Annotated in this window: 60 protein-coding genes (2 of these 60 only partly in view); 28 read left to right on the top strand and 32 right to left on the bottom strand. The window is 44.7% G+C overall.

The window, feature by feature from the left end:
- Positions 1–86 carry the 5' portion of a PleD family two-component system response regulator gene (locus LJ707_RS19605; protein ID WP_228954321.1) on the bottom strand. The gene continues 286 nt to the left of window position 1, outside the view, so the window shows 86 of its 372 coding nt (coding positions 1–86); it begins with the start codon at positions 84–86; the stop codon falls past the left edge of the window.
- Between the two features lie 164 nt (positions 87–250).
- Between LJ707_RS19605 and LJ707_RS19600 the strand changes: the two genes are divergently transcribed.
- The 4 genes from LJ707_RS19600 (at position 251) to LJ707_RS19585 (ending at position 4,068) form a co-directional block, all read left to right on the top strand.
- Positions 251–862 (top strand): ribonuclease HII, encoded by a 612-nt coding sequence (locus LJ707_RS19600; protein WP_228954319.1) that lies wholly within the window; start codon positions 251–253, stop codon positions 860–862.
- Positions 863–980: 118 nt separating this feature from the next.
- Complete coding sequence (locus LJ707_RS19595) at positions 981–2,183, top strand: glycosyltransferase family 4 protein (RefSeq protein ID WP_228954316.1); 1,203 nt, start codon at positions 981–983, stop codon at positions 2,181–2,183.
- 42 nt (positions 2,184–2,225) lie between these two features.
- Positions 2,226–3,305, top strand: a complete 1,080-nt coding sequence (gene gcvT, locus LJ707_RS19590) for a glycine cleavage system aminomethyltransferase GcvT (RefSeq protein WP_228954313.1) — start codon at positions 2,226–2,228, stop codon at positions 3,303–3,305.
- Between the two features lie 13 nt (positions 3,306–3,318).
- The gene (locus LJ707_RS19585; RefSeq protein WP_228954311.1) at positions 3,319–4,068 is read left to right on the top strand and encodes a 2-phosphosulfolactate phosphatase; all 750 of its coding nucleotides are present in this window, start codon (positions 3,319–3,321) and stop codon (positions 4,066–4,068) included.
- Here the strand turns inward: LJ707_RS19585 and LJ707_RS19580 are convergent.
- From LJ707_RS19580 to dtd, 3 genes are read right to left on the bottom strand one after another with little or no spacing between them, the layout of a single operon-like run.
- Positions 4,065–4,925 carry a DUF4349 domain-containing protein gene (locus tag LJ707_RS19580; RefSeq protein WP_228954309.1) on the bottom strand — a complete coding sequence of 287 codons (861 nt, stop codon included), beginning with the start codon at positions 4,923–4,925 and terminating at the stop codon, positions 4,065–4,067. The two genes, LJ707_RS19585 and LJ707_RS19580, sit on opposite strands and share 4 nt — an antisense overlap.
- A gap of 3 nt (positions 4,926–4,928) precedes the next feature.
- Entirely contained in the window at positions 4,929–5,258 is a 330-nt protein-coding gene (locus LJ707_RS19575) for a nucleotide pyrophosphohydrolase (RefSeq protein WP_228954307.1), read from the bottom strand.
- A 34-nt stretch (positions 5,259–5,292) separates the two neighbouring features.
- Positions 5,293–5,745 (bottom strand): D-aminoacyl-tRNA deacylase, encoded by a 453-nt coding sequence (dtd, locus tag LJ707_RS19570; RefSeq protein WP_228954305.1) that lies wholly within the window; start codon positions 5,743–5,745, stop codon positions 5,293–5,295.
- Between the two features lie 185 nt (positions 5,746–5,930).
- Here dtd and LJ707_RS19565 point away from each other — a divergent pair, with 185 nt between their 5' ends.
- Positions 5,931–6,197, top strand: coding sequence for a hypothetical protein (locus LJ707_RS19565; protein ID WP_228954303.1), 267 nt, complete (start codon positions 5,931–5,933; stop codon positions 6,195–6,197).
- 5 nt (positions 6,198–6,202) lie between these two features.
- On the opposite strand, the gene LJ707_RS19560 is transcribed toward LJ707_RS19565, so the two are convergent.
- From LJ707_RS19560 to LJ707_RS19525, 8 genes are all read right to left on the bottom strand, one after another.
- Positions 6,203–7,381 carry an aspartyl protease family protein gene (locus LJ707_RS19560; protein ID WP_228954301.1) on the bottom strand — a complete coding sequence of 393 codons (1,179 nt, stop codon included), beginning with the start codon at positions 7,379–7,381 and terminating at the stop codon, positions 6,203–6,205.
- A 126-nt stretch (positions 7,382–7,507) separates the two neighbouring features.
- The gene (locus LJ707_RS19555; RefSeq protein ID WP_228954299.1) at positions 7,508–8,521 is read right to left on the bottom strand and encodes a YihY/virulence factor BrkB family protein; all 1,014 of its coding nucleotides are present in this window, start codon (positions 8,519–8,521) and stop codon (positions 7,508–7,510) included.
- Positions 8,522–8,643: 122 nt separating this feature from the next.
- On the bottom strand, positions 8,644–9,288 hold the full coding sequence (locus LJ707_RS19550; RefSeq protein WP_228954297.1) for a M15 family metallopeptidase: 645 nt from the start codon (positions 9,286–9,288) through the stop codon (positions 8,644–8,646).
- A gap of 40 nt (positions 9,289–9,328) precedes the next feature.
- Positions 9,329–10,555: an alanine dehydrogenase gene (locus LJ707_RS19545; RefSeq protein WP_228954296.1), complete on the bottom strand. Its 1,227-nt coding sequence runs from the start codon at positions 10,553–10,555 to the stop codon at positions 9,329–9,331.
- A 56-nt stretch (positions 10,556–10,611) separates the two neighbouring features.
- Complete coding sequence (gene tsaE, locus LJ707_RS19540; protein ID WP_228954295.1) at positions 10,612–11,028, bottom strand: tRNA (adenosine(37)-N6)-threonylcarbamoyltransferase complex ATPase subunit type 1 TsaE; 417 nt, start codon at positions 11,026–11,028, stop codon at positions 10,612–10,614.
- Position 11,029: 1 nt separating this feature from the next.
- Complete coding sequence (locus LJ707_RS19535) at positions 11,030–11,404, bottom strand: type II toxin-antitoxin system VapC family toxin (protein ID WP_228954294.1); 375 nt, start codon at positions 11,402–11,404, stop codon at positions 11,030–11,032.
- Positions 11,391–11,555 (bottom strand): hypothetical protein, encoded by a 165-nt coding sequence (locus LJ707_RS19530; protein WP_228954292.1) that lies wholly within the window; start codon positions 11,553–11,555, stop codon positions 11,391–11,393. The genes LJ707_RS19535 and LJ707_RS19530 overlap by 14 nt, the downstream gene beginning before the upstream one ends.
- 28 nt (positions 11,556–11,583) lie before the next feature.
- Positions 11,584–13,140 carry a PglZ domain-containing protein gene (locus LJ707_RS19525; protein ID WP_228954290.1) on the bottom strand — a complete coding sequence of 519 codons (1,557 nt, stop codon included), beginning with the start codon at positions 13,138–13,140 and terminating at the stop codon, positions 11,584–11,586.
- 137 nt (positions 13,141–13,277) lie between these two features.
- Between LJ707_RS19525 and LJ707_RS19520 the strand changes: the two genes are divergently transcribed.
- From LJ707_RS19520 to LJ707_RS19490, 7 genes are all read left to right on the top strand, one after another.
- The gene (locus tag LJ707_RS19520) at positions 13,278–14,504 is read left to right on the top strand and encodes an HD domain-containing protein (RefSeq protein ID WP_228954284.1); all 1,227 of its coding nucleotides are present in this window, start codon (positions 13,278–13,280) and stop codon (positions 14,502–14,504) included.
- Positions 14,505–14,558: 54 nt separating this feature from the next.
- Positions 14,559–15,596 carry a UDP-3-O-(3-hydroxymyristoyl)glucosamine N-acyltransferase gene (lpxD, locus tag LJ707_RS19515; RefSeq protein ID WP_228954282.1) on the top strand — a complete coding sequence of 346 codons (1,038 nt, stop codon included), beginning with the start codon at positions 14,559–14,561 and terminating at the stop codon, positions 15,594–15,596.
- Between the two features lie 27 nt (positions 15,597–15,623).
- Positions 15,624–17,027, top strand: a complete 1,404-nt coding sequence (locus tag LJ707_RS19510) for a bifunctional UDP-3-O-[3-hydroxymyristoyl] N-acetylglucosamine deacetylase/3-hydroxyacyl-ACP dehydratase (RefSeq protein ID WP_228954342.1) — start codon at positions 15,624–15,626, stop codon at positions 17,025–17,027.
- Between the two features lie 3 nt (positions 17,028–17,030).
- On the top strand, positions 17,031–17,813 hold the full coding sequence (lpxA, locus tag LJ707_RS19505; RefSeq protein ID WP_228954280.1) for an acyl-ACP--UDP-N-acetylglucosamine O-acyltransferase: 783 nt from the start codon (positions 17,031–17,033) through the stop codon (positions 17,811–17,813).
- Between the two features lie 144 nt (positions 17,814–17,957).
- Positions 17,958–18,575, top strand: coding sequence for an ABC transporter ATP-binding protein (locus LJ707_RS19500; protein WP_228954277.1), 618 nt, complete (start codon positions 17,958–17,960; stop codon positions 18,573–18,575).
- Positions 18,576–18,725: 150 nt separating this feature from the next.
- Complete coding sequence (efp, locus tag LJ707_RS19495; protein ID WP_228954274.1) at positions 18,726–19,289, top strand: elongation factor P; 564 nt, start codon at positions 18,726–18,728, stop codon at positions 19,287–19,289.
- 94 nt (positions 19,290–19,383) lie between these two features.
- Complete coding sequence (locus tag LJ707_RS19490) at positions 19,384–19,761, top strand: PH domain-containing protein (protein ID WP_194102545.1); 378 nt, start codon at positions 19,384–19,386, stop codon at positions 19,759–19,761.
- A 17-nt stretch (positions 19,762–19,778) separates the two neighbouring features.
- On the opposite strand, the gene LJ707_RS19485 is transcribed toward LJ707_RS19490, so the two are convergent.
- From LJ707_RS19485 to LJ707_RS19465, 5 genes are all read right to left on the bottom strand, one after another.
- Positions 19,779–20,840, bottom strand: a complete 1,062-nt coding sequence (locus LJ707_RS19485; protein WP_228954272.1) for an AI-2E family transporter — start codon at positions 20,838–20,840, stop codon at positions 19,779–19,781.
- Between the two features lie 123 nt (positions 20,841–20,963).
- Complete coding sequence (locus tag LJ707_RS19480; protein ID WP_228954270.1) at positions 20,964–22,244, bottom strand: MFS transporter; 1,281 nt, start codon at positions 22,242–22,244, stop codon at positions 20,964–20,966.
- Positions 22,245–22,254: 10 nt separating this feature from the next.
- Positions 22,255–22,491, bottom strand: a complete 237-nt coding sequence (locus LJ707_RS19475) for a hypothetical protein (RefSeq protein ID WP_228954268.1) — start codon at positions 22,489–22,491, stop codon at positions 22,255–22,257.
- Positions 22,492–22,510: 19 nt separating this feature from the next.
- Positions 22,511–23,101: a TetR/AcrR family transcriptional regulator gene (locus LJ707_RS19470; protein WP_228954266.1), complete on the bottom strand. Its 591-nt coding sequence runs from the start codon at positions 23,099–23,101 to the stop codon at positions 22,511–22,513.
- Positions 23,102–23,186: 85 nt separating this feature from the next.
- Positions 23,187–25,643 carry an OstA-like protein gene (locus LJ707_RS19465; RefSeq protein WP_228954264.1) on the bottom strand — a complete coding sequence of 819 codons (2,457 nt, stop codon included), beginning with the start codon at positions 25,641–25,643 and terminating at the stop codon, positions 23,187–23,189.
- Positions 25,644–25,694: 51 nt separating this feature from the next.
- Between LJ707_RS19465 and tilS the strand changes: the two genes are divergently transcribed.
- The 3 genes from tilS to LJ707_RS19450 are packed head-to-tail and all read left to right on the top strand — an operon-like array spanning position 25,695 to position 28,478.
- Complete coding sequence (gene tilS / locus LJ707_RS19460) at positions 25,695–27,026, top strand: tRNA lysidine(34) synthetase TilS (protein ID WP_228954262.1); 1,332 nt, start codon at positions 25,695–25,697, stop codon at positions 27,024–27,026.
- Positions 27,027–27,028: 2 nt separating this feature from the next.
- Positions 27,029–27,511 carry a hypothetical protein gene (locus LJ707_RS19455; RefSeq protein WP_228954260.1) on the top strand — a complete coding sequence of 161 codons (483 nt, stop codon included), beginning with the start codon at positions 27,029–27,031 and terminating at the stop codon, positions 27,509–27,511.
- Between the two features lie 37 nt (positions 27,512–27,548).
- Positions 27,549–28,478, top strand: a complete 930-nt coding sequence (locus LJ707_RS19450; protein WP_228954258.1) for a cobalamin-binding protein — start codon at positions 27,549–27,551, stop codon at positions 28,476–28,478.
- A 54-nt stretch (positions 28,479–28,532) separates the two neighbouring features.
- Here the strand turns inward: LJ707_RS19450 and asnS are convergent, their stop codons facing one another.
- A complete protein-coding gene (gene asnS, locus LJ707_RS19445; RefSeq protein WP_228954256.1) occupies positions 28,533–29,981 on the bottom strand; it encodes an asparagine--tRNA ligase in 1,449 nt (482 codons plus the stop codon).
- A 162-nt stretch (positions 29,982–30,143) separates the two neighbouring features.
- Between asnS and LJ707_RS19440 the strand changes: the two genes are divergently transcribed.
- From LJ707_RS19440 to LJ707_RS19425, 4 genes are all read left to right on the top strand, one after another.
- Positions 30,144–31,004 (top strand): DMT family transporter, encoded by an 861-nt coding sequence (locus tag LJ707_RS19440; RefSeq protein WP_228954254.1) that lies wholly within the window; start codon positions 30,144–30,146, stop codon positions 31,002–31,004.
- Positions 31,005–31,065: 61 nt separating this feature from the next.
- Positions 31,066–33,027, top strand: a complete 1,962-nt coding sequence (dnaG, locus tag LJ707_RS19435) for a DNA primase (RefSeq protein ID WP_228954252.1) — start codon at positions 31,066–31,068, stop codon at positions 33,025–33,027.
- Positions 33,027–33,395: a YraN family protein gene (locus LJ707_RS19430; RefSeq protein ID WP_228954249.1), complete on the top strand. Its 369-nt coding sequence runs from the start codon at positions 33,027–33,029 to the stop codon at positions 33,393–33,395. Before dnaG ends, LJ707_RS19430 begins: the two co-directional genes overlap by 1 nt.
- Before the next feature lie 4 nt (positions 33,396–33,399).
- Entirely contained in the window at positions 33,400–34,497 is a 1,098-nt protein-coding gene (locus tag LJ707_RS19425) for a glutaminyl-peptide cyclotransferase (RefSeq protein ID WP_228954247.1), read from the top strand.
- A gap of 150 nt (positions 34,498–34,647) precedes the next feature.
- Here LJ707_RS19425 and LJ707_RS19420 read toward each other — a convergent pair whose 3' ends face one another.
- Both LJ707_RS19420 and prfB read right to left on the bottom strand, forming a co-directional pair.
- Complete coding sequence (locus LJ707_RS19420; protein WP_228954245.1) at positions 34,648–35,052, bottom strand: hypothetical protein; 405 nt, start codon at positions 35,050–35,052, stop codon at positions 34,648–34,650.
- 180 nt (positions 35,053–35,232) lie between these two features.
- A protein-coding gene (prfB, locus tag LJ707_RS19415; protein WP_228954243.1) for a peptide chain release factor 2 occupies positions 35,233–36,322 on the bottom strand; the annotation gives its coding sequence in 2 pieces (ribosomal slippage) (positions 35,233–36,261 and positions 36,263–36,322; 1,089 coding nt in all).
- Between the two features lie 167 nt (positions 36,323–36,489).
- Between prfB and pgi the strand changes: the two genes are divergently transcribed.
- Entirely contained in the window at positions 36,490–38,136 is a 1,647-nt protein-coding gene (pgi, locus tag LJ707_RS19410; RefSeq protein ID WP_228954241.1) for a glucose-6-phosphate isomerase, read from the top strand.
- A gap of 168 nt (positions 38,137–38,304) precedes the next feature.
- Here the strand turns inward: pgi and LJ707_RS19405 are convergent, their stop codons facing one another.
- The gene (locus LJ707_RS19405; RefSeq protein WP_228954239.1) at positions 38,305–39,642 is read right to left on the bottom strand and encodes an efflux RND transporter periplasmic adaptor subunit; all 1,338 of its coding nucleotides are present in this window, start codon (positions 39,640–39,642) and stop codon (positions 38,305–38,307) included.
- 18 nt (positions 39,643–39,660) lie between these two features.
- On the bottom strand, positions 39,661–41,103 hold the full coding sequence (locus LJ707_RS19400) for a TolC family protein (RefSeq protein ID WP_228954237.1): 1,443 nt from the start codon (positions 41,101–41,103) through the stop codon (positions 39,661–39,663).
- An 80-nt stretch (positions 41,104–41,183) separates the two neighbouring features.
- Between LJ707_RS19400 and LJ707_RS19395 the strand changes: the two genes are divergently transcribed.
- From LJ707_RS19395 to LJ707_RS19375, 5 genes are all read left to right on the top strand, one after another.
- Positions 41,184–41,633, top strand: a complete 450-nt coding sequence (locus tag LJ707_RS19395) for a polysaccharide deacetylase family protein (protein WP_228954235.1) — start codon at positions 41,184–41,186, stop codon at positions 41,631–41,633.
- On the top strand, positions 41,605–41,817 hold the full coding sequence (locus LJ707_RS19390) for a hypothetical protein (protein ID WP_228954233.1): 213 nt from the start codon (positions 41,605–41,607) through the stop codon (positions 41,815–41,817). Before LJ707_RS19395 ends, LJ707_RS19390 begins: the two co-directional genes overlap by 29 nt.
- A 41-nt stretch (positions 41,818–41,858) precedes the next feature.
- On the top strand, positions 41,859–43,130 hold the full coding sequence (serS, locus tag LJ707_RS19385; RefSeq protein ID WP_228954231.1) for a serine--tRNA ligase: 1,272 nt from the start codon (positions 41,859–41,861) through the stop codon (positions 43,128–43,130).
- Positions 43,131–43,361: 231 nt separating this feature from the next.
- On the top strand, positions 43,362–44,369 hold the full coding sequence (locus tag LJ707_RS19380; RefSeq protein ID WP_228954229.1) for an NAD(P)H-dependent glycerol-3-phosphate dehydrogenase: 1,008 nt from the start codon (positions 43,362–43,364) through the stop codon (positions 44,367–44,369).
- 25 nt (positions 44,370–44,394) lie between these two features.
- Positions 44,395–44,688, top strand: a complete 294-nt coding sequence (locus LJ707_RS19375; protein ID WP_228954228.1) for a hypothetical protein — start codon at positions 44,395–44,397, stop codon at positions 44,686–44,688.
- Positions 44,689–44,745: 57 nt separating this feature from the next.
- Here the strand turns inward: LJ707_RS19375 and LJ707_RS19370 are convergent, their stop codons facing one another.
- Together LJ707_RS19370 and LJ707_RS19365 are read right to left on the bottom strand one after the other, a co-directional pair.
- Entirely contained in the window at positions 44,746–45,369 is a 624-nt protein-coding gene (locus LJ707_RS19370) for a DUF4136 domain-containing protein (protein WP_228954227.1), read from the bottom strand.
- A 72-nt stretch (positions 45,370–45,441) separates the two neighbouring features.
- Positions 45,442–47,091, bottom strand: coding sequence for an NAD+ synthase (locus tag LJ707_RS19365; RefSeq protein WP_228954226.1), 1,650 nt, complete (start codon positions 47,089–47,091; stop codon positions 45,442–45,444).
- A gap of 91 nt (positions 47,092–47,182) precedes the next feature.
- Here LJ707_RS19365 and gldB point away from each other — a divergent pair, with 91 nt between their 5' ends.
- Complete coding sequence (gene gldB / locus LJ707_RS19360; protein WP_228954225.1) at positions 47,183–48,166, top strand: gliding motility lipoprotein GldB; 984 nt, start codon at positions 47,183–47,185, stop codon at positions 48,164–48,166.
- A gap of 43 nt (positions 48,167–48,209) precedes the next feature.
- Positions 48,210–48,680 (top strand): hypothetical protein, encoded by a 471-nt coding sequence (locus LJ707_RS19355; RefSeq protein WP_228954223.1) that lies wholly within the window; start codon positions 48,210–48,212, stop codon positions 48,678–48,680.
- Between the two features lie 57 nt (positions 48,681–48,737).
- Here LJ707_RS19355 and LJ707_RS19350 read toward each other — a convergent pair whose 3' ends face one another.
- Entirely contained in the window at positions 48,738–49,874 is a 1,137-nt protein-coding gene (locus LJ707_RS19350; RefSeq protein WP_228954221.1) for a PQQ-dependent sugar dehydrogenase, read from the bottom strand.
- A 273-nt stretch (positions 49,875–50,147) separates the two neighbouring features.
- On the opposite strand from LJ707_RS19350, the gene LJ707_RS19345 reads away from it, so the two are divergent.
- Positions 50,148–52,370 (top strand): ATP-binding protein, encoded by a 2,223-nt coding sequence (locus LJ707_RS19345; protein WP_228954218.1) that lies wholly within the window; start codon positions 50,148–50,150, stop codon positions 52,368–52,370.
- Here LJ707_RS19345 and LJ707_RS19340 read toward each other — a convergent pair.
- The 7 genes from LJ707_RS19340 to LJ707_RS19310 form a co-directional block, all read right to left on the bottom strand.
- Entirely contained in the window at positions 52,367–52,933 is a 567-nt protein-coding gene (locus LJ707_RS19340) for a biliverdin-producing heme oxygenase (RefSeq protein ID WP_228954216.1), read from the bottom strand. The two genes, LJ707_RS19345 and LJ707_RS19340, sit on opposite strands and share 4 nt — an antisense overlap.
- A gap of 51 nt (positions 52,934–52,984) precedes the next feature.
- Complete coding sequence (locus LJ707_RS19335; RefSeq protein WP_228954214.1) at positions 52,985–53,440, bottom strand: phosphatidylglycerophosphatase A; 456 nt, start codon at positions 53,438–53,440, stop codon at positions 52,985–52,987.
- A complete protein-coding gene (locus LJ707_RS19330) occupies positions 53,440–54,258 on the bottom strand; it encodes a DUF475 domain-containing protein (RefSeq protein WP_228954212.1) in 819 nt (272 codons plus the stop codon). The genes LJ707_RS19335 and LJ707_RS19330 overlap by 1 nt, the downstream gene beginning before the upstream one ends.
- Before the next feature lie 55 nt (positions 54,259–54,313).
- On the bottom strand, positions 54,314–55,273 hold the full coding sequence (locus tag LJ707_RS19325) for a hypothetical protein (protein WP_228954210.1): 960 nt from the start codon (positions 55,271–55,273) through the stop codon (positions 54,314–54,316).
- A 9-nt stretch (positions 55,274–55,282) separates the two neighbouring features.
- Positions 55,283–56,404: a toxic anion resistance protein gene (locus LJ707_RS19320; protein ID WP_228954208.1), complete on the bottom strand. Its 1,122-nt coding sequence runs from the start codon at positions 56,402–56,404 to the stop codon at positions 55,283–55,285.
- A gap of 65 nt (positions 56,405–56,469) precedes the next feature.
- Complete coding sequence (locus LJ707_RS19315) at positions 56,470–57,075, bottom strand: TerD family protein (RefSeq protein ID WP_228954205.1); 606 nt, start codon at positions 57,073–57,075, stop codon at positions 56,470–56,472.
- A 13-nt stretch (positions 57,076–57,088) separates the two neighbouring features.
- Positions 57,089–57,460: the 3' portion of a TerD family protein gene (locus LJ707_RS19310; RefSeq protein WP_228954203.1), read on the bottom strand. Its footprint extends 183 nt past the window's final position; only the last 372 of its 555 coding nucleotides appear in the window; its start codon lies beyond the right edge, outside the window; it ends in the stop codon at positions 57,089–57,091.

Raw genomic sequence — 57,460 nt, 5'->3', positions numbered from 1 at the left:
CCGTTCTCCTCTAATATGAATGAACAAATGGATAGTATATCATTGTCATCATCAAAAATTATGATCGTTTTCGCAGGGTCGCTCATTTGGGGGTATATGCAACAGTTTTAATTTTTGCACAATTATAATATTAGTACGGCAATAAATGTTTTATCAACAATAAAATAAAGTTGTAAGCAGTTGCGGTTTTTATAAATCACTATCGTTAAAAATAGTTTTATAGCCGATATTTGAATAAATTTATTGTAATATGTTATTGGCGAGGTATCAGCAGAAGTATATTGAGGCAGGATGTGATGAGGCTGGCCGTGGTTGTTTAGCCGGGCCGGTTTTTGCCGCCGCCGTAATATTACCTGCAAATTTTGAGCATCCTTTATTAAATGATTCTAAACAACTGCCTGAAGAAGTACGCTACCGGTTGCGTGACGAGATACAGCAAACAGCGCTGGCCTGGGCAGTAGCATCATGCTGTAATAAGGAAATTGATACCATCAATATACTAAATGCCTCATTTTTGGCCATGCACCGCGCTATTGATCAGTTAACTATTCAACCGGAATACCTGATAATTGACGGTAATCGTTTCAACAAATACGGCACAACGCCGCATTTTTGTATTGTTGAGGGCGATGCCAAATATTACAGCATAGCGGCGGCATCAATACTGGCCAAAACTTACCGTGATGATTACATGAAACTGATAGCCGCCGAGCACCCCGAGTACGACTGGCACAGCAACAAAGGCTACCCTACAATTAAACACCGCAACATGGTTTTGCAAAAAGGGCATACACCTTACCACAGGCTCAGCTTTAAGGTTACCGAGCCGCAGCTAAAGCTTAAGTTTGAAGCCATCTTATAGCAATGCGAGATATTATATTGCTGTTTTTGTGTAGATAAAATGTCAAACTACCTGTTTACAACTTGTTGGTATGGGCTGATTAAAATACATTTGTTAGGTAAACCTGTACTCCTTTATTTTGAAGATACTGATATTAACACACCGGGCTTTGTTTCCGCAAAACGGCGGTTACCCCATTGTGGTATACAATACCATAAAGGGGTTGCTTGCGCTGGGGCATACCGTTACCTTAATATCATTAGATGAAAAACAGGTTACCGACCGCCATTACGAAGCTGATAACATACTGGACAGCATTACCTACCGGCATTGCAGCGTAAATACCGATATTGGCTTTTTTAAAGCATTTATAAGCTTATTTACAGCCGCCGTTCCGTTTATTGACAAGTATTTTGACGAGCGCGCGGATAAGGTGCTCGCAGATGAGCTGCGCAATAATAATTATGATATTGTGCAGTTTGAAGGGCTGTTTGTTACCCCATACCTCAATACAGTAAAAAAACACTCGAAAGCTAAAATACTATACCGTGCCCATAATATTGAGCACCAGGTATGGCAACGCATTGCACAGCGCAAGGCCGATCCTTTTAAAAAGATATACCTGCTGCTGCTGGCCAAGCGCATTAAGGCTTTTGAGATCAATCAGCTTAGCCGTTTTGACGGCATCATAGCCTTTACCGATCAGGACAAGAACGCCATGATAGGCTATGGCACCAAAGCCCCGGTAGAAATTTTGCCGATAAGCATCGAACTAAATAAATACCAGCCTTGTACAGAAAAAACCGAGTTTCCGAGCCTGTTCTTTTTAGGATCATTAGGCTGGATGCCTAACCTTGAAGGTATTGAGTGGTTTATTGATAATTTTCATGCCGACCTTACCGAGGGCGACCTGCGCGTACGTTTTTACCTGGCCGGTAATGATATACCCGAAACATTTGACGATTACGAAGTACCCGGTAAAATATACATACAGGGCGAGGTTGATGATGCCCTGGAGTTTGTAAACAGCAAGGCTATCATGATCGTTCCGCTGCTATCGGGCGGTGGTATGCGGGTAAAGATAGTGGAGGGCATGGCCATGCAAAAGTGCATCATTTCTACCTCGCTGGGTGCCGAGGGCATTGATTATACACACGGGCAAAACATTATTATAGCCAATACACGTACCGAGTTTTTTAACGCCATAAAGCGCTGCATTGCCGATGAGCATTACTGCCGCCGTATTGGTGAGAATGCCCGCCAATTGGTTGAAGAACGGCACAATGTAACCGCCGTAACAACCCGCCTTATTGGCTATTACAGCCAATTACTCAAAGCTTAAAAATCAGCGTATTTTTAGTACTTTTGCGGCATATTAACTAAAATGAAAAATACTGCCCTAACTGACACTCACATAAAGGCCGGTGCCAAAATGGTACCCTTTGCCGGTTACAACATGCCTGTACAATACGTTGGAATTAATGCTGAACACGAAACCGTACGTAAAGCCGTAGGCGTGTTTGATGTTAGCCACATGGGCGAATTTATTTTGAAGGGCGATAAAGCACTTGACTTGATACAGCGTGTAACCAGCAACGATGCCTCAAAACTGTATGACGGCAAGGTACAATACTCATGCCTGCCTAATGAGGATGGCGGTATTGTTGATGACCTGCTGGTTTACCGTATTGACGGGCAAACCTACATGCTGGTAGTTAACGCATCAAATATTGAGAAGGACTGGAACTGGATTTCAAAATTCAATACCGAAGGTGTTGATATGAAGGATATATCTGACCGTACCTCGCTCCTTGCCGTGCAAGGCCCAAAAGCTGCCGAGGCCCTGCAAAGCCTTACCGATATTGACCTGGCATCAATGGAATATTATACCTTTAACAAGGGCACTTTCGCGGGTATTGATAATGTACTGGTATCGGCAACGGGTTATACCGGCGCGGGCGGTTTTGAGATATATTTTGACAACGCCAATGCCGATGCCATATGGGATGCCATTTTTAAAGCCGGCGAACCATTTGGTATTAAACCGATAGGCTTAGGCGCCCGCGATACCCTGCGTTTGGAAATGGGTTTCTGCCTTTACGGTAATGATATTGATGATACTACCTCGCCCCTGGAGGCAGGTTTGGGCTGGGTAACCAAATTTAGCAAGGAGTTTACTAACTCAGCAAAACTGGCCGAACAAAAACAAGCTGGTGTTAGCAAAAAGCTGGTTGGTTTTGAAATGACAGAACGCGGCATACCACGCCATGATTATGAGATAGTTGATGCCGAAGGCAACAATATTGGCCGTGTAACATCAGGCACGCAGTCGCCATCACTGCAAAAAGCTATCGGCCTGGGTTATGTGGCTAACGCCTTTGCTAAGGAGGGTACCGAGATCTACATCAAAATTCGTGATAACAAAGTAAAGGCTAAGGTTGCAAAACCTCCTTTTTACAAATAAAAACCACTTTAAATTGGTTGATAATACAAACAGTGTAACGCAAAGCAGGCCAAGGTTAGAGGTTTGCCTCACCCCGGCCCTGTTGCCGCTTTACAAGGTGGAAGAATATATTGTTGTGGTGATCGATGTATTTCGCGCCACCACATCTATTTGCTACGGTATTGATAATGGTGCCGAGGCCATCATCCCTGTATCGCAGGTTGAGGAGTGTGCCGCTTACCGTGAGAAAGGGTTAAGCTACCTGCTTGCCGCCGAGCGCGACGGGCAGGTAGTTACCGGTTTTGATTTTGGCAATTCGCCATTTTCATACACTGCCGAGAAGGTGGCCGGTAAAACCGTAGTGCTTACCACTACCAATGGCACACACGCGCTGCACCTGTCCCGCAGTGCAAAGCAGATTGTTATAGGCTCATTTTTGAACCTGACAGCATTATGCAACTGGCTTCACGGTCAGCATGAAAACATTTTGCTGGTATGCTCGGGCTGGAAGAACAACTTTAACCTGGAGGATACCCTGTTTGCCGGTGCCGTGGTTGAGCAGCTTAAAGGCTCTGCCCACCGCACGGACGACCCTGCTATTGCCGCTAATGACCTGTATCAGTTAGCCAAGGATGACCTTGCCGCTTACCTCAACAAAACCTCACATAGCGAACGTTTAAAACAACTGGGCATAGAAAAGGATATTGCCTTTTGCCTGAATGTTGATTTAACCACCGCCATACCTGTATTGCAGGGCGAGAAGCTGATAAAACTGAATGTTTAAGTATTTTGCTGTACTTGTTTGGCTTTACGGCGTTTTAGCATTTTGCGTATAACATAAATTACAACCACTGCAAGCAACCATACCGGCCACAAGGTGATCAAACCGAAAAACAGCGTTACCGCGATATCCCAGCTATCTCCGATAGACTTTTGCCAACGATAACTAAACCCCTGCCCATTATCTTTAGCGGACTGCCGGGTGTAAAAGGTGATGCTTAACGAGCTGTAATCAATTTGTTTATTAAGATAGTTAAGCTGCCCCTGGCTGCTTTCAATATCAGTACGCACATCATTCAGCTTGTTTTCTATTTCGAGCACATCGGTCATTTTACCGGCTTTGGCAAGCAGTTCGAGATAGCGTTTCTCCAGGGCCTTTTTATTATTGAGGCGGGTGGCTACGTCAATATATTCGGCCGTAACATCGCGGGTGCGTATGTTCTTTGATTCAATCCTGTCGCCTGCCGAAGTAATATTTTTTAAGAACCCATCAAACTTAGCGGCAGGAATGCGCACATCCAAAGTATATTCATTACGTTTTTCATAACTGTTATTGGCCTGTCGTTCTTCGCTCACATAGCCGCCAACAGCTTTTAAAGCATCTGTTACCCGTTTGCGCGCATTAGTAACATCATTGGTTTCAAAGCTGATGTCACCTTCTTTAATGATCTTTCTTTGTACGGACGGCGCTGGTGCCGGCATAGGTTTAAGCGACTCATTAGCTATAGGCGGCTCGGTTAATACCACTTCACTCACCTTTCCTTTAACATCCTGATCGGCAAAACCGTATGAAACGCCTTTTTTATCCTGGCATCCCGAAATAACTAATGCCGCAAGGGCAGCAAGCGCAAACTTTTTCATATCCTATGGTTTTAATTTCTCATTGTTCTTATGTCTGTCGGCATCGCGGATACTTTTTTTGTCCAGGTTTTTTAACAGCGCGTCGGTAAGATCAATCCCGGTTTGGTTAGCCAGGCATATCAGCACGAACAGTACATCAGCCATTTCATCGGCCAGGTTAACTTCCGTGTCCGACTTTTTAAATGATTGCTCGCCGTACTGCCTGGCCATTATTCGGGCTACCTCACCTACTTCTTCCATTAAAATGGCGGTATTGGTCAACTCATTAAAATACCGCACACCTGTAGTTTTTATCCAGCTATCAACAAGATGCTGCGCTTGCTTAATTTCCATAATTGAATATTTTTTAATTTTCGGGATGAGTGTTTTATTCCTTCACTTTTGTGTCAATGGTGATAGTTACGGGGCCGTCATTCACCAGGCTTATCTTCATATCGGCCCCAAAGATGCCGGTAGCCACAGGTTTACCGGTCAATTTGCCGAGCTCCGCTATCATTTGTTCGTATAAAGGTATAGCCTTTTCCGGGCGTGCCGCCCTGATAAACGACGGGCGATTACCCTTTTTGGTTTGAGCGAACAGCGTGAATTGGGATATGATCAAAATGTTGCCGTTAATATCAGCCAGCGCTTTGTTCATCAGCCCGTTCTCATCGCCAAAAACACGCATATTGGCTATTTTTTGCGCCAGCCATTGTACATCCTCGGTGGTGTCAGCATCCTCAATACCTAATAAAACTAAAAAGCCGGTTTTAATTTGCCCGGTAATATTACCCTCAACCCGGCAGGCGGCCTCGCTTACTCTTTGTAATACAGCTCTCATGCTACAATATTACAATGTTTACACGCACGCGTTGTAAATAAACAAATTTAACCAATGGTAAAAACCACGATTTAGCTTCAAATACGGTCGGGTAGTTTAATTTTATAACAACTGTTTATAAACTAATTGTAAAAAACGGCAACAATTCCTTTTTAAAATTCGTTAATAACTTAAATATCAATCCTATGGCAAAATTACGAGCATCCCTCCATTCGCGGGTACACAAATGGATCGACAAGGTCGGTTTCAGTCTTAACTCGCAAAGCAGCAAAAACAATGTTACTACAAAACATTATTTTTTCGAAACATTTAACTTAATAGAAAAAGAAAAGCAGGATGATCCGGCAAAATCAAAATACCTTTGCTTTGATGTATATGGCGAAAAAATTCCGGTACGTTCGCTTCTTGATCTGCAATCAGCGTTTTTTGATAATTTGAGTAAGTTAAAATAATCAGTTTATATTCGTCGCTTCAAGGTGAGTACAACGTGCTCGGTTTTGCCGCTATGGTATATCTCGAGCAAAATAGTTTTCTCATGCCTTGATTTAAAAAGATTATCGATCTCTTCCAGGCTCATCCTGTAAACAGGTTTAAAATTAATTGCTATTATCTCATCCCCACGTTCAAGTCCGATATCATAGCCGGATGAGCCTGGCTCTACTCTACTTATTATTACATGCTGTAATCCCGGCCCGGCCGCGTAGTATTCCATGCCGGTCATGTCATGCTCAAAGGGCTCTTTAAAGCCGTTGCCTTTTTTTAAATAGATTGCATTGCCACTATAATCAAATGTTATTTTAAACCGCTTCAATATCTCCATGCCCACATTTCCATCACGAGGGATAGCGGGTTTGATATTGGTATTATTACCATCCGGAAATGAGGTAAGCGGGTTCAGTATCTTATACCCACCAAGGTCGAGTTGCTTTGCCCGGCTCACAAACCCGGTTATGGGGCCATTCAGGCCTACGCCAAGGTTAGCGGCAATAAATTTTTCGGGCATTCCTCTTTTCTGCACCAGGTAATCAAGCGATAGGGCATGGCCAGCACCGAGGTCAACAAGTAATTTATTGAGTGACGATGATCCGTCAGGCAGGCTTACTTTGGTTATTATGTAAGGCTTTTTCTCCTCAATAAGCAAAGGTATTTTTACCCCTTTCTTTTTAATATTGTTAATATCCTTTGGGCGGTAAATGTTCAACACCGTGTCGGCCAGGTTAACCTGCACTATCAGGTTATTAAAAAACTCATACCCTAATATGCCATGAACGGGCATCCCTACAAAGCCCGACAGATTAAGATTATCCTGTTTCAATATAGCCGCGGATATGCCGTAACCTTTAATACCCGGCACACCTACATCTAACTGCCCTGTTATGTAAGCTTTGGCATCATCGCCATCGCCAAGGCCGGGTATGCTAACCAAACGCTTATAAGTTATGTTGAGCGAATCAACTAATTCAGGCACAGTGATGAGCATAAGCCCTACGCCCGAATCGAGGATAAAGTTATATGGCCCTTTACCATTAATGGTTACAGGTACAATAACCGAATTACGAACGAATTTAAAGGGGAGCGTTACTTTTTTTCGGGGACCCTCAATATCAAAATGCTGAGCCCGGGCAACAGTACACACAGCACAATAAGCGCAAACGCATAGTGCCGTATTAATAATATACCGCTTAATGCCCTGAAATAACAATCTGTTTTATAACTGGTATTTAAATTTACAAACTAAACCAGCCATAAAACAAATTAATTATCAGGATTTTGCCTCATCCTCGCAATCTGGCTTGTCCTTATCGTCAGTATCGCACTTTAAAACGCCCTTAATTTCCGGGTTTTGGAGGGGTAGCTCACTGGCCTTGCTTTCATACTCAGTTTGCCTGATCACAACCGCATAAGGGGCTGGCTCAATACGACTGCCCTGCGCTTCTGCATATACCTGTGTAAATTCAGCACCTATATATAGTATTGCCGCGGTATAATATATCCATACCAGTATAACGATGATAGACCCGGCAGTGCCGTAAACCGAACCTGCTGCTGTGTACTGTATATATAAACTAATGATGTACTGTCCGATGATGAATAGGATAGCTGTAAATATAGCACCTGCGCGCACATCCTTCCACTTGATCTTAACATCAGGCAATACCTTAAATATGATACCGAATAAAACGGAGATTACTAAGAGGGTAACCCCACGGTTAATGGCAAATATGAATGTTGGACCTATTGCATCAGGTAGCCAATCCCCAATTTTGCCACTTATTGCGCTGATGATAACGTTTACTATTAATGATGCCAATAATAAAAATCCTAAACTTACGATCAGGGAGAAAGAAAGGAACCTGTTTTTAAGCATACGTACCCAGCCCTTTTTAGGCTTTGCTTTAACACGCCATATCAGGTTAAGCGAGTCCTGTATCTCCAAAAAAATACTACTTGCACCAAGCAGCAAAGTAGCAATGCCAATAACCAGGCCGATACCACTTTTACCGGCAATATCCTGCGATGCTATAGTACTTTTTATTTGTGCTGTACCCTGTGCGCCTATGTATTCCTGTATCTGCTTATAAAAATCATTACGAAAGTCATTCTCTCCTAAGAAAATGCCGGCAAGTGACAATATCAGCAACAGCAGCGGCGCTAATGAGAATATGGTGTAATAAGCCAGCGATGCGCTTAGCTTTAATCCGTTATCATTACCAAAACTGCTGAAAGTAGCCAACAGCACTTTCCATAATTGCTTAAAATATTCTTTACTAAACATTTTCATAGGCGCGTAAAATGTATTGTTTTAAAAACACTTTGCTAACAGCCTTGCAAAGGCTTATGTTTTGGCATAAAAAGCAATTATGGTGCCCTTTACTGTTAAAAGTGGTAAAAGTATTATTACAACCGGTTAAAAGGTATATCAAGCAGTTCAAAATCAGCCCATCCCATAAAATCAAAATGCCACCATTCACTGCGGTAAACCCTAAAGCCGTGCTTTTCCATTACGGTACGCAGCAGGGTACGGTTAGCTAATTTATTTGCAGGCAGATTATTGTAATTGGCTGATGCCTGTGGGGTAAAGCTATCATAACCGGTGGGCATGTCCAGCTCTTTACCGGTTTTAAGATTGATGATGGTGAGATCGATAGCGCAACCACGGTTATGGCGTGAACCTTTGCGCGGGTCGGCAACATAAGTGGTATCCTTACTTATCTCATAAAATGTAACGGTGATGGCATACGGACGGTAAGCATCATAAATTTTCAGTCCGAGGCCTTTGCTTTTTAACTCAGCCTGCACTTTTTTAAGAGCTTTGGCCACAGGGAGGCGGGCAAAGGCCATTGCCTTATCATACACCGGCTGGCCGGTAAAATTATTGGCCGTAGCATACCGAATATCAAGCACAAGGCCGGGCACAAAGCTTTTAAGGTTAACGAGCTTTTTATCCGGATCAACGCCTATTTGTTTTTTGTATGATGAAAGGCCTGTTATCTTATCCCTGTCAATATACTTATATACTTGCCCTGTTGCCTTTAAATTCATCAGGATAAGCAAGCATAGGATAATTGATAGCCGCATGGTATCAAATGTTGGACACGATCAGCAGATCCAGATCCTTGCACGGGATGTTAAAGCGCTCGCCCATGTGTTTATTGGTGAGGTGCCCCTGGTAAATGTATACCGCGTTGCGTACCCCTGCCTTTTGCCATATTACATTCTTGATGCCGCCCTGATCGCCAATATCAACCAGTATGGGGGCGAATATATTGGTAAGCGCGTAAGTAGCGGTACGCGCTACACGTGAGGCTATGTTAGGCACGCAATAATGTATCACATCATACTTACGGAATACCGGGTTGGTATGGTTGGTAACTTCGGATGTTTCAAAGCAGCCGCCCTGGTCAATACTTACATCAATGATCACCGAATCGCGTTTCATACGGCTTACTGTTTCCTCGCTGATGATGCAGGGGCTGCGGCCGGCCTGGGCGCGCAGGGCACCGATGGCCACATCGCAGGTGGTGATGGCCTTTTCGAGCACTATTGGCTGCACTACCGATGTAAATACACGGCTGCCTATATTATTTTGCAAACGGCGCAATTTATATATCGATGGATCGAACACCTTAACCTCGGCACCTAATGATATGGCCGTACGCGCGGCATATTCGCCTACGGTACCGGCACCCAGTATCACTATCTCGGTAGGTGGTACACCTGTTATGCCACCCAGCATTAAGCCCTTACCTTCAAAAACATTACTCAGGTACTCGGCGGCTATTAATATAGATGTAGCGCCTACAATCTCGCTCATGGCGCGCACAACGGTAAGTGTACCGCCTTCATCAAGCAGGTGCTCAAAGCTAAGCGCGGTTATTTTTTTATTGAGCAGGGCCTGTAATATCTCGGCCTTCATGGTAGCGGGCTGCAGTGTTGAAATAAGCAATTGCCCCGGTTTCATCAGCTCTATCTCGGCCAGCGTAGGCGGCGCTATTTTGATAATGATGTCAGCCTCGTATACGGTTTTAGTATCGTAAACTATACGGCCGCCCTGTTCGCTGTAATCCTTATCCAAAAAGTTGGCGGCTTTGCCCGCATTGCTTTCCAGCATTACATCATGCCCGTTGTTAACCAGCAACGCTACAGATAGCGGGGTTAACGGAATACGGTTTTCCTGGAACGAAACTTCTTTGGGTATACCTATATAGAGCTTGTTTTTGCGGGTTTTAACCTCGAGCATTGATTCCTGGGTTTGCATCAATGCCTGCCTTGCCACATCGCTAAAACCGCTGTATTTACCTGAACTCATTTGGCTTTCAATAAATTTACGGATGTTGAAGATAAGTATTTATTCAATAACCGCGCCTAAATATTTTCAACCTCCAGTTGCCGCTGGTTATCGCTTAAAGCGGTTATGGCAATACGGGTATAATGGGCAGGCAGCAGGTCAGGGATCTTCTCGGGCCACTCAATAAAACAATAATTGCCAGAGTAAAAGTATTCTTCGTAACCCATATCAAGCGCCTCGCTTTGGGTTTTAAGGCGATAAAAATCAAAGTGGTATACCTTGCCTGATGGTATCACATACTCGTTAACAATAGAAAATGTAGGACTGGTTACCGCCTCGCTAACACCAAGCGCGGCAGCCAGTTCTTTTATCAATGTGGTTTTACCCGCCCCCATTTCGCCATAAAAAACAAATATTTTATTGGTGGCTGCATGGGTGATTATTTGGCGGGCAGCATCGGGTAATCCGCTTAGCGATGAAACGTTAATTTGCACTTTAATTTAGTTGGTAAATTATAAGATCAAGCTGATCTACTTTTTTGAAGCCTTTATCATCTGTAATTAGCGGTGCATTTACTTTTACAGCTGATGCCGCTATGATGCTATCGGGCAACTTCAACTTATGCTTTTTCCTGATAGCAATGGTATTCGCTTTAACATCTTCATCAATATTTATCACATAAACAGATTTGATAAAATCATTGAGAATTGTAGTTACTGATTCATCATTATGATGATAAGCGTATAATTCCATCTCAGTTGTTACAGAAATGTAAATAGTTTGATCTTGCAACAATTTTGCAAGTGTAGCATCACCATTTAGTAAGTAAATACAAATATTGGTATCAATAAAGATATCAGTTCCACTCATCTCTTAGCTTTTTCTGAATGGTCAATCCGTCTTCATTGGTTTTTAATGCACCACAAAATTTTTGGGCATCAAACTTTTTTACGACTTTCCGATCAGCAAGAGCCTTTTTAAGCTTACCAATATCTTTATCACTTTTTAGCGTAAGTACCATACCCAAATTTAAGCAAAAATCCTTACAATTATTTAGGCCCGTAAGTAGCTATCGGGATGATCATCTCCTCTAACGAGATACCTCCGTGCTGGAAGGTTTCGTTATAAAAATTCACAAAATGGTTATAGTTGTTAGGGTAAACAAAGTACCCATCGTTTTTAGCAAATACAAAGCTTGAGCTTACATGCAGCTTGGGCAGCATGGCATCGTGCGGGTTGCGTATGTGCAGCACATCCTTGGCATTAAAGTTAAGGTTACGCCCCTGTTTGTAACGCAGGTTGGTATTGGTGTTACGGTCGCCGATGATTTTGCTTGGGTTTTTAACCTTAATGGTACCGTGGTCGGTAGTAATGATCACCCTAACCTGTTTTTGCGCCAAAAACTTCAGCAACTCAAACAGCGGCGAATGCTCAAACCATGATAGCGTTAATGACCGGTACGCAGCATCATCATTAGCCAGCTCGCGGATCATCTGCATATCGGTACGGGCATGCGACAGCATATCCACAAAGTTATACACTACCACGTTCAAGTCATTACTCATCAGGTTATTTACCGACTCGTTTAACGACCGGCCTTCGTCAAGATTCAATATTTTATGGTATGAATATTTGCACTCCTTACGCAGGTTGCGTTTAATATTATCACCTAAAAAGTCCTCCTCAAAAAGATTTTTACCACCCTCGTCTTCATCATTTTGCCACTTATCCGGAAAACGGCGCTCCATCTCCAAAGGCATCAGGCCTGAAAATATAGCGTTACGGGCATATTGCGTGGCTGTAGGCAGAATACTGAAGTAAATATCCTCTTCTTCCAGCCTGAAGTATTCAGAGATAAGCGGGTTAATGATGCGGAACTGATCGTAACGTAAATTATCTATCAAAATGAAGAACAGCGGCTTGCCGTCGCCCTCCAACCTCGGGAATACCTTTTTCTTGAACAGTTGCGGCGAACTGATCGGCCCGCTCTCCGGATTTTTGATCCAGTTCAGATAATTTTTTTCGATATACTTACAAAACTGCGTATTGGCCTCGGCCTTTTGCATGGTAAGTATCTCATGCATACCGGCATCCTCCAACTGTTCAAGCTCAAGCTCCCAGTAAATCAGTTTTTTATAAACATCTATCCACTCCTGGTAGCTCAGGTTATCGTTCAGGGTCATGCCCAGTGTACGAAAGTCTTGCTGGTAGGCCATGGTGGTTTTTTCGGTAACCAGGCGTTTGTTCTCGGTAAGCTTTTTTATGGTAAGCAAAATTTGCTTGGGGTGAACGGGCTTTATCAGGTAATCATCTATTTTGGAGCCTATGGCATCCTCCATTAAATACTCCTCTTCGCTTTTAGTTATCAGCACTATCGGCACATCATTATTTAAATTCTTGATTTGCGACAGTGTTTCGAGGCCGGTAAGGCCGGGCATGTTCTCATCTAAAAAAACCAGGTCGAAATATCCGTTCTTAAAGGCTTCAATGGCATCATTACCGCTGGTTACGGTAGTTACCTTGTAACCCTTTTCGTTCAAAAAAAGTACGTGTGGCTTTAAAAGGTCGATTTCGTCATCGGCCCATAATATGGTGGTATCCTGCATAATATTCCTGTTTCGTTGGGTTATAACCGTAAATCACGTGTTTTGTTGTTTAGATTGAAGCACGTTAACAAAAAATAACAAATATAAGATACTTTAGTTAAGCATATTTAACACATTTGCACAGTTTTTTAAAAGCCTTGAATAAAAAGAAAATTATAAACGATCCGGTATACGGATTTATCAGCATTCCTGAAGGTTTGGTGTTCAGCCTGATCGAGCACCGCTATTTTCAGCGCTTACGCTATATCAAGCAATCCGGCATGACCCATATGGTGTACCCCGGCTCCATACATACCCGTTTTCACCACGCGCTGGGCGCTATGCACCTGATGGGTTTAGCCATTGAAACCCTGCGAAACAAAGGGCACCAGATAAGCGAACAGGAAGAAGAAGCCGTAACCGTTGCCATATTGCTGCATGATGTAGGTCATGGCCCGTTCTCGCACGCGCTTGAAAGCACCATTGTTAAGGATATCAGCCACGAAGATATATCAGCCCTGCTGATGCAGCGCCTTAACGTTGAGTTTGGCGGGCGGCTGGATATGGCCATCAATATATTTAATGATACCTACCCGCGCCGCTTTTTGCACCAGTTGGTATCGGGCCAGTTGGATATGGACCGGCTGGACTACCTGAACCGCGACAGCTTTTTTACCGGCGTAACCGAGGGTATTGTTGGCAGCGACCGTATCATCAAGATGCTTAACCTGCACGAGGGGCAGATCGTGGTAGAAGAAAAAGGTATCTATTCAATCGAAAAATTCCTGATAGCGCGCAGGCTGATGTACTGGCAGGTGTACCTGCATAAAACTGTAATATCGGCCGAGCAGTTGCTCAATAAGATACTGGTACGTGCGCGCGAGTTGGCACTTAACGGTAAAAAACTGTTTTGTACGCCTGCGTTATGCCACTTTTTGTATGACAGGATAAGCCGCGAGGAATTTATCCATAACCCCGGGCACCTGGAAATATTTGCCCAGATGGATGATACCGACATCATGTCGGCCATAAAAGTATGGGTTAATTGTGATGATACCGTACTGGCAACACTGTGCCGCAACCTGGTTTACCGTAACCTTTTTCATGTTGATATAGCCAATACCCGCCCGGATGAGGCCGTTGTACAAAACATGCTGCAAAAAGCCGCCGCTTACTATGGCATAAGTACAAACGATGCCGCATTTTTTGTGTTTACAGATACGGTACTGAACGATGCTTACAAGGTAGATGATACCAACATACGCATATTGATGAAGGATGGCAGCATTAAGGATATTACTACCGCCAGTGATAACGCCAACCTTACCGCATTAGCCAAAACCGTTACCAAGTATATACTGTGCTACCCTAAACAATTGATATAAAATATGAACGTTTGTATTATTTGTTGCTTTAATATTAACATATAACTTTGTGCGATGCAATTTACCGCCCAGCAGATAAGCTTATTATTGAACGGAACTGTTGAAGGTGATGCTTTGGTAGCGGTTGATAAACTGGCTAAAATTGAGGAGGGTACAGCAGGTTCCTTATCATTTTTGGCTAATCCCAAATACGAGCAACACTTATATACCACAGGCGCTTCGGTAGTTATTATTAATAAGGATTATGTATTAACCAGCCCTGTAAGCGCTACGCTTATACGGGTTGATAATGCCTACAGTGCCTTTTCGGTGCTGCTTGAGCAATATAACACCATTAAGCTTAATAAAACCGGGATTGAGCAGCCAAGCTTTATACACCCTACCGCGCAGGTAGGCAGCAATGTATTTGTTGGCGCATTCGCCTACATAGGCCCTAACGCTAAAGTAGGCGATAACAGCAAGATATACCCTAATACCTATATTGCCGATAATGTTACCATTGGCAGTAACGTTACGCTGTTTGCCGGCGTAAAGGTTTATTTTGATTGTGTTGTGGGCGATAATGTGATCATACACTCGGGGGCCGTTATTGGCAGCGATGGCTTTGGCTTTGCCCCTAACGCTGACGGATCATACAACAAAATAAGCCAGATAGGCAATGTTGTTATTGAAGATGGCGTAGAGATTGGTGCCAATACCGCTGTTGACCGCGCCACCATGGGGTCAACAATTATACGCAAGGGCGCTAAAATTGATAACCTGGTGCAAATAGCCCACAATGTTGAGGTTGGCCCAAACACCGTAATTGCCGGGCAGGCCGGTATATCAGGCAGTACAAAAATTGGCGAACAGGCCATAATAGGCGGCCAGGTTGGTATTGCCGGGCATTTAACTATTGCCAAAGGCTCACAGCTATCGGCGCAAACCGGCATCAACAGCTCAATAAAAGAGGAAGGCAAACAATGGGGCGGCTCGCCGTACCTGCCATATAAGGATTATTTGCGGGCGCATGTAAACACGCGCCGCCTGCCCGAGCTTGAAAAGCGCGTGGCCGAATTGGAACAAATTATTGCTGAACTGCATACCAAATAAATTATGAATGCAGTTAATGTTAACTATATGAACGTAAAACAACGAACTATTAAATCGCCTGTATCCGTTTCAGGCACCGGTTTGCACACCGGCGAAAAGGTTACCATGACCTTTAACCCAGCCCCCGAAAACCACGGCTACAAGTTTCGCCGTGTGGATGTTGAAGGGCAACCGGTAATTGATGCCGATGTGGACAACGTGACCGACACTTCGCGCGGAACCACCATATCGCAAAACGGCGCGAGCGTTAGTACCGTTGAACACGTACTGGCAGCACTGGTTGGTTTAGAGATTGATAATGTATTGATTGACCTGGACGGCCCGGAAACACCTATTATGGATGGCAGCGCCATTGAGTTTGTTAACGCATTAACCGGCGGTGGCTTTATTGAACAGGATGCCGACCGCGAATATTACCATATAACACATAACATACACTATACCGAGGCTGACCGTAAAGTGGAGATGGTGGCCATGCCGCTTGATGATTACCGCTTTACCTGCATGGTTGATTATAACTCGGATGTGCTGGGCAGCCAACACGCCAGTATATCAACCATCGGCGAGTTTACTAAGGAAATAGCATCATGCCGTACCTTTTGCTTTTTGCATGAGCTGGAGATGCTTTTAAAACATAACCTTATAAAAGGCGGAGATTTGAACAACGCCATTGTGGTGGTTGACAAACAGGTTGACAATGAGGAACTTGCCCACTTAGCCAAATTATTTAACCGTAAGGATATCAAGGTTGCGCCGCAAGGCATCCTGAACAATATTGAACTGCGCCATCAAAATGAGCCTGCAAGGCACAAACTGCTGGATATGATCGGCGATCTTGCCCTTGTAGGCGTTCCGCTGAGGGGTCATATTATGGCTGCAAGGCCTGGGCACGCGGCAAACATCGCCTTTGGTAAAAAAATAAAGGCGCTTATAAAAAAGGAACGCAGCAAAAAACACCTGAAGGTGTATGATCCTAACATGAAGCCGGTTTATGATACCGTACAGATCATGAACATACTGCCACACCGCCAGCCATTTTTAATGGTCGACAAAATTTTAGAGCTTACCAAAACCCACGTGGTAGGTTTAAAAAATGTTACCATGAACGAGGATCTGTTTATGGGCCATTTTCCGGGCGCGCCATTATTTCCGGGTGTGCTGCAAATTGAGGCCATGGCACAAACAGGCGGCATACTGGTGCTGAATACTGTGCCTGACCCGGAGAACTACATCACCCTTTTCCTGAAAATAGAAAACGCCCGCTTTAAAGATAAGGTAACACCGGGTGACACCGTTATATTCAGGTGCGACCTGATTGCGCCTATACGCCGTGGCATAGCCCAAATGAAGGGTGTTGGCCTGGTTGGCGATCGCGTTGTGGTTGAGGCCGAGCTAATGGCCCAGATAGTAAAAACAAAAAATAAAGAATAATACATGATACAGCCTTTGGCATATATACACCCGCAGGCGCGCATTGCCGACAACGTGGTGATTGAACCGTTTGTAACTATACATAAGGATGTTGAAATTGGTGAGGGTACCTGGGTAGGCTCAAACAGCGTAATTATGGATGGTGCCCGTATAGGCAAAAACTGCCGTATATTTCCGGGGGCTGTAGTATCTGCCCCACCGCAGGACTTGAAATACAAGGGCGAACCAAGCACCGTTACTATTGGCGATAATACCGTTATCCGCGAATGCGTTACCCTTAACCGCGGTACCGCGCTTGATAAAAACACCACCACTATTGGCAGCAACTGTTTGCTTATGGCCTATGTGCACGTAGCGCATGATTGCGTGGTGGGCAATAACGTTATTATAGCCAATTCGGTACAATTGGCCGGGCATATTAACGTGTACGATCATGCCTTCATCGGCGGCACCTCAGCCGTGCACCAGTTTGTAGAGATTGGCGCGCACAGCATGATCTCAGGCGGATCACTGGTACGTAAGGATGTGCCACCGTACACCAAGGCAGGCCGTGAGCCATTATCATACATCGGCATCAACTCAGTAGGCTTACGCAGACGTGGTTTCTCTGCCGAAAGCATCAACGAGATCCAGGAGATCTATCGCATTATCTTCCTGAAAAAATACAATGTTACCAAAGCGCTCGATATTATCGAGGCTGAATTCAACCCAACCGTTGAGCGAGACGAGATCATCAACTTTGTGCAGAATTCTCAACGCGGTATCATGAAAGGGTTTGGGATATAGTTTTCTGAACCTGAATTTATAGAATTTAAGAATGGGCAGAATTTCATTGCATCATTTTTAAATTCTGTAAATTATTTAATTCCGTAAATTTCGGTTCAGACCAATTCTGTAAATTCTCTAATTCCACAAATTCCGGTTCAGACCATGACCATCACCCTCACCGATATAGGACGACGCTTTAACCGCGATTGGATTTTCAAGGGGGTGAATTATACCTTTACTTCCGGCGAAAGTTACGCTGTGCTGGGGCCTAATGGTTCGGGCAAATCAACCTTGCTACAGGTAGTTAACGGTAGCTTGTCGCCATCAAAAGGTACTATTGCTTTTAATTACAACAATACCGGTTTTGAGGTTGAAAATGTATACAGGCACCTTAGTTTGGCGGCACCATACCTCGAACTTATTGAAGAGTTTACCCTTGCCGAAGTGATTGATTTTCACTTTAAATTTAAGCCATACATACCCGGTATTGATAAAAATGAGCTGATAGCCCTGCTTAACATGCAAAGCAGCAAAAACAAACTGGTAAAATACTTTTCATCAGGCATGAAACAGCGGCTAAAGCTGGCGCTTGCCTTTTGTTCGGACACGCCGATGCTGATGCTTGATGAACCTACCTCAAACCTCGACACTCAGGGGGTTGACTGGTACCTCAGTCTTGTAGAACGCTTCGCGGCCGGCCGCCTTACCATCATCTGCTCCAACCAGCAGCATGAGTACAGCTTTTGCAAACAGCAACTGAGTATTGTGGATTATAAGTAGATCATGGGCTATGGTTCATGGTTCATAGTCAGCTACTTGAATTTTGCTATATGATTACCATGAACTATCAACTATTAACCATGAACCACCCTGTAAACTTGCAAAGTTGCTGATAACTCCCTAAGTTTGCGCCTCAAATAATATTTTTTTATGTCTAAGGCATCTGAAGTAAAAAACGGCAATATATTACGCTTTAACGGTGAGTTATTGCAGGTTGAAGAATTTTTACACCGCACACCGGGCAACTTACGCGCTTTTTACCAGGCACGTATGCGCAATGTTAAAACCGGCAAACTGGTTGAATACCGTTTCCGTACCGATGAGGAGGTTACCATTGCCCGTGTTGAAACCAATGATTACCAGTACCTGTACGAGGATGGCGATGCGCTGGTTGTGATGGACAACACATCGTACGAGCAGTTTAACATTCCTAAAGCATTGTTTGGCAACGCTGTGCGTTTTTTGAAAGAAGGCGTTAACGTTATTGTGGCCTTTGAAAGCGAAGAGCCCATTATGGCGCAGTTACCATCATCAGCCGAACTTGAAATTACTTATACCGAGCCTGCCGTTAAAGGCGATACCTCAACCAACGCCCTTAAAAGCGCTACTGTTGAAACCGGAGCCGAGATACGTGTACCCCTGTTTATCAATATTGGCGATAAGGTTAAGGTTGATACCGCTACCGGCGCTTACGTTGAGCGTGTTAAAAGCTAATAATCAATATCATAATATTATTAAAATGCCTTCATTATCATGGAGGCATTTTTTATTTTGGAGCCATTAAACACGATCACATAAAACAAAAAAAATGGGACTTTTCTCGAGCCTGTTGGGCAATGCCGGTGTGGCCAACCCCGACGAACTAAACAAAGAATACGCTAATTTATTAACCGATGGCGAAAATATTGAAATTGGCTTTAAACTGATTCGCGATGTATTCATCTTTACCAACAAACGCCTTATTTTGGTGGATAAGCAGGGCATAACCGGCAGCAAAGTTGAATACCTTTCTATCGCCTATAAAAGCATATCAAGGTTCAGTGTACAAACTTCCGGGCATTTTGACCTTGATGCCGAACTACGCATCTGGATATCAGGCGAGATACAACCCAGCCTAACCAAAAAATTCAACAAGCAGGTTAATGTTTATGATCTGCAGCGCATACTGGCACAACACGTATTGTAATACAGCGAAGATCGGGCTTACTCAAGCTCGATCTTTGTATCTTCTTGCTGCCTTTTTACATACAGTTCATCAACCAGTACAATTACTACAGCCAGTATAGGCGTAGCTAACAATATACCCAGCACGCCCGAAAGGGTACCCATCAGCACCTGGCTGATAATGGTTAAGGCGGGTGGCAGATCGATCATCTTTTTTTGCACCATCGGGGTAATGATGTTGCTCTCCAGCGTTTGTATCAGTATATACATAATGGCAATAATGATGGCCGTATTGGTGCTATCTATAAAACCTAAAAGCACGGCCGGTATCATAGCCATCAGCGGGCCAAAGTTGGGTATAAAGTTAAGCAAACCGGCTAACAGGGCCAGGGTTAATGCCATAGGTATGCCCATAACGGTTAAGCCGCTCACGGTTAATACGGCAATAAGGCACATGGCCAGCAGCATTCCCTTCATCCAACCTTTTAATACAAAGCTCAACCTGTCCATCACCACATGGGCTTGCTCTTTGGCCGATGGGGGCACTAATTTGATAATGCCGTTTTTATACAGTGATGGTGCCGAAGTAAAAAATATACCCAGGAAAAGGATAATATACAGATCGCCAAGCACACCAAAGCTGGTGCTGAAAAAACTTTGCGCGGTGGTCATTAACTTAGATGAATCATAGCTTGATGCCTTTTCAACTATTTTAGCGCCCCAGGTGGTTTGTTGTAATTTGGCCTGTGCTGATTTTACCACCTTCGGAAATTCATCGCTAAGTGCGGCTACCTGGTGCTGTATAGTATTGCCCATAAACCAAAACAAAGTACCCAGCAACAAAAAAGTACCCACTACTGAGATAACTACGCATGGCGCGCGCTTCCATTTGGTGCGGCGCTGAATCATATCGGCAAAGCCATGAAAGAACACCGCTATCAGCGACCCGGCGAAAACCATCAGCAATACATTAAAGGCTACCCGTAATATCAATATCAAGCAAACTGACAGGGCGAGTATGCCCACCACTATCCATACCTTGTGTGCAAATGAAAGTTCTTGATCTGTTTTACCTGTCGGTTTGTTTCCCGCTTCTGCCATGTTTCGTATCTATACCTATCAAATACTTTTTAAATTGTATTTGTTTTTAGCCTGTACGCTTTTTATTACGCAGCAGCGTAGGCGGCAAACAAGCAGGGCAGCCTGATAGCTGCCCTGTTGTAATTATGATAATGCCTCGTTAAGGCTATCTGTTTGTTGAACTGCCGATGGCGCGGCAGGTTTATTTTTTACCATGATGCTTACCCGGTATACCATGTACAGGCATAACACAATGGCCGTGCAAACCACGTAACCCAAAATATCATAGTGCTGTAAAGGCCCGTGCTTATGTGGCTGGGTTACTATTAAGCCCGCGCATAAGGCGGCAATACCACCCGCCATTTGCTGTAGCGATGAATTTACGCTCATGAAAGCGCCGCGGTCACGCATCTCAGGTATGGCCGTGGTAAGCGCTGTTGAAGGGATGATACGGCCCATAATGCCTATGAACATGATCATGTTGATCACCACCACCTCCCACAACGGTATAGGCGGCAATTGGGTATAGATCAGTATCATGATAATGGCCAGTGCAGAACCTGCCGCGAATAGCTTGAACTTATCATACTTATCGCTAAGCTTACCTATCATCGGCATAATGATGATGGATGCCAGGCCGCTGAATAAAAATACCGTAGGTAACTGATGTTGTGATATGCCTATGTTATTAATAAGATAGGCACTGCCGAAAGGCATCATCATAAAACCACCTATTGACAGGAAGGCCGTTGCCAAAAAACCGGTTTGATATTTTTTGTTGGCCAGCGAATGCCACAGGTGCACAAACGGGTTTTCATCATTTTGCAAACCAATGTGTTTGGTAACCGGCTGCATACGCAATAACACCAGCAGGCCAATAACTATTGCCAGCAGCACAATCATGATGAACGGCGCGTGCCAGCCCCATTTGTTAGCAAAATACAAGCCTACAGGTATGCCCAGCACCTGGCTGGCGGCAAAACCCATTTGCACCACGCCCATTACACGGCCACGCTGATTTATCTCAAAAACATCAGTAACTACTGCTAATGATATGGCGCCTATAACCCCGCCAAACAAGCCGGTAAATATGCGGGCACCAAGCAGCATCCAGAAACTATTGGCCAGGCCGCAGCATAGGGTGCCCACAATAAAACCGGTGTAAAAAAAGATCAGCAGCTTTTTACGGTCAAATTTATCGGCAAAGCCCGCGGCAAGCAAACCGGAAGCACCCGCGCTGAACGCGTAGGACGATACCACCATGCCAAAGCCCGAAGGGGTCATGTCAAGTGATTTCATCAGTATATCGCCAAGCGGCGAGAGTACCATAAAATCAAGCACTACGGTAAATTGCAGCAATGCCAACAGTGCTATAAGTAATTTTTGATAGGCAGTAAACGGTACCGCCGTTGTATCAGGTTTCATTTGTTATCAGTTAAAAAAGTTCAATACACAGGTAACCTTTACGGTTTACCAGTTCAATAACATCCATTGCGCAAAGGCGGCAGGTTACTACACGCAACACCTTATCGCAATCGTCAAGGTCAACATGCCAATCGCTTATGCTGTTATCAGCATCAAGCAGGGGGCTAATGTTGTCCTTATCATGTTGGGTACTGATGTTTGTTTTAAAAACCAGTACCCCGGCAGGGTTTATTGACGATCCATCCATAAAAAGATTTTTTAATCCATCATTTTTTCAGCGCTTTTAATACCAGGTCAAAAGTTTGCCATATCATATCCTGGGTAAGTACGAAAGATGCGCCGCCAATGCTACGCCCCTCGTTATGAAAACGCACCAGGTTATACAATGGCGCAAATGCAACCGACCAATACACCTCAAGCGGCATCGGGTGAATTTCGCCGCGCTTAATGGCATTCTTCATAAAGCGGCCCATTTTAACTTTGAACTCCTCAAAAAAGCTCTCGTATATTACGCTCTGATAAGTTGAACTGCGCAATTGCTCAAAAAAATGCGCGGTTTGCTGGTTTTCCATCATGTGCTTTGAGCGGTTTTTCCACTGCTGTTTCAATCCTTCGGCAAAACCTGCTTCAGGGTCAAAATTCTCCAGCATCATACTACTCATACGCCTGGCCTCTTCCTCGGCTATTTGTATGATAAGGTCATCCTTATCCTTATAATAGATGTATAAAGTACCAACTGATATGCCGCAGGCTTTGGCCAGCTTGTTCATGCTGAAGCCTTCAAAACCTACTTGTACCATCAACCCGATCGCTTTTTGTTTTACAAGCAATTGCTTTTCAATATCCCTGCTACGCATTAATTATTTTTTCATACAGTAAAAATAAATGAATATTCATTCATTTAAAAATTATTTTTCAGTTACATTCCTGTTAAATGTTGATTTACTGAAAAGTACTGTCTTTACGGGTAGGCTGATTTGCGGGCGGGCGCTTAACGGTTGCCGTATCCTTTTGTGGCACAACGGCAGGCATTATCACCGGGGCGGTGTTCAATGTACCATCGGTAATACGGTTACGGTTAACGTCTTTTAGGTTAACTGGCGCAACAATTCCTGCCGAATCTGTGGCGGTACTATCCGCAGCGTTAACTTTTTGCATTACGGCCGGTTTTTGCGAACTGCCTGGTAACTGACCTTTGGCCCCTACTACAGGTTTAGCCCCCGGTTTGCCCGAGGCAGGTTTTTTGGCGGCCGCCTCGGCACGCGCAGCGGCACGGTTAGCGGCCTTGCGTCGTGCAGAATAAATTACGGCTTCTTTTGATACCGGGCGCTCCTTTGGTTTCCATATAAAGCCTTTTAGTATGCGATCGTCCTCGGTAAACTTTCCCAGCGGCCCGTAGCGTATATCAGGCTTAGATAAAAAGGCCATTTTAAGCGGCTTATTGGCGGCAAACCTGATGCGCATACGGCTGCTGAGCGATCTGCCCATGCCTGTAACCGTTTTGGTGGTACTGTCGCGGTCAAAGTAAATGCTTTCGGCATTGCCGTCAACAAACATTACGTTCAGCTTATTATCCTTAAAAAAGCCGCGCATTTTTTTACCGCCTACCTGGTTAAAGTGGGTTGAGTCATCCTTATCTACATTTACCACAAATGAGTTATAAAAGATGTCCATATTGTCCAACTTCTTATTCTTCATCTGCAGGTTAATGGTATCACCCGATAGCTGCGAGCCCTGGGTCCACATAAGCGGTTTTATAAAGCAGCGTATGGTAGAGTCGGCATAGCTATAAAACATGGAATCGGCCTTGGCCTGTAAATCAGATTTATAGATCTTGGCATCGTGGTAAGCGAATATTACCCGCACACGGCTGGTATCACTCAGTTTGACTTTAGTGGTCATGTAAACCGAATCAACCTTGCCCGGTATGTTGCCCAGTTTGGCAGCAGTGTCTGCCTTAGCTTTGGCTGTACTATCAGTTTTAAGGGTACTGTCCTTTTTTGTATTGCTACTTTTTTGGGCAGTGTCTTTACGCAGCGGCTGTGGCTTAGGCTTGCCGAATAACAGCGGGTTACGGTAGCCGGTGTCAAACCGCATTTTAGGCGGATCGAGCGTAAGCACCTTAGGCGATGTTTTGTAAACAATAGGCTTTGGTTTTGCCGGGCCCGCGGCGGGCCGCGCGGCGGTATCACGCACGTTGGCCAGCCGTCGTTTTTCCTGCAGGGATTTTAAATTTTTGTAGATAAACATCTGCGTTTCCAGCGTATCGGCACTCATGTATACCGAGTCGACCTTGATGCGCTCACCCTTGCTATTAGTAATAATGGTGGATGTTGAGGTAGTTACAGGCGCTTTCGATTTCCCCGCGGGTTTGCCGGCCGGCTTTTTCACCGTAAGCGGTGGGGCTTTAATATCTAATAGCCTGGCTGCCTTTTTGGGTGTTACCTTGGCCAGGCTATCTGTTTTTATCTTGTCGAGCTTTTTAGTGGTGTCTGTCCTGGTGGTATCCTTTTCTTCGGTAACCAGTATAATGTAAGCATTTTCAGTAACCAGGGTACGCTCCTCTTTACGATTAAAAATCCCAAGGTCGCCCTTCATGGTAATTTTCTGCTCCCTGTCGTTAAAAGTAATGCGTTTAATAGCACGCCCCAGCCCCAGCAATCGATCGTAAAACAAGGTATCGCCTTTTAATGATTTGGTGCCCTGCTTGTACAAATTGTTCTTTGTAAAAAATGCCTGCTCGTTAACCGTATTGTATGTGCCATACTCTGTATACAAGGTATCCTTCTCCTTAGCCCTGCCGTAAATATTGGTAGGCCCGTAAAAGTAAGCAATACGTGTACCGCTGTTGTAGCGCATGGTATCGGTCTTGATTATCGCGTCAACAGTATTAAGCACTACATCATATCTGAAATAAGCATCGCGCGAAAACGCGAAGTAATAGCCGTTTTTACTGGTCAGTGTATTATCTTTATTTATCAGCTTGCCACCGCCCGTGTAGGTACCTATACGGGTAGCGGTATTATAAGTAAGATAATCTGTGGTGAGGATGGCATCCTTATCTATCATCCGCACGTTGTTGGTGAGGATTGCCGTTTTAGTGTTGCCGTTATAATTCAGTTTATCGCCATATATATTGAGCGTATCGCCCTGGGTAATGTGTACATTGCCAAAAGCGTCAAAGGCGTTATCCTGCGGATAAAAGTAGGCACTGTCTGACTGCAGCACAGAGAAGTCCTGCTGAAAAGTGCCGTTAAAAACCTTCAATATGTCTTTACCGTTACGCTTAATGCCCTCACTCCTGTCAGACCGCGTAAGCCTAACCTGCGATTTTTTTTGCTGGCCAAAAGCCGCGCCTGCGAGCAGCAATAAGAGTATACTTAAAAGGCATTTATTCACGTTGGCAAAATTAGTTTTTTGCGGGGCTTATTAAATTAATAATTTTGATGTATGCTTCCTGTTAAGCGCTTTACCGAATTTATTGAGCAAAATAATCTTTTTACACCTCAAAACAGCATATTACTTGCTGTTAGCGGGGGTATTGATTCTGTTTTGCTTTCGCGATTATTCAGCGCGGCGGGTTACAGTTTTGGCATAGCACATTGCAACTTCGGCCTTCGCGGCAGCGAGGCCGATGCCGACCAGCAATTTTGCCGCGACCTGGCCACACAGCTTGGCGTACCTTTTCATACCATCAATTTTGATACCACCAGGTATGCCGATGCTCATAAAATATCCATACAAATGGCGGCAAGGGAGCTGAGGTACAACTGGTTTGAGCAGGTAAGGCAGCAGCATAACTACCACCTCATTGCGCTTGGCCACCACAAGAACGATACTATCGAAACAATATTGTTAAACCTAACACGCGGTACAGGCATAGCCGGACTGCATGGCATACTGCCCAAAAACGGCGTACTGGTAAGGCCCTTGCTATTTTTAACCCGTGATGAAATTGCAACCATTGTTAGGGCGCAAAATATACCCTATGTTGAGGATAGCTCGAACGCATCAACCAAATACGCGCGTAACAAGATCAGGCATGAGGTAGTACCCAAACTACGGGAGCTAAACCCAAACCTTGAAAATACCTTTGATAACAACCTGCGCCACTTTCGCCAATTGGAGGAGTTGCTGGAATTAAAGGTTGATGAAGTAAAAAAGCACCTGTTTGTTCAGCACGAGGATGAAATACATTTAGCCGTTGAAGGAGTTAAGGCCCTGCAACCGCAACAGCTACTGCTGTATAAACTGCTGCAGCCTTACGGCTTTACCGAACCGGTGGTTGATGATGTGATCGCCTCGCTGGATGCGCAAACGGGCAAGTGGTTCGCCTCCGCAACATACAGGCTAACCATTGACCGGGGCAAGTTGATATTAGCTGAAAACATCCCCGCATCAACCGAAACAGTCATCATTAATGAAAGCGACCATGAGGTGCATTTTGATGGGCAACGTATAGCCATTTTGCATGATGATTCGCCGCTGATAGTTAAGGATAACCCTTTCGCGGTATCTGTTGATGCGGATAAGCTGATCTATCCGCTTACCATCAGGCACTGGCAGCAAAGCGATTTTTTTTATCCCCTGGGGATGAAAACCCGTAAAAAGCTGAGCGATTTTTTTATCAACCTGAAAATACCGCTGCACAAAAAGCAGCAAATACCGTTATTGATAAATGGCAATGGCGATATTATGTGGGTTGCAGGCCACCGGCCCGACGAGCGATATAAGGTGAGCCACAACACTAAAAAAGTTACTATATTCGAACTGTTTAAATAAACATGAGCGACAAACCGGTTTATATAGAGAAGCAATACCTGGGCAGGGAATTTATCCCGTTAACTATCAGGCTGGTACTGGCCATGTCGTGCTTTGCCGCTTACCTGTTTACCGAGGGCAATGCCCGCAACGGCGACCTGCTTATTGTGGTTGGTTTCGCTATCATCATCATTTCCATCATCATGGGTTTTTTACTGCACTTTCGTACCCGGGTGCAAAACAAAAGCATTATGCTGGATGGTTTGTGGACTACACGCCTGGTAAAAATAGATTTAAACAGCATTGTAAAGGCCGAAAAAGGCACCTATAGCCGCTACCTGTTCAATAACCCGGTATACAACCTGCATACCCGTGGCACCATTCGCTTTTATGCCGGCGGCAAGGATGCCATACACCTTACCGACCGTGATGGCCTGGTGTATATCATCGGTTCGCAACACGCTAATGAACTGCTGAGGGCCATACTTAGCGAAATGAGGCGATAACTAATCATCGCTTAGCTGTACTTTAATTTTTTTCTGCATGTCATCATCACCCCGTATTATATCGCTTTTACCATCAGCTACCGAACTCATCTGTGCTTTAGGTTTGGAAGAAAACCTGGTTGGCCGCTCGCACGAGTGCGATTACCCGGAAAGCGTAAAAGCCCTGCCTGTTTGTACCGAAGCTAACATTCCGGATGGGCTGAGCAGCGGCGAGATCGACAATAAGGTAAAGGAGATCCTGAACGACGCCCTATCATTATATACCGTAAAAAAGGAAGTGATAAAAGAGTTACAGCCTGATATAATAATCACACAGGCACAGTGTGAAGTGTGTGCGGTATCCCTGCCCGAAGTAGAGCAGGCATTGGAAAACTACCTGGATCATCCTGCAAGAATAATATCTCTGCAACCCAACAGCATTAATGAGATGCTGGCCGATATTAAAAACGTAGCATCAGCATTGAATGTTACCGCTACAGGCGATACCCTGTTTGAAGACCTGGACGACCGCATCAACATCATTCGCCATAAGCTGAAATTTATTGATGCCAAACCAACTGTAGCTTGTATTGAATGGCTTGACCCATTGATGGTATCAGGCAACTGGATACCCGAACTGGTGAGCATAGCCGGCGGAACGCCTGTATTGGCTGAGGCCGGTAAACATTCGCCTTATGTAGATTGGGTTGATATCCGCCTGGCCGACCCTGACATTATTGTACTGATGCCCTGCGGTTTCGGCATTGACCGTACCATGCGCGAGATCAACCTGCTGCTTGACCAGCCCGGCTTTGCTGACTTAAAGGCCATCAAGAACAATCGGCTTTATATTGCCGATGGCAACCAATATTTTAACCGCCCCGGCCCAAGGCTGGTGGATTCGCTGGAGATCATGGCCGAGATCATCAACCCTAAGCAGTTCATATTCGGGTTTGAAGGCAATGGCTGGATAAAGTTCAGCGTATAAAAAACGGCCTTTAGCTTATCGCTAAAGGCCGTTTTACTTTGTATATCTGTGTTATTAAAACTCAGCATTCTTAGGGAACCTCGGGAAAGGTATCACGTCGCGAATGTTACCCATACCGGTAACAAACAGCACCAAACGCTCAAAGCCCAAACCAAAACCGGCATGCGGGCAGGCACCGAAACGACGGGTATCCAGGTACCACCAAAGTTCCTCTTTAGGGATGCCCATCTCGTCCATACGTTGTTCCAGTTTTTCTAAACGCTCCTCACGCTGCGAACCGCCTACAATTTCGCCGATACCCGGGAAAAGGATATCCATCGCGCGCACTGTTTCGCGGCCATTGGCATCAGGCTCGTTCTGGCGCATGTAAAAGGCTTTGATCTCCTTCGGGTAATCCGTCAGGATAACCGGCTTTTTAAAATGCTTTTCAACCAGGTAACGCTCATGCTCTGATTGCAGATCGGTACCCCAGCCTTCAACCAGGTACTGGAATTTCTTTTTCTTGTTCGGGGTCGAATCTTTTAATATATCGATAGCCTCGGTATAGGTAAGGCGTACAAAATCGTTCTCCAGGCAAAACTCCAGTTTTTCAAGCAATGTCATTTCTGAGCGCTCGTTCTGCGGTTTTTGCTTGTCCTCATCCTGTAAACGCTGGCTCAGAAACTCAATATCCTCACGGTTTTTATCAAGCGCGTATTTTATTACGTACTTGAGCAGCGCCTCGGCCAGATCCATGTTATCATCCAGATCATAAAAAGCCATTTCGGGCTCTATCATCCAAAACTCGGCCAGGTGGCGGGTAGTATTCGAGTTTTCGGCACGGAAGGTTGGGCCGAAGGTATAAATATCGCTCAGCGCCATAGCACCCAGCTCACCTTCTAACTGTCCTGATACGGTAAGGTTAGTGGCCTTTCCGAAAAAATCCTGCTTGTAATCAATTTCGCCGCTATCGGTACGTGGCAGGTTATCCAGGTCAAGGTTAGTTACTTTGAAGGCTTCGCCCGCGCCTTCGGCATCAGAGGCGGTAATTACCGGCGTATGCAGGTACACAAAGCCACGCTTCTGGAAAAACTGGTGTACCGCGAACGACAGGCTGTTACGCACCCTGAACACCGCGCCAAACGTATTGGTACGGAAACGCAGGTGCGCTATCTCGCGCAAAAACTCCAGACTGTGCTTTTTAGGCTGCAGCGGATATTTCTCCGGGTCGCTGTCGCCCAGTATTTCTATCTCTTTTGCTTTAATGTCTATCTTTTGGCCTTTACCTAATGATGGCACCACGGTACCGGTAACGCTTAGAGCAGCACCTGTAGTAATGCGCTTCAGCAATGCGGCATCAGTATTCTCAAAATCAACAACTATCTGTACGTTATTATTGGTTGAACCATCATTTAAAGCTATGAACTGATTGTTGCGGAAGGTACGCACCCATCCCTTTACGGTTACATCAATGTTGGTTTCATCGCTCTCCAACAAGGCTTTAATTTTAATTCTCTGGCTCATATAAATTATATTATTGAGCGCCAAAAATACAATTATTTAGGTAAAGCCAACTTCAATTTGCCTGCTTGCATATACATTTTTACAGGTTTAACGGGTGCCGCACTTTGGATTAATAAATCAATACTTAATTGGTTAAGTTTGCTCACTATTAATAATCCGTTCATGAACCCGAAGGCAAGCCTGGCATTAGGCATAATATTCATTTCCTTTTCGCCCATATTTGTGAAGCTCGCTGCCGAGCCTGCCATTACCGCCGCCTTTTACCGCATATTTATGGCCTGGATATTTTTGCTGCCGTACTGCATTTTTAAGGGTCTGTTAAAAATTGGCCGGAAAGATTTGCTGATCACCATCATCTGCGGCATCATCTTCGCCGCTGATATTGCCGTCTGGAATATTTCAATATTAAAAATAAGTGCTACGGTATCAACCCTGCTGGCTAACCTGGCCCCGGTTTGGGTGGGGCTCATCAGCTTTTTTATACTGCGTAAGCAAACCGGCAAACTATTTTGGGCAGGTACTATCATTGCTATTGCAGGCATGGTGGTACTGGTTGGCTACCGCAATATTATTGAATTGCACATTAACCAAGGTGTGATGCTTGCCGTATTGGCCAGCTTTTTTTATTCACTTTATATTGTTACCAGCAAGGGTGTATTGCAGCGGGTTAATACACTCACTTTTATGTTTTACAATATGCTGGCCTCTATGATATTTTTGTTGGTGCTGGGTTTGGGCGGTGGTTATAACCTCACACGCTTCCCTACGGCTACATGGTTGTATTTTTTAGCTACCGGCCTTATTTGCCAGCTTGCCGGGTGGATCACCATTAACTACGCCATCAAATTTTTGCCGCCCACCAAGGTATCCATCACCCTGCTTAGCCAAACGGTAGTTACGGGCTTGCTGGCAGCCGTAATGCTGCACGAAAAGCTGGGCGTTACCGAGATCATCGGCAGCCTGATTGTACTTGGCGGTATTGCCATTACATTTTTAAAGCCCTCGCAATCAAAAATTTCGTAATTTAACGTTTGCAATTAATAAAGGCATTGGCACAATTGCCCTACCTTTGCATCTCGTTACTATGATTACCAAAGCTACCGTTGACCGAATAATGGAAGCCACCGACATTGTGGAGGTGATAGGTGATTTTGTGCAATTAAAAAAGCGGGGGGCCAATTACATCGGCCTGTCGCCGTTCAGTAACGAGCGCACGCCATCATTCACGGTATCGCCAGCTAAAGGTATTTTTAAAGACTTTTCATCATCAAAGGGAGGCTCGGCCATTACTTTTTTGATGGAGATGGAAAAATTCACCTATCCCGAAGCTTTAAAATGGCTGGCCAAAAAGTACGGCATCGAGGTTGAGGAAACCGTTGAAAGTGCCGAAAACCGCGAGGAGGAGAACCACCGCGAAAGTTTGATGATCGTATCCGGCTTTGCCGCCAAGTTCTTTCAGGACAGTATGTGGCAAACCGACGAAGGGCAAAGCATTGGCCTGAGTTACTTTAAGGAGCGCGGCTTTACGCCCGAAACCATCCGCAAGTTTGAACTGGGTTACTCGCCCGACCAATGGGAGGCTTTTACCTCGCAGGCAATAAAAGAGGGTTACCAACCACAATTTCTGGAAGAAACCGGCCTGTCTGTAAAGCGCGACAATGGCAGCATGTACGACCGTTACCGCGGCCGGGTGATGTTTCCGATACATAGCTTTACCGGCCGGGTGATCGCCTTTGGCGGCCGTACCCTAAAAAGCGACAAAAGCGTACCCAAGTATGTAAACTCGCCCGAATCAGAGATATATCATAAGTCGAGCGTACTGTATGGTTTATATTTTGCCAAAAAAGCTATTCGCGATGCGGATGACTGCTATTTGGTGGAGGGTTATGCCGATGTGGTATCTGTACACCAGGCGGGTATTGAAAATGTAGTGGCCTCGTCGGGCACCTCGTTAACCGTTGAGCAGATACGGCTGATAGGCAGGCTGACCAAGAATGTTACCATTTTATACGATGGTGACGCGGCGGGCATTAAGGCATCTCTGCGCGGGCTGGATATGATCTTAGAGGAAGGCCTCAACGTTAAGGTAGTACTCTTCCCTGACGGGCACGACCCCGACTCGTATGTACGCAGTGTGGGTACCAACGCCTTTAAAACCTACATCGATCAAAATAAAAAAGACTTTATACTTTATAAAACCGGCATTCTGCTAAAAGAAGCCGGAAATGACCCTATCCGTAAGGCCGGGGTTATACGTGAAATTGTGGAAAGCATCGCCAAAATACCTGATTCTATCAAGGCATCGGTATTTGTTAAGGAGTGCAGCCACATTATGCAGATTGATGAGCGCGCGCTGCTATCTGAACTGAACAAAATGCGGCTGGCTAAATCCAAAAAGGATTCGCAGCAGCAATACAACCAAAACCAGCGTGCACAGCAGCACCCTGATGCGCCGCCTGAAGACCTGTTTTTTGATGAGCCCGGTACAGCCGCGGCACCATCTACCGAAAAAAGAGAGGAAGCTTACAACCAGGAGCGTGAAATAATCCGCCTGTTGCTGTTATATGGCAACCGCATGATTGATTGGGACGGCATCGCCAATACCTATATCGGCCCGTTCATAATAGCTGAGCTGAGTGATGTTACCTTTGAGAGTACCAGTTGTAAAGACTTTGTAGAGGATTACCGCCGCGAGGTTGAGAATGGCGTTTTGCCTGATGAACAGCACTATATTCACCATAAGGATAAGGACATTGTTGACCTTACCGTAACTATGCTGGCTACACGCTATACCCTGAGCGAGAACTGGTACGAAATGCACAAAATAACCGTGCCCGATGAGCAGGTGAACATGAAGGCTACCATATTGGGTGCCATATTCCACCTCAAAAAGCATAAGGTGGCCCAGATATTGGAAAACCTGCGCAAAGAATTGCAAAACACCCCAAGCGAGCAGGATCAAGAAATATTGCTTAACCAGTACATGCGCATGAAAAAGGTTGAAAAGCATATATCCGACTACCTGGGTTCGGTAATACTAAAATAGTGGCTATCCATAACGAATTAGGTCGCCGGGGCGAAACATTGGCCAAAACTTATCTGGAAAATTTGGGTTATGAAATACTGGATGAGAACTGGACCTATGGCAAGGCCGAGATTGACCTGATCGCTTATAAAAACAAGGTGATTATATTTGCCGAGGTTAAAACCCGTACCGGAACCGGTTTTGGAGCGCCCGAGGATTTTGTTGACAACCGTAAGCAGCGCCTGATGGCACAGGCTGCGGATGAATACATTTACATAACAAACCACCAGGGCGATGTGCGTTTTGATATAATTTCGGTACTGTTTAATAAAAGCGGAAATTATACGTTAAAACATATTGAAGATGCCTTTTGGCCATCTGCTGATTGATACTATGAACAAACAACTTAAACTTTTTTTAGCCGGAGCAGCACTGCTGGCCGTAGCAAGCTGCGGCGACGACAAACCTAAAACTGCCGATATTGCTCTTAGCCCGGAAGCAGGCACCAGCATAAACGCAGGCAAAGAACTTTCTGTTAAAATAACCCTGCCCGATGGCATGAATGTTGACTCGGTAGTGTACATGCTGGATACATTGCGTATCGGCTCACGTAAGGATACTACTGCCGTTACAGTTAAAACCGACGGCATGCCGCTGGGTAATAAGGTGATCACCGCCAATGTATTTACAGGCGGCAAAAGCCAGGAGGTTACCAGTAACATTGTATTGCTGGCTGCCAAAGCGCCGCAAATGTATACTTTTAAGGTTGAAAAGGTTTATCCGCACGATACCTCATCATATACCGAAGGTTTGGAATACCACGATGGTTATTTATTTGAAAGCGACGGCGGTTATCTGACCCCGCCACCAAATGAGGATGTAACCGGCCAGTCGAGCCTGCGCAGGGTTGACCTCAACACCGGCAAAGTAGTACAACAAGCCATGGTTGATCCGAAAGTTTTTGCAGAAGGCATCACCATAGTTGGCGATAAGATAGTGCAGCTTACCTATAAAGAGAAGATAGGCTATGTATATGATAAAAAATCATTCAAACTGTTAAAAACCTTTAGCTACACCGCCGGTACCGAAGGCTGGGGCCTTTGTTTTGATGGCGAGAAGATATACAATACCGATGGCAGCAACAGCATATTATTTTTAGACAAGAACGATTATCACCAGATAGGGGCTATCAATGTTTATGATAATGAAAAACAGATAGACCAGGTAAACGAGCTGGAGTATATTGATGGTAAGTTATACGCCAACGTTTATACGAGTGATGACATTTTGGTGATCGACCCTAAAACAGGCGCCGTATTAGCAAAGATTGACATGAGCAGCCTGTACCCCAAAGACAAGCGTAACGCCAATGCCGACGTGCTTAACGGCATTGCCTACGATGCCAAGGGTAAACGCATATTTGTTACCGGCAAAAACTGGGATAAGCTTTTCCAGGTTAAGTTTGTGAAGACGGAGGAGTTGCCGCTGTAGACCGCTCCTTCTAAATCCTTTCAGTGGAGGGCTTACAAATAAAAGCCTTGCCATTTCGAACAAGGTACGAGGAGAAATCTGTCGCCCGGTTGTGAACGCGAATAGACTCCTGTTATCGATCGAAATGAAATAACGAGTCGGGTTAAAGCCTTACGACGTTTTGGCCAGCACCCGCATCAGCGAGGCATCCAGTATGGCGGTAAATATATTTACCTTTTCGGTAGTGTCTGTCAGCAGGTCTTCGGGGTAAATAAAGTTGTTTACGCCGATGGCTTTCAGCAGTTCATCCGTTTCAGTATGGGGCTTTAGCTTGTAACAGCAAATTTTGGTCTTTTTATAAAAAGCGTTCATGCGCAGGCGGCGAACTATCCTTTCAATATCAGTTTTAATGTACTCATAATCAAACAGGATCAGATCGGGCTTCATATCAAATATAACCGGAAATATACGGGCAGGTTCGGCAATATGCTTAACATAATCGTATTCGGCTGCTAAACGACGGGGGCAACTATCGGGGGCTACAAGTAGTACGTTTTTAAAACGTTGTCGTGTCATGCTCAGTTAATTAGGGGTGATAAAATTAAACTGTATAATTCACAATATCAAGCATTTATTATTTAAAAGAATGTTAATTCTTTATTCACCTCATAAATGCCAAAACTTATTAAACTAAAAAAGCCCTTAATTTATTGTTAAGGGCTTTATTTTATTCAAAATCGATGCCATAAAAGGCTTCTATTTATCACCACCAAATTCCATCAGGTAGGCCTTCAAAAAGTCATTAATGTCGCCATCAAGCACCGCTTGCGCATTTGATGTTTCGTGATCAGTACGCAAGTCCTTCACCAGCTTATAAGGGTGCAATACATAGTTACGTATTTGCGATCCCCATTCAATCTTCTTTTTATTCCCCTCAATGGCATTGGTAGTTTCCATACGCTTGCGCATCTCAATTTCATATAACTGTGATTTCAGCAGGCGGATGGCGTTCTCCTTGTTTTGCAACTGCGAGCGCGACTCCTGGTTTTTAATAACAATACCCGATGGTTTGTGATACAAACGCACGGCAGTTTCAACCTTGTTAACGTTTTGCCCGCCGGCACCACCCGAGCGGAAGGTTTCAAACTCAATATCGGCAGGGTTCACTTCAATCTCAATGGTATCATCAACCAATGGATATACGTATACAGACGCAAATGAGGTATGGCGCTTGGCATTGGCATCAAACGGCGATACGCGCACCAGGCGGTGCACCCCATTTTCGCCTTTAAGATATCCGTAAGCAAAATCACCCTCAAACTGCAGGGTAACGGTTTTTATACCAGCCACGTCACCCTCCTGCGAATCCTGCTCGCTCACCTTGTAGCCATTTTTTTCGCCCCACATAATGTACATGCGCATCAGCATGCTTGCCCAGTCGCAGCTTTCGGTACCACCGGCACCGGCGGTAATCTGCAGTACGGCATTCAACTGATCCTCCTCGGCCGAGAGCATGTTTTTAAATTCCAGCTCTTCAATAGCGGTAACGGCAGTATCAAACTGTTCTTTCATTTCGGCCTCGGTGGCATCCCCGCTCTGTTGAAATTCATACAATACCTGCGTATCATCAATTATGGAAGCTACACGCTGGTAAGCGTCGGTCCATATTTTTTTGGCTTTGATGGAGGCCAGTACCTTTTCGGCCTCTTTGGGGGCATCCCAAAAATGCGGACCTATGGTAATTTCCTGTTCTTCGTTCAGTTTTTCAAGCTTGGCATCAATGTCAAAGATGCCTCCTCAGGGAAGCTGTTCTATCCCTTAAATCCTGTATCTGTTCCTTGGTCATACGGCAAATATAAAAATTTGTAAACGCGGCTACGGGTAAAAGGGTTTTATATCAGTTTAAAAATGCACACCTAACACCTTGCTGTTAAAAACGTGACGTGCTGTTTACTTTAAAAACTTTTATAAGAAAGGCAAAAAGCTAAATTTGTCAAAAAACTTTAAATCATTATGCTGCCTTCAACTGATTTTACCACAACCAACGCGTTCAAGTACCTTACTGATCATTACATTGATATTGCCCCTAAAAGCCTGCGTGAGCTTTTTGCCGGTGATGCCGATCGTTTCAGTAAGTTCTCTGTTCAATTTGAGGAGATATTACTTGATTACTCCAAAAACCGTATTGACGATGAAACCATTGCCCTGTTGATACAACTGGCAAAAGAATGCGGCGTTAAGGATGCCATCGAGGCCATGTTCAACGGCGAAAAGATAAACGCTACCGAAGGTCGTGAGGTTTTACATACTGCCCTGCGTAACCGCAGCAACACCCCTGTTTTGGCCGGCGGTAAAGATGTAATGCCTGATGTAAATGCAGTGCTGCAGCACATGAAGGAGTTTAGCAACGCGGTAATCAGCGGGGAGTGGAAAGGCTATACCGGCAAACCAATTACTGATGTGGTGAACATCGGTATCGGCGGATCAGACCTTGGGCCGGTAATGGTTACCGAAGCGTTAAAAGCTTATAAAAACCATCTGAATCTGCACTTTGTATCAAACGTTGACGGTACGCATATTGCCGAAACATTGAAAACGGTTAATCCGGAAACTACCTTGTTCCTGATCGCCTCAAAAACCTTTACCACGCAGGAAACCATGGCTAACGCCCATACTGCCCGCGGTTGGTTTTTAGAGAGCAGCGCGGTTGAAGCTGATGTTGCCAAACATTTCGCGGCGCTATCAACAAATGCCGATGCTGTAGGCAAATTCGGTATCGATACCGCTAACATGTTCGGTTTTTGGGATTGGGTAGGCGGCCGTTATTCGCTGTGGAGCGCTATTGGCTTATCAATTTCCCTGAGCATTGGCTTTGATAACTTTGAGGAGCTGCTTGGCGGTGCACATGCTATGGATAACCATTTCCGTAATACTGAGTTTGAACAGAACGTACCGGTTATATTAGCCTTGTTAGGCATTTGGTACAATAACTTCTTTGAATCAGAAACCGAAGCCATTTTACCATATGACCAATATATGCACCGTTTTGCAGCGTACTTTCAGCAAGGCGACATGGAAAGCAACGGCAAGTATGTTGACCGCAACGGCAAGCCGGTTGATTACTCAACCGGTCCGGTTATCTGGGGTGAGCCGGGCACAAACGGCCAGCACGCTTTTTATCAACTGATCCACCAGGGTACTAAGTTGATTCCCTGCGATTTTATAGCTCCGGCACAAACGCATAACCCGGTTGGCGAGCATCATACTTTACTCCTATCAAACTTTTTTGCCCAAACCGAAGCCTTGATGAACGGTAAGACCGAAGAAGAGGTGGTAGCCGAACTAAAGGCACAAGGCAAGAGCGATGCCGAGATAGCGGTATTGGCACCATTCAAGGTATTTGAAGGCAACCGCCCAACCAATTCTATATTAGTTAAAAAAATAACGCCGCATACCTTAGGCGCACTGATAGCCATGTATGAGCATAAGATATTTGTACAAGGCATCATCTGGAATATTTACAGCTTTGACCAATGGGGCGTTGAACTGGGCAAACAACTTGCCGGTAAGATACTGCCTGAATTACGCACTGCAGACGACGTTACCACGCATGATGCATCAACCAATGGCTTGATCAACCAGTATAAAGCCTGGAGATAAGGAGCCTCACCCCAGCCCTCTCTTTCAAGGGAGGGCGTTAAATTTTAACCGTGTGATTGCGCGGTGGTGAAAAGCCTTGTACGATGATGTTTCATCATAAAAATAAGTTACTAAAAACAACAAAGGGCCTGCATAAGCAGGCCCTTTACATATAAACATAAATTAAAACTATTTTTTCTCTTCGGTACCAAAGAGTTTTGATTTATCTACCTTCTCAACCTCCTCATTATCCTTTAATGTTTTTGAGATGGATGAGTACGGTGCCGATACCACTTCCTCGCCGGCTTTAAGGCCTGATAATATTTGTATATAGGCATCATCCTGTATACCTGTTTTTACCTGCACCTGTTTTACCTTACCCGCGTTGTAAACAAATACATACTCCTTTACAGGCTCGGTCAGCTTTTTATCTTCATCATCGTCATCCTTTTTAGGGGCGGCGGCATTTTTCTTTTCGTCGGCACGTGTGGTTACTGACTGTATAGGCACCGACAGGCTTTTTACATTACTGGTTTTTATCTCAACCGTTGCGGTCAGTCCCGGGCGGAAAGGTGACGGGCTGCCTGATTTATCATTCATCAGTGCTTTGTACGATTCGGGGTTGATGCGTACCTTAACTGTAAAGTTGGTCACCTGATCGGCATTGGTACCTACCACGTTGGCCGAGCTGCCTATCTCGATCACTTTACCCTTGAATTTTTTACCCAGAAAAGCATCCACCTCAATATCCGATTCGTTGCCAACGGCTACACGGTTAATGTCGTTCTCGTTCACATCAACATTAACATCCATCGCGTTAACGTCAGATATGGTCATGATATCCGTACCTGCCATCTGTATAGTACCCAGCACACGCTCACCTTTTTCAATAGATAATTTTGATACTACACCATCAACCGGAGAATATATAGAGGTTTTGGCCAGGTTATCCTGCGCTTCCTTTACTGAAGCCTGCGACTGATCTAAACCGAATTTAGCACCTATAACGCTTTGTTTAGCGGCTTCAAAATTAGCTTTGGCGCTTTCGTAGTTGGCTTTCGCGGTTTCAAACTCGGCAGCAGTAACTACTTTGCTATCATAAAGCTCTTTATTACGTTTATAGATAGATGCCTGGTTGTTAAAGTTCGCTTCGGCTTGTTTAAGCATTTGCGCGGAGTTGCCAACGCTTGCCTTTTGGGTGTTGTATGATGCCACTGCACGCTCATAGCCTGATTGCAGAATGTCTGGCCGGATACGGCACAGCAACTGGCCTTTTTTAACCACGTCACCTTCCTTTATCGGCAGGTCAACCACCTCGCCTGATACCTCGGCGCTTATTTTTACCTCAACATGCGGCTTTACCTTGCCACTTGCCGATACAGATTCGGTAATTGTACGTTCAGCCGCCTTTTCGGTGGCTACCTGTGTTTTTTTCGGCCCGCCTAAAAAGCCGGACATTTTGCCTATAACAAGCAGTACAACAAGTACTCCGGCAATAATCAGAATATATTTTGTAGTCTTTCCCATAATTTCAATTCAATAATATTATAACGTAATAGGGTTCCCCAGGTAATAATCTATCACTTTGCTTCTGAATACCATTTGGTAACGGGCCTGTATCATATCAAACTCGGCCTTGTTCAAATTGGTTAATGAGGTATTCAAATCAAGCGAATTTACTAAACCTACATTAAATCGCTTTAATATAGTGTTATAAGCATCCTTATTGGCCTGGTAGGTTTGTTGCGCCGATACATAGCGCTTTTGGGCTGCCTGCGCATCCCATACGGCCTGGTAAATAATCTTGCTCAGGTTATTACGCGATAGCTGTGCCTGCACTTCGGCGTTCTGGTACTGTATTTTTGCCTTACGTACAGCAGTGCGGGTAGCAAACCGCCTAAAGATGGGTATGGATAAACTTACACCTATTGACTGGTAAAAGTTATCGCTCAACTGCCCGAAAACCGATGGTTTTGTAAACGGAGTAGCAAAGGCGGGTGAAACAACCGTATCACGGGTAGCGTTATTAACCACCCCTATCGGGTTAAACTGTCCGGTAGCGTAGGGCTGACCCGGACGCTGGTAAATGCTTGAGTAGTTAGAACCCAATGTAGCGAATAAAACCAAACTTGGATAGTAAGCACCCTTGGCTACCTTAACCGCCTGTTTTAACACATCGCGCTGCAACTCGGCAAGGCGTACATCAGGGTTTACATTAAGCGCGGTGTTCAGCACATCCTGCGCGTTAAATATAGATTTAACCGATAGCTGGCTGATATCAGGCTTTTCAACCACTATATTAGTTTCGGGCGACATTTCCATGTACTGTTTAAGCGTAAGTATTGATAGCTCCAGTTGGTTTTGCGCATCGGTATTATTAAGTTCGGCTGTTGCCAGTTGTGATTTAGCCTGCGACAGGTCGGCCAGTGTTTGGCTGCCCGCCTTAAAGCTGATGTTGGCGCGGTCAAGCGTTTGTTTTGATATGTCTATCTGCTGCGTAGCGGCCGTAACCAGATCCTGGTTGGTGAGCACGGTAAGGTAAGTGGTCACCACGTTTAATATCAGATCGTTCTTAACCTTGGCTGTATTCGTGCGGTCAGCCTCCAGTTGTATTTTATTTTGAATGATCTGGTTATGCAACTGCCCGCCCTGGTACAATACAATTTGCGATGTTAACGAACCAAAAGCTGTAAATATACGCTGATTAGTGAACGAGTAGGTAGATTGGTCTAAACTCCGGCCCCAGTTGAATGATCCCTGTGTGTTGACATTCAGATCGGGCAGGCGGTTATATTTCGATTGCTTGAGGTCTTCGCTGGTAAGCGCCTCATTAAATTGCGCCTGCTTAATGGTAAGGTTACGCTCCAATGCTAATTCAACAGCACGCTGCAGCGTTATTTTTTCCTGGGCAAAAACACCCGATGCCGGTATAGATAATATCAGCATTAAGAGCATTACCCTTGAATATTTGAGTATATGTTGGTTCATAAATGTTTTAATAAGGCTATTGATCGTACCCGTACTCAACTTATATTTTAAAAATGAAACATTTAGCTTAATTTGTACCTATGTACCTGTTTAAAACTCCTCGTTTGCTTAAATTACTTTATCCTAAACTAACATGGGATATAAAAACGAGCGGCCGAAGCATTTTTTTGACTTTTGACGATGGACCTATACCCATTGTTACACCGCATGTGTTAAAAATTTTAAAAGAGTACCAGGCCAGGGCTACTTTTTTTTGTATCGGCGATAATGTACGCAAACATCCCGACATATTTGAGCAGGTAAAACGCGATGGCCATGCCATAGGTAACCATACCTTTAACCACCTTAAAGGCTGGAAAACTGATGATGATACCTACATACAAAATTTCAGCAAGGCAGATGAATTGCTGCATACCAACCTGTTTCGCCCCCCCTATGGGCGTATCAAACGATCACAGGCGGCAAGGTTAAAGGCGCTTAACCCTAACCTGGATATTTATTATGTGGGATGTATTGAGCGGCGATTTTGACATGACGCTTAAACCTGAACGCTGCTTTAAAAAAACCATCAAATATACAAAGCCCGGCTCCATCGTGGTATTTCATGATAGTCTGAAGGCTTTTAACCGCCTGGAATATGTACTGCCCCGCGCGCTGGGCCTGTGGAAAAGCCAGGGTTATACATTTGAGTTGCTGCCCGTGCAAACACTTTAAGTTTATATCTTTGCCAAAAATCATATATATATATATAGAAAATGCTTCAGGTAAATTACATCCGCGAGAACAGGGAACAAGTGCTGGAACGCCTGGCTGTTAAAAATTTTAAGCAGCCCGAACTGGTTGACAACATTATTGAGCTTGACGAAAAACGCAGGCAAACCCAAAACCTGTCCGACAGTGTATCCGCCGAAGCAAATGCCGCCGCCAAAAAAATTGGTGAGCTAATGCGCACCGGCCAAAAGGAAGAAGCCGAAGCCATTAAAGCCAGCACCGGTAAATGGAAGGAAGATATAAAACAATACGGCGAGCAGCTTGCCGCCCTCGAGGCTGAGCTGCAGCAAAAGCTGGTATTGCTGCCTAACCTGCCGCACAGCTCGGTACCCAAAGGCTTAACGCCCGAGGAGAACGAAATTGTGCTTGAGCATGGCGCAAAGCCGGAGCTGCCGGGCAATGCCCAGCCGCACTGGGAACTGGCCGCTAAATATAATTTGATAGATTTTGAACTGGGCGTTAAAATAACCGGTGCCGGTTTCCCGGTTTATAAAGGCAAAGGAGCCAAACTGCAACGCGCGCTCATTGCTTTCTTTTTAGATGAGGCTGAAAAAGGCGGCTATAGCGAAGTGATAGTACCCCTGCTTGTTAACGAAGCATCAGGCTTTGGTACCGGGCAACTGCCCGATAAGGAAGGACAAATGTACCATGCAGGCGTAGATAACCTGTACCTGATACCCACCGCCGAAGTGCCGGTAACCAACCTGTACCGCGATGTGATATTAAAAGGCGAAGAACTGCCGGTGAAAAACTGCGGTTACACGCCATGTTTCCGTCGCGAGGCGGGCTCATACGGTGCGCACGTACGCGGGTTGAACCGCCTGCACCAGTTTGATAAGGTAGAGATAGTACAAGTAGTACATCCGGATACATCATACAGTGTGTTAGAGGATATGAGCACCCACGTGCAAGGCCTGCTGCAAAAGCTTGGTTTGCCTTACCGTGTGCTGCGCCTTTGTGGTGGTGATATGGGCTTTGCATCAGCCTTAACTTATGATATGGAAACCTGGAGCGCCGCGCAACAACGCTGGCTGGAAGTATCATCAGTATCAAACTTTGAAACCTTTCAAAGCAACCGCCTTAAACTGCGTTTCCGCAATGCCGAGGGCAAAACACAACTGGCACACACGCTGAATGGCAGTGCGCTGGCCTTGCCGCGAATTGTAGCTACGCTGTTAGAAAATAACCAAACTGAGGATGGCATTAAAATACCTGAGGTATTGGTGCCTTACACCAAGTTTGACTGGATTAGGTAATTCTTTTTTTACTTTTTACGTCATTGCGAACGATAGTGAAGCAATCTCTGAAAAACTACATTATATAAGCAGATTGCTTCGTACCTCGCAATGACGTATTTTTTGAAACCTCTTTTCTGTGAGGATTTAGAAAGGGTACTCTTTTTCTCCCTCTGAAATATATTTCATTACTTTGTTGTCCTGCTTTTAGATGGTGTAAAACATTTTGGGCGGAGGCTCATTTTATTTGTAATGCAAAAGCAACCTAAAAAAATAGCGGTAATTGGTGGCGGTAGCTGGGCAACGGCTAACATCAAGATACTGACTGATAATACTACCCCAAAAGAGATATTCTGGTGGATGCGTAATGGCGAAGCGGTGGAGCACATCCATAAATTTGGGCATAACCCTAATTATTTAAGCTCGGTTGAAATAAAAGTACCGGCAGCTAATATCTCATCGGATATAAAAACCATCATTATGGCGGCCGATCTTATATTGCTTAACGTTCCTGCCGCATTTTTAAAAGAAGCGCTTAAAGGTATTACGGCTGATGATCTGAAAGGGAAAAAGATCATATCGGCCATTAAGGGGATTGTGCCGGATGAGAACCAGATCATAGGTGAGTTTTTACAACAGCATTACCGGGTACCGGTTAGCGACATACTGGTTATCAGCGGGCCATGCCATGCTGAGGAGGTTGCGCTTGAAAAATTATCTTACTTAACCATCGCTTCGCAGGATAATGAACTGGCCGCTGAATTTGCCGGTATGTTCAGCAATCGCTATCTGAAAACCATCGTGTCTGACGATATATATGGCACCGAGTGGGCAGCCGTGCTTAAAAATATTTATGCCGTTGCCAGTGGTATTTGCCATGGTGTAGGTTATGGTGATAACTTTCAGGCGGTACTAATATCAAACGCCATACGTGAGTTAAAAGACTTTTTGGATGCTGTACACCCTATTGACCGGGATATAAAGGAAAGCGCCTACCTGGGCGATCTGCTGGTTACCGCATACTCGCAATTTAGCCGCAACCGCACCTTTGGTAACATGATAGGCAAAGGCTACACCGTAACATCGGCTCAACTTGAAATGAACATGGTTGCCGAAGGCTATTACGCCATTAATTGCCTGTACCAGGTAAACAAACAATACAAAGTAAGTATGCCTATTTGTAACGCTGTGTATGCTATACTGTATCAAAAAAAATCGCCGGTTGCGGAGATGAAAAACTTGGCAGAGAAATTGAGTTAATAAAACAACTTAATTATCTGATACCATGAAAAATATACTAAAAGCCGCTGTAGTAGCGGCAGGCTTGTTAGCCTCATCATACGGCCATGCGCAAAGTGTAGGACAGGATGTAAAAAAGACGGCCAAAAAAGTAGGCAATAAAACTGCCGAAGTAGCTTCAAAAGGTGCTTCATCAGTGGTAGATAAAAAATACCATGGCAAAGCCGGACCAAATAACGAAACCATCTTTATCGATAAAAACTCAGCCTATTATTATATCAACAAAAAAGGCAAAAGGGTTTATATACCTAAAGATCAACTGAGAGATAAGGTTGAATAACAAAAATGCCCCGCTGAATTATCAGCGGGGCATTTTTAATTTATAAAGCTAATGTAATTACGATTTACGTTGCTGACCATTCAGGTCAAGTTTTTCGATGATGCCGCTTACTACTTTAGGTAAATCATTGATAGCTTTTTGCGGGTTGCGCACTTCGCCTACACCGTAACCGCGCCATACCATTTTACCGGTTTTACGATCTATAAGGTCAATAATAACGGTGCCTTCGCGGTATGGTACACGTTCGGAAAAACCGCCGCCGCCCCAGCCGCCGTAGCCCCAGCCACCGCCCCAAAACGGACGATAACCCCAGCCACCCCAGCCGCCCCAACCAAAGCCAAAGCCCGGATAGCCCCAGCCACCACCGTAGTAATTGGTTTTGTAGCCACGGCCTGTCATGGTGGTATAATTAACCAGCAGGTCAGGTTCGCCCGGTTGTTCAACAAGGCCTTTAGCCTTTAACGCTTCAACTGCCGCATCCTTAATGTTGGCATCGGCAATATCGTTGGCGTAAATTTTACGTGGGTTATTGCTTGGTTTTGGCGTTTCAACAAAGCCAAAGCTGCGGTAAACGCTTAGGTTAGTTTTGTTTTTGGCAGCGGTATAATAACGGTAATTTGAACAGGCGCTTAGCCCGCCAAGCAGGAACAGCACCAGCCCTGCATATATCAATTTTTTCATGACGCTTATATCTCCCTTTTTTGATTAGACCATCTACGCCGTAAATGGTTTAATATATATATTTAAATATTTTTATGACAGGTATTTACCTACTATCGGCATCCGGCGGCCCATACCAAATGCTTTGGGCGATACACGCAGAATAGGCGGCGTTTGATAGCGCTTATGTTCGGCCGTATTTACCAGCTTTATCACCTTACGTACTATGGCCTCGTCATACCCCATTTGTATGATCTCTGACGATGAGCAGCGGTTTTCAAGGTATTCAACCAGTATCTTATCCAACACATCATACTCCGGCAGCGAGTCAGTATCTTTTTGATCGGGCCTCAACTCAGCCGATGGCGGTTTTACAATGGTATTTTCCGGTATGATCTCGCGTTCACGGTTAATGTATCGTGCCAGTTCAAACACTTGCGATTTGTAAACATCGCCAATTACAGATATACCGCCGCACATATCGCCATATAAGGTACCGTAACCTACAGCGGCCTCACTTTTGTTGGATGTATTGAGCAGTATATAACCAAACTTATTGCACATGGCCATCAGCAACACGGCACGGCTGCGCGACTGGATATTCTCCTCGGCAATGTTAAACGGTAAGTTTTTAAACTGTGGTGCCAGCGCCGTTTCAAAAGCATCTGTAACATCTTTTATGGCGATGGTTTCTGACTTACAGCCCAGGTTATTTACCAGATCTTCCGCATCTTTAAGCGAATGATCAGTTGAGAATTTTGAAGGTAGCAATACCGCCATTACATTTTCGGCACCCAATGCCTCGGCAGCCAGCGCGCATACCACGGCCGAATCAATACCGCCTGATAGGCCCAGCGTTGCCCGTGTAAAGCCTGATTTATAAAAATAATCGCGGATACCTAAAAGCAAGCCCTGGTGTATCTGTGCAATATCACTTTCCCTGTTAACTCTGACACCGGTTTGATGTGTAAAGGTTACTGAGGCATCATCATTTAAGGTATAATAGGCAATGCCTTCTTCAAAGTAGGGCATTTCATCAAGCAGGTTACCTGCATTGTCAAACACCATTGATCCGCCGTCAAATATCAGCTCGGTTTGCGCACCTACCTGGTTTACGTAAAACAAAGGCAGGTTATAGCGGGCCGCGTTATCTTTCAGGATAGCTATGCGCTCCTCATCATGGTTATACGCAAATGGCGATGCCGCGATGTTGATCATTACCGTGGGCTGCTGCTCAATCAGCGTATCCATAGGGCGGGTAATGTACAGCGGGTTTTCAATGGTATTCCATAAGTCCTCGCAAATAGTAAGCGCTATGCGGTGGCCTTTAAAGTCGATACAATTAAATTCGGTTGATGGCTCAAAGTAACGGTATTCATCAAACACATCATAATTAGGCAGCAGGGCCTTATTAACCCGCTGCGCTATTCTTCCATCGTTTATAAAATAGGCGGAGTTATTCAAGTCCTTACCTTCGGGGTTATTGTTCTCAGTTGGGAGGCCTATGATACAGGCAATACCGGTACACTCCCGCGCTATTTTTTGGGCGGCATCCTCACAAAGGCCGATAAACTCGCGGAACTCTAAAAAATCGCGCGCGGGGTATCCGCATACGCTCAGCTCCGCGAAAACCACCAGATCTGCCCCCTCGCTTTTGGCCTTTTTTATGGCTGCAATGGCCTTGGCCGTGTTTGAATCAAAATTACCTATATGATAGTTAAGCTGTGCTAACGCGATCTTCATAAGAATGTATACTTATTTTATAAATTTGTACAGGATGAGTATGATTTTTGCCGGTAACAAATCAAAACAAATTTACTTAATTTTTAGCATCATGCTGCTGTTTTGCGCTTGTGGCGGCAGCAAAAATGTTGATGTAAGCAATATCAATCTTGATGTTGCCATAAATCGTTTCGATCATGATTTTGATGCAATGGGAACAAAACCCATGCCGCAGCAAGCCGCCTACCTGCAAAAAAAATACGGCAGCTTTTACCAGGATTATATTGAACGGATATTGCAGGCCGGTACTATTACCGATACTGCTTATTATGGCACACTGAAACAGGTATTTGCGGGCAAGGCCTACCAGGATCTGAAACATGAGGTGGACTCGGTTTACCCCACCCTTGATTTGCAGGAGGCCGAACTGACCGATGCTTTCAGGCATATAAAATATTATTTCCCTCAAAGCAGGCTGCCTAAGGTTTATGCTTACTTTTCAGGCTTCCAGGCACAAACCTCCATTGGCGATGGCTATGTGGCCATTGGGCTGGATATGTTTTTGGGTGCCAAATCTAAATTTTACCCGGCGCTGGTGCAATCCTATCCGCATTATCTCTCGCGCCGTTTTACACCGGAGAATATTACCCCACGGGTAACTGAGGTTGTGCTGCGCGAAGATATGTTTCCGGAAAATGATGCCGACAAAAGCTTACTGGCACGCATGGTATACAATGGCAAGATCATGTACATAATGGATAGGGTATTGCCCAACACGCCCGACAGTGCCAAAATAGGCTATACCAACCAGCAAATGCACTGGTGCGATACCTTTAAAAAAGACATCTGGGCGTATTTTTTGGATGAGAACCTGTTGTATAATGCCGATTATCTGCAAATACAAAAATATTTAACCGAGGCTCCCTTTACTCCCGGTTTGGGCGAAAAAAATGAGTCGGCGCCAAAACTTGCCGTATGGACAGGCTGGCAGATCATCCGTAAGTATATGGAAAAACACCCTGACACTACCCTGCCCCAACTGATGGCCGAGCGCGATGCGCAAAAGATATTGAACGAGTCGAAATACCGGCCGTAGTTTACATGGGTTTTATATCTTTACGGCATCTAAATTTTATTACATGACGAAATTTTACGTGCCGCTTGTTATACTTTGCAGCATTCTATTTTTCTCTTGCAAAAAGGATAACGAGAGAACCATCGACAAAAACATCAGCATTGTTGGTAAATGGAAATTAGTTAAAGACAGCTATAGCCTTTACAATGGTGACAAACTGGAATACACTGACGATAGATTAGATGAGTTAGACCCTGAATATTTGTATTTGTATGCCGACGGAACGGGTAAAAGCGCAAATTCTACTAACACGTGGGGCAAATTCAATTACACATTCACCAATAACCAAATAAACTACAGTAATTACATTGCTTACAGCGATGGCGAGCCGTTACCAGAAATAGAGCCCTTTAGCTTGAGCATAACATCATTAACGGCAACTAAGCTTATAATATACGAAGAAGGCACGGAGATACATGATAACGTTACTTACAGGTTTGTAATAAATTCAGAATTTACGCGGGAAAAGCAATAAAAAAAGCGGCTGCCTGATATCGGGCAGCCGCTTTTTTTATTGCTTTGCAAATTATAATTATTTAGCGGGTATCAGTTTTATTAAAGCGCCGGGGCCTTCGCTCAGGGCGTAAATGTAACCGTCAGGGCTTTCGGTAATGTACCTGAAACGGCCTTTGTTTTGCAGCAGGCGTTGCTCTGACTTATACTCCGTACCGTTAAGCGTTACACGGTTAATGTGCATTAGCGCAAGTGCGCCTACCAGCAGGTTGCCTTTCCAGCCCGGATATTTGTTGCCGGTTACAATGCTTAAACCACAAGTGGCAATTGATGGCACCCAGTAATGCTTAGGGTTTTCGATACCCGGCAGCTCCTTATTAGGCGTAAGTACCGTACCATCATAGTTAATACCGTAAGATGTTTTTGGCCAGCCGTAATTCTTTCCTTTTTCTATAAGGTTAAGCTCATCGCCGCCTTTGGGGCCATGCTCAACTTCCCAGATACGGTTGTTCACCGCATCGTAAACCATTCCCTGTGGATTGCGGTGGCCCAGCGTCCAGATAGAGCCATGCGCGCCCGCTTGTCCCACAAAAGGGTTATCAGGCGGAATGCGGCCGTCATCAAACAAACGGTGAATTTTACCATGATCATTATCCAGCTCCTGCACTTTTGGCTGGGTACCACGCTCGCCCGAGCTTACGTACAGGTAGCCATCTTTATCAAACACCACACGGCTACCGAAATGAAAATCGGCAGTTATGTAAGGCTTGGCTGTGTAAATATCGGCCAGGTCGGTAATGGTATTGCCGTTCAGCTTAAAGCGGGCCAGGGCTGTAGTAGCACCGCCCTCAACCGGTTTGGCATAGGTAATGTAAATCCAGCCGTTCTTTTTATAATCAGGGTGCAGCTTAATATCCATCAGGCCGCCCTGCCCTTTATTAAACACGGCAGGTACCCCTTTCAGCTTTTCGCCGGTAAATTTATCATTCTTAAAAACCAGTATCTCGCCGGCCCGTTCGGTAACCAGCATACGGCCATCAGGCAGCCAAACCATACCCCACGGATTGCTCAACTCGCTGTAGATAGTTTTTACGGTAAAGCCGGTGCTATCTGCAGCTATGGTTTCTTCATTTTTCACACTATCGGCAGTGTTGCTACTGCACGACAGGAATATGATTGCCGATGCCAGTATGGCGGGCATAAACATTCTCTTCATAACAGGTTTTATAAGGTGATGCTTCATAATATAAAGCTACAGTATAAACCTATATAACGTATGTATTTTTTTAGCAAAACCCTCTATTGTATCAACCAAATTACCTGTTAAACAACCACAGTGTTTAACCGCGTACGTATGCAGAATATTAACCGTAACAGGTAATATACTAAACCCGGTCATCCAAACATTTTCAATAGTTTGGATATTTATAGTATCGAATATTTTTTCATATTTGTTATAACTCTTTACTTTTAAAAAAAACTCCCCTATATGTCCTTTAACGTTGATCTGACCAATTGTGACAGAGAACCAATACACATTCCCGGTCAAATTCAGCCGCATGGTTTTTTGATCGTGGTTGATAGTGATTTCATCATCCGTTATCATAGTGAAAACGTTAGCGATTTTATAGTGGGCCTGCCTACCCGCCTGCTTGGTACCCCCCTTGATGAGGTTGAGTATGTACTCTACCCAAATGAACAAACCGGCTACATTAGCCAATTGATCACCCTGGGTAAAAACACCAAGACTTTTGAGCAGATCAATCCATTTCAATTTGAATTGAACGGCCGTGACTATTACATGATCATACAACCGGTAAATGACCTTTATTTATTGGAATTTGAACCTGTAACAGCAGAAATGAGCGTGGATATGCAACGCATGATCGGGCGTTCCATATCAGAGATGCTGGCTGATAAGAACCTGCAAAACCTGCTGAACAACTCGGCAGAGCAGGTAAAAAAAGTTATAGGTTACGACCGCGTGATGATATACCGCTTTGCACCCGACGGGCATGGCGAAGTTATCGCCGAGGCAAAAAACCATGATCTGGAACCCTGGCTTGGCCTGCATTACCCCGCAACTGATATACCCAGGCAGGCACGTGAGCTTTATAAGCTTAACTTTACCCGGTTGATTGCTGATGTAAACAGCATCCCATCAAAAATATTTACCCTTGCCGATGGCGAACCCCAGCCGCTTGATTTAACTTGCTCGCAGCTACGCGCGGTATCGCCCATACATATACAGTACTTAAAAAACATGGAGGTAAGCTCCAGTTTCAGCATATCGTTATTATATAAAAAGGAACTGTGGGGATTGATAGCCTGCCATAATTATACGCCAAGATACATTGACTACAAGGCTCGCGAATCATCTAAGCTGATCGGGCAGATATTATCATCAGCATTGGAATTCAGGCAGGATGAAGAGAACCAGCAACTGCAGGACCATCTTTTTAACAGTGTTGAAAAGCTATCCAAGCACATGCAGCGCAGCAACAGCATTGAGGATGCGCTTAACGCTCCGGATGCTAATGTGCTTGATGTTACCTATGCAAAAGGCGCTGTGCTTATTTATGAAAACAATACCATTAAATTTGGTACAGTACCGGCTGATGATGACTTAGCCAGGCTATTAGAATGGATAAAAACAGATGTTACTGATACTTTTTTCTGTACCGATCATCTGTCGGCTAAATATCCGGCGGCATTAGCTTATAAGGAAGTGGCCAGCGGCATTATCGTATCTACCATCTCCAAAGAAATGGGCGAATACATCATTTGGTTCAAACCCGAGCAGTTGCAGCATATTACCTGGGCAGGTAATCCTGAAAAACCTGTTGAGATTGATAGCAATGGCTTACTGAATATATCGCCACGCAAATCATTCGAGGCATGGTCAGAAACCGTTACCGCCCGTTCAGAAAGCTGGAGTAACGAGGAGGTGAAGGCTGTTATCCGCCTGAAAGAGGAGCTTACTTATGCCATTAACCAAAAAGCCAGCGCCATACGTTTGCTTAACGAAAAGCTTAAACAAGCTTATGAGGAACTGGATACCTTCAGCTTCACCATATCGCATGACCTGAAGAACCCTATATCGGTTATCAAAAGCTATTCGCAATTACTTACCCGCGATGCATCAATAAGGCCGGAAGCGCAGCGGGTTATTGACCGCATTATTGACCGTGCCGATAAGATGAACTATATGATAAACGAGGTGCTTGATTATTCGCGCATCGGCCGCTCAGAGATAGATTTTGTGAATGTGGAGACAGCTCCGATGCTGAACGAGATCATCAAGGACCTTACCATGGTTTATGACTCGGCCAAGCTACAGGTTACAGTTGGCGAAACTCCCGGTGTTCAGGGCGACCCGGTAATGCTGTCGCAGGTTTTTTCCAACCTGCTGAGCAATGCCTTCAAATACTCTCAACGATCAGACCCGCAACAGGTTAGCATTGAGGGTAAGGCCACCGAGAATGGCATACTTTACCAGATAAAAGATAACGGCCTGGGTATTGACATTAAGCAGTTACCCAAAATATTTGAGCTGTTTAACCGTACCGACAATGTTAAGGATATTGAAGGCAGCGGCGTTGGCCTGGCCATAGTTAAGCGCATAGTTGAAAAACACCGCGGTAAAATATGGGTGGATAGCGAACCCGGCAAGGGCTCAACCTTTTTTGTAGAATTCAGTAACCCTGTTTAATTATACCGTGCTATCCAACCGGCAAAGTGCTTAAAGGTACTATTGGCGGTTTCAATAACGGCAGCCTGCTCTTCGTCGGTTTGGGCTTGCGCATTCATTTTTTCTTTAAATGAATTCCACATATTAACGGTATCCTCGCCGTAGCTGTTAAAAAATGTCAGCGCTTCGCCGTTTGCTGCATCCAGCTTTTGGCCTATCATTTTGCTGATGATCTTTCCGCCCAGGGTTGATCCTTCAATTACATACAAAGCCCCTAACGCCTGTAAGTGATTTTGTATGGCAGGCAGGCTGTCGGCACCGGCAACCGGCGGTACATCTGCATCAAGCGCCTGCAAATCATCAGCAATGGCCGATGTTTTACGGCGCTCATGGTAATCATCCATTAAACCGGTATCAATAGCAGCATCAATATTTTTTTCAAGACCGCCAAAATAGCTGTAGAACATTTTTAACAATGAAGCGTAATCCTGCTCGTCCTTAATAGCTTTAATGCGGCCTATCAGGGCCACCTCAGTTTCGTGGTGGTATGTTTTGGTTTCTTCTTTTAATTTTTCTGAAAGCATGTGTTTAATTAAACTGTTGTTATCATATATAACAACCATCAACGTAAAAGTTTAGTTCAGCAGGCCCGAAAATATAATTAGCTGTAAAACCAGGTTGGCATAAACCCCGGCCAGCACATCATCCATCATCACCCCCAGGCCGCCTTTCAGGTCTTCCATACGGCGCACGCCCAAAGGCTTCACCATATCAAAAAAACGGAACAGTATCAGCCCGGCAATAAGCAGTTTGATATTGTTGATGGGCACAAACAGCATGGTGATCCACATACCGGCTACCTCGTCAATCACCACGCGGTAACTATCCTTGCCCCAAAAAGGCTCCACCTTGTTGCCGGTGTAAATACCGGTAAGCAGTATAGCCAAACCGATAAGCACGTTAGGCAAAGGCTGCAATACCGCCGGTACCTGCCACAAAAAGTATATAGCCACACAGGTAACTATAGAAGCGTAAGTGCCGCCCCCTTTAAGGTACCCTATGCCAAATATGGACGCGATCAGTTTATTCATTAGCTCTTCTTCAATACCTCCTCCGCATCTTCGGCTACTTCAGGCTCAATAGTATGCCTTTCAGGGAAGTTGAACAGCAATGAAGTTACCACCGGGATAATAAATATGGCCACGGTAAATATTGATACGAACAGATCGGTACGCTCGCCCTCAATAGCATGGGCTAACGGTGTTTCCGGATAAAAGTGGGTATATAATGATGATGATAATTTAAGCCCCAGCACACCGATTACGATGAAAGCGATGGTTTCCAAAAAGGTGAACTTTTCCATCAGCTTAACAAAAGCCTGCGCTACGAAACGCATAGCCAGTATACCGATGAATACACCTGTATAGATCAGGAATTTATGGTCGGTAAAGGCTACGGCGGCAAACACGTTATCGATAGAAAAGGCAAGGTCCATCACCTCAACCAGCGCTACGGTTGCCCAAAAGTTACCTATTAAGCCAACGGTTGATTTATAGATCCAGCTTTCGCTTTTATCAACATTTTCGTCTTCTTTATCATCTGCTTTACTCGCTTTATTTTTAAAATAGTTAAAGGCCAGGTAAAGCAAATACAGCCCGCCAAGTGGTTTAAGCCACCAAACGGTTACCAGCCAGGCTGCTAAAAACAAGCAGATGCCTCTGAAAACATAAGCGCCAATAATACCATAACGCAGGGCCTTGTTGCGCTGCTCCTTTGGCAAGTCGAGCACCATAGTAGCTAACACCGCGGCATTATCAACCGAAAGCAAACTCTCAATGATGATCAGGTTTAAAATGATGAGTAAACCTGCCTGAATATCGTCACCCAAAAGGGTATGTAAAAAGTCCATCTATTATATGTGTTTTTATTGTTTAGATAAGTGTTGGTGCCAAATGTTACCCCGGCTAAATAATGTCCGTATTCAGCATCGTTTTCAGGATATTCGCCTGCGCATCAAAACTCGCAATATTCTGCAAGAAATCAATGTCTGATATTTTTTTATAATTTTCGGCAAGCAGCGCTTTTACTTCTGCCGGAATATTGATGCGTATTAAGTGTGCCCTACTCTTTAACTGATCGTTTTTATCCTGTAGCTCCTGTATAATGCGCTGGTTGCGGGTTACATCAGTACTTAGGTTAATGCCAGTTAGTTTATTTTCATCAAACAGCAAAAACAGGTTACGCGATGGGTAGAACAAATAATATTCATCCTTATCATCTATAAAGCGGTATACCTCAACCAGCAGATCACCGGCACGGAGGCCGCAGTAAAACTCAGTCCTGAAATCGTGCTTACACAAACGGCCCATCAGCTTACGGTGAATAACAGCATAGGCGTTGGTGTAAACCTCGGCCTGGTTATAATCCGTTAGTTCGGCCAGCAAGTCAGGGCTGATGTTAAAAAAGTAATCCTCCGCATAGCGTACACCAAAAGCGTTGATGTTTCGCGCCAGCGGGTACTCCTGTCCCCCGTCAGACAGTTGCTCGTAAAGCTTGCGCAGCGAATTATTGATACGCAGCGCCTGCCTTTGTTTGTCGTTATTGAAATCGGCCTCGCTAAAATCAGCGCTTTTAATGCTGTTGATCAGTTCCTCGTTTAAATGGATCTCATCAAAAAGCAAACTCACCTTACCCTCATTTATTTTTTTGATCCGTTTGAGCAGATCAATAGCGGGTAGGGTAAACTGGGTATGAAAAAGGTCGAGCTTGTTCACGTCAAGCTCGGGTTTGGTTTCATACAACTTATGGATCACCTGCGTACGTAAGTATATCTTATAAACTATCTCATCCTCAAAAAATGCGGAGAGCAGGTGCAGTTTATTCAGTGTTTTTGTCGACTCACGTAATGTCAGGTTATCATCCATTCGCTATCCTCATCGGCCGGTATTTACGTTAGTAACGTTCTTTTTTAATTCATTTTCAAGGTTTTGCAGTTCAGATGTAAGCACCTTGCGGTTTTGCGCGCCCTGCTCATGTATCTGCTTAACCTCATTAAGGGTTTCAATAAGCAATTGCGTGGTGCGTTTCAGGGTATCGATAGATACAACGGTCTTTTCATTCTCGCGCGCAACGTCAATACTGTTTTGTTTAAGCAGCTCGGCATTTTTTTGCAGGATGGTGTTCGTTGTGTCCGAGATCTTTTTCTGCATCTCCACGTTAGCCTTTTGCCTGTTGAGGGCTACGGCAATGGTGAGCTGGTTTTTCCAGACAGGTATGGTTGTGGTAACTATGGATTGTGCTTTTTCGGCAATTGAAGTATTGTTGTTTTGCACCACCCTTATTTGCGCTAACGATTGCAGCATAATAAAGCGCACCACCTTCATATCGGCCAGGCGTTTATCAAGGCGGTTCACAAAATCGCGCAGGTCGGCAATCTCATAATCATTATAATCCGCTGCGTTAGCTTCCATTTGGGCCAGCTTTTCGCTCAGTTCGTTATGCTTTATATGGCCTGATATAATAAGCTCCTCCATCTGCTTGATGTACTGCACATTGCTATCAAACATGGTTTGCAGCGAGCTATTATCCTTAATAGCATTCAGGCGGCCGGTTTTGATCTTGTTGGTGATCTTATCTACATTGTTGATCACCAGATCATACTTCTGGAATAGTTTTTTAGCATCAAAAACCAACCTTTTAATAAGAGGTATGCGCGCCAAAAAGTTGGTGAACGAGTTTCGCTCCAGTTCATCAACATCAATATAATTAAGTTCGGTAAGCAGATCATTGATCAGGCCACCCACCTCGCCCGAGTTATAGGTACGCACCGATGACAGGAACTGGTTACTGTAACGTTCCATGGTGTTTTGCACCTCAACACCATAGTTAAGTATGGAGTTGGCATCAGCCGGGTTAAGGCCCTTGTTCAAATCAGCATATTTGCTCAGGTCAGCCGCCGAAGCCTGGCTAAGATCAACGTTGCCATCCTTATCTATCAGCTTTACAGCGGTTGAAACATTGGCATTTTGCCCGGCATCATTCAGGTTAGGTTCCATATATATTAGGTAAATATTTTAAATGTAAGTAATGCTGTTTAGATACACTACTTACATATAAGTTACTATAAATACTTTTGGGTTACGGTTTGTACGGTTTCCTGCAGCTTGCGGTCTTTGGTCGGTTCGCCAATGGCATTGAATTTCCACTCGCCGTTGCGTTTGTAAAACACCCCTAATACCATGGATACGTGGCCTGCAAAATTACCACCGGCAATATTGTATTTGGCAAACTCCTCGGTAACACGTTTTGGTGTACCCTCGTAAACGCGGATAGAAGCAAACGGAATACTGCCAAAATCCTGCCCGCGAAAGCTGTTCAATACAAAGGCCACATACGTTGTGGTTGGCGGCAAACCCGCCAGATCAACACTGATCACCTCGTTATCTAAACCGTCATCACCACCCATATCGCCGGTAAGGTCGTCACCGCTGTGTTTTACTGAGCCATTCTTGGCTTTCAGGTTGCCAAAATAGATCACCTCCTGCAATTGCTTGCTCTCATCATACAAAGCGCAGCTTGCATCAAGGTCAACCGCCTCTTTTTTGGTTCCGAAAAAACCTTTTTTCTCGATAGCGCCCCAGTTAATACCTACACATATATTTTGAAGCTTGCTGCCATTGCTTTTTTCAAGACTAATGCGCTGGCCTTTTTCCAGATTGATTGCCATAAGTTTAAGTTTATTAGTTGTATTTGTTTAAGTAATCCTGCAAACCGCCTTTCATGCCTACGCCAACGGCTTCAAACTTCCACTCGTTGTTGCGTTTGTATATCCTGCCAAACTCAACGGCTGTTTCGATAGAAAAATCTTCTTCCAGTTCATACTTTAATATTTCGGCATTGGTAGCGCTATCAAATATGCGGATAAACGAGTTGCGTACCTGGCCAAAGTTTTGCCTGCGCTCGGCAGCTTCATGTATGGTTACCACAATGCAGATCTCGGTAGCCTGGGCTGATATTTTTGACAGGTCAACCTTTACCTGCTCATCATCGCCCTCGCCGGCACCGGTAAGGTTATCACCGGTATGTTCAACTGCCTCATCGGGCGATTTGGT

Origin of the sequence: Mucilaginibacter sp. UR6-1, from assembly GCF_020880975.1 — a bacterium.
GTDB lineage: Bacteria > Bacteroidota > Bacteroidia > Sphingobacteriales > Sphingobacteriaceae > Mucilaginibacter.
The sequence above is the reverse complement of the archived record's forward strand: the minus strand, read 5'-3'. Positions and strand labels throughout refer to the sequence as shown.

Bases quoted from the DNA above. Each gene is read 5' to 3' on its own strand.
- LJ707_RS19600 (WP_228954319.1), top strand. From the start codon at position 251: ATGTTATTGGCGAGGTATCAGCAGAAGTATATTGAGGCAGGATGTGAT.
- gcvT (WP_228954313.1), top strand. From the start codon at position 2,226: ATGAAAAATACTGCCCTAACTGACACTCACATAAAGGCCGGTGCCAAA.
- LJ707_RS19580 (WP_228954309.1), bottom strand. From the start codon at position 4,925: ATGAAAAAGTTTGCGCTTGCTGCCCTTGCGGCATTAGTTATTTCGGGA.
- LJ707_RS19575 (WP_228954307.1), bottom strand. From the start codon at position 5,258: ATGGAAATTAAGCAAGCGCAGCATCTTGTTGATAGCTGGATAAAAACT.
- dtd (WP_228954305.1), bottom strand. From the start codon at position 5,745: ATGAGAGCTGTATTACAAAGAGTAAGCGAGGCCGCCTGCCGGGTTGAG.
- LJ707_RS19565 (WP_228954303.1), top strand. From the start codon at position 5,931: ATGGCAAAATTACGAGCATCCCTCCATTCGCGGGTACACAAATGGATC.
- LJ707_RS19555 (WP_228954299.1), bottom strand. From the start codon at position 8,521: ATGTTTAGTAAAGAATATTTTAAGCAATTATGGAAAGTGCTGTTGGCT.
- LJ707_RS19550 (WP_228954297.1), bottom strand. From the start codon at position 9,288: ATGAATTTAAAGGCAACAGGGCAAGTATATAAGTATATTGACAGGGAT.
- LJ707_RS19545 (WP_228954296.1), bottom strand. From the start codon at position 10,555: ATGAGTTCAGGTAAATACAGCGGTTTTAGCGATGTGGCAAGGCAGGCA.
- LJ707_RS19535 (WP_228954294.1), bottom strand. From the start codon at position 11,404: ATGAGTGGAACTGATATCTTTATTGATACCAATATTTGTATTTACTTA.
- LJ707_RS19530 (WP_228954292.1), bottom strand. From the start codon at position 11,555: ATGGTACTTACGCTAAAAAGTGATAAAGATATTGGTAAGCTTAAAAAG.
- LJ707_RS19525 (WP_228954290.1), bottom strand. From the start codon at position 13,140: ATGCAGGATACCACCATATTATGGGCCGATGACGAAATCGACCTTTTA.
- lpxD (WP_228954282.1), top strand. From the start codon at position 14,559: ATGCAATTTACCGCCCAGCAGATAAGCTTATTATTGAACGGAACTGTT.
- LJ707_RS19510 (WP_228954342.1), top strand. From the start codon at position 15,624: ATGAACGTAAAACAACGAACTATTAAATCGCCTGTATCCGTTTCAGGC.
- lpxA (WP_228954280.1), top strand. From the start codon at position 17,031: ATGATACAGCCTTTGGCATATATACACCCGCAGGCGCGCATTGCCGAC.
- LJ707_RS19500 (WP_228954277.1), top strand. From the start codon at position 17,958: ATGACCATCACCCTCACCGATATAGGACGACGCTTTAACCGCGATTGG.
- efp (WP_228954274.1), top strand. From the start codon at position 18,726: ATGTCTAAGGCATCTGAAGTAAAAAACGGCAATATATTACGCTTTAAC.
- LJ707_RS19490 (WP_194102545.1), top strand. From the start codon at position 19,384: ATGGGACTTTTCTCGAGCCTGTTGGGCAATGCCGGTGTGGCCAACCCC.
- LJ707_RS19485 (WP_228954272.1), bottom strand. From the start codon at position 20,840: ATGGCAGAAGCGGGAAACAAACCGACAGGTAAAACAGATCAAGAACTT.
- LJ707_RS19480 (WP_228954270.1), bottom strand. From the start codon at position 22,244: ATGAAACCTGATACAACGGCGGTACCGTTTACTGCCTATCAAAAATTA.
- LJ707_RS19475 (WP_228954268.1), bottom strand. From the start codon at position 22,491: ATGGATGGATCGTCAATAAACCCTGCCGGGGTACTGGTTTTTAAAACA.
- LJ707_RS19470 (WP_228954266.1), bottom strand. From the start codon at position 23,101: ATGCGTAGCAGGGATATTGAAAAGCAATTGCTTGTAAAACAAAAAGCG.
- tilS (WP_228954262.1), top strand. From the start codon at position 25,695: ATGCTTCCTGTTAAGCGCTTTACCGAATTTATTGAGCAAAATAATCTT.
- LJ707_RS19455 (WP_228954260.1), top strand. From the start codon at position 27,029: ATGAGCGACAAACCGGTTTATATAGAGAAGCAATACCTGGGCAGGGAA.
- LJ707_RS19450 (WP_228954258.1), top strand. From the start codon at position 27,549: ATGTCATCATCACCCCGTATTATATCGCTTTTACCATCAGCTACCGAA.
- asnS (WP_228954256.1), bottom strand. From the start codon at position 29,981: ATGAGCCAGAGAATTAAAATTAAAGCCTTGTTGGAGAGCGATGAAACC.
- LJ707_RS19440 (WP_228954254.1), top strand. From the start codon at position 30,144: ATGAACCCGAAGGCAAGCCTGGCATTAGGCATAATATTCATTTCCTTT.
- dnaG (WP_228954252.1), top strand. From the start codon at position 31,066: ATGATTACCAAAGCTACCGTTGACCGAATAATGGAAGCCACCGACATT.
- LJ707_RS19425 (WP_228954247.1), top strand. From the start codon at position 33,400: ATGAACAAACAACTTAAACTTTTTTTAGCCGGAGCAGCACTGCTGGCC.
- LJ707_RS19420 (WP_228954245.1), bottom strand. From the start codon at position 35,052: ATGACACGACAACGTTTTAAAAACGTACTACTTGTAGCCCCCGATAGT.
- pgi (WP_228954241.1), top strand. From the start codon at position 36,490: ATGCTGCCTTCAACTGATTTTACCACAACCAACGCGTTCAAGTACCTT.
- LJ707_RS19405 (WP_228954239.1), bottom strand. From the start codon at position 39,642: ATGGGAAAGACTACAAAATATATTCTGATTATTGCCGGAGTACTTGTT.
- LJ707_RS19400 (WP_228954237.1), bottom strand. From the start codon at position 41,103: ATGAACCAACATATACTCAAATATTCAAGGGTAATGCTCTTAATGCTG.
- LJ707_RS19395 (WP_228954235.1), top strand. From the start codon at position 41,184: ATGTACCTGTTTAAAACTCCTCGTTTGCTTAAATTACTTTATCCTAAA.
- LJ707_RS19390 (WP_228954233.1), top strand. From the start codon at position 41,605: ATGTGGGATGTATTGAGCGGCGATTTTGACATGACGCTTAAACCTGAA.
- serS (WP_228954231.1), top strand. From the start codon at position 41,859: ATGCTTCAGGTAAATTACATCCGCGAGAACAGGGAACAAGTGCTGGAA.
- LJ707_RS19380 (WP_228954229.1), top strand. From the start codon at position 43,362: ATGCAAAAGCAACCTAAAAAAATAGCGGTAATTGGTGGCGGTAGCTGG.
- LJ707_RS19375 (WP_228954228.1), top strand. From the start codon at position 44,395: ATGAAAAATATACTAAAAGCCGCTGTAGTAGCGGCAGGCTTGTTAGCC.
- LJ707_RS19370 (WP_228954227.1), bottom strand. From the start codon at position 45,369: ATGAAAAAATTGATATATGCAGGGCTGGTGCTGTTCCTGCTTGGCGGG.
- LJ707_RS19365 (WP_228954226.1), bottom strand. From the start codon at position 47,091: ATGAAGATCGCGTTAGCACAGCTTAACTATCATATAGGTAATTTTGAT.
- gldB (WP_228954225.1), top strand. From the start codon at position 47,183: ATGCTGCTGTTTTGCGCTTGTGGCGGCAGCAAAAATGTTGATGTAAGC.
- LJ707_RS19355 (WP_228954223.1), top strand. From the start codon at position 48,210: ATGACGAAATTTTACGTGCCGCTTGTTATACTTTGCAGCATTCTATTT.
- LJ707_RS19350 (WP_228954221.1), bottom strand. From the start codon at position 49,874: ATGAAGAGAATGTTTATGCCCGCCATACTGGCATCGGCAATCATATTC.
- LJ707_RS19345 (WP_228954218.1), top strand. From the start codon at position 50,148: ATGTCCTTTAACGTTGATCTGACCAATTGTGACAGAGAACCAATACAC.
- LJ707_RS19340 (WP_228954216.1), bottom strand. From the start codon at position 52,933: ATGCTTTCAGAAAAATTAAAAGAAGAAACCAAAACATACCACCACGAA.
- LJ707_RS19335 (WP_228954214.1), bottom strand. From the start codon at position 53,440: ATGAATAAACTGATCGCGTCCATATTTGGCATAGGGTACCTTAAAGGG.
- LJ707_RS19330 (WP_228954212.1), bottom strand. From the start codon at position 54,258: ATGGACTTTTTACATACCCTTTTGGGTGACGATATTCAGGCAGGTTTA.
- LJ707_RS19325 (WP_228954210.1), bottom strand. From the start codon at position 55,273: ATGGATGATAACCTGACATTACGTGAGTCGACAAAAACACTGAATAAA.
- LJ707_RS19320 (WP_228954208.1), bottom strand. From the start codon at position 56,404: ATGGAACCTAACCTGAATGATGCCGGGCAAAATGCCAATGTTTCAACC.
- LJ707_RS19315 (WP_228954205.1), bottom strand. From the start codon at position 57,075: ATGGCAATCAATCTGGAAAAAGGCCAGCGCATTAGTCTTGAAAAAAGC.